Here is a 55,786-nt window from a genome sequence, read left to right on the forward strand (position 1 = left end):
CGTGGCTGAAATGTCTGCATCTGCCGCTTCAATATCCGCTGCTTTTAACGCCGCTTCCTGTGCCTCCTCCATAGGGATCATCTGTGTCTGCTCCTTCGTCTGCTCCTGGCTGCTTTGCTGCGGAATACTGGCTGCCGCATTATCTCTGCATCCGGTCAAGGTCATTGCAAGTGCAAATGCCACTCCGGTAAAAATCCATTTCTTTCTCATACTCTTTCTTATCCTTCCTATCAGATTGGAATGAGTAAAGTGTAGCCGATATCCTGCCAGATTACAAGTGAAATTTTTGTGTACAGGGTATACTTGTAAAAATCTAACAAATATAGTGACACTTGCAATACCGTAAATTGCGCCGCCCATGCCTCTTTTTACAGATTCCCTGATTGTCTCCATTTTGTATAACAAAAGGCAGCCCACTATGGACTACCCTGATAAAAATAAAAAGCAGCAAATCATTTGCTATGTGTAGTGATATTCTATAGAATCAGTACTGTGTATTCATTTATAGAAGCGGATTCCTATCAAAATATATACCAAGATTACTGTTTCTCTCCAGTGAATGTCTTTCTTCTTTAATGTACCTCCAGGACATAACATATCGAATGTGTTCGACATTCAGTTTCATAAACCGACTGCGGACAATTTCTGCTGGACGTTCCTCTGCACCAATGCGAATCAATGGTCGCTTCGTGCAAACTGTTTCAACGATCAACTCCAGAATGTTATCCAACATTTCGGAATCGTAAGGGTAATCCTTCTTCAACAAATCAATACTGAGCTGATCCGAGAAATAATCAAAGTATTCTTGATACCGGTCATTCTCGTCCATCATTCCACCATTTCCGGAAGGAAAGATAGAATCAGTATCACTAAATTCAGTATTTTTAATATCAGTATTATTACATTGTGATTTCGGAAGTTCTTGAGTTGTGATTTCCATTGTTCCAGAATTGTGATTTTCACAATTCAAGAGTTGTGAATCCACAGCAGAGATAAAGTTCTTCACATAGATCAGGTTGGGCTTTCCCAAACCCTGGCGCTTACGTTCAATCAATCCTGCTTTCTCCTCAAGTTCACTGAGCAGCTTGATAGCCTTTTGTTCAGCACAGTTCAGAGCCATCTTCGCTTCGTCGATTGTAAAAATGATATACACTCGACCGTTTTGATCGATCCAACCATTCTTGGCAGACAGGCTCATGCGGTCAAGCAAAATGCCATACAGCATCTTGGCATCGGCAGAAATATTCCAAAACCTCTCGTTCGTGAACAACACCTTCGGAACTCGATAGAATGTGAATAGCTCGGATTGCTGACCGTAAAAATAATCAAAACTCACACGGCTTCACCACTTTCTTTCTGCGGAAAACTTTCTGTTGTCAGTAGAACGCTGCAGAAAGTCGTATCCGTCTTTTCGTGAGGACATCGGGCAAAATAGCAGAAGCGGTATTCCTGTTCATACGCATCCATACCAACGAAGCCCCACTTCACGCATAACCTTCTTCGTACACCAGCCAATGCACGGGTGATCTCGCCCATAGGGACAGTCATCACATTCCGACTTGGATTTCGGTGGCAAAGAGATTAAGTAGTAGCAATTATTTCTACCCAGACGGCAACCCTTTCTGCCATTCGTCCAGTAGTAGCAGTAATGGCAATCGCTCGGCTTGTCTGCGGCATAAACAGGCTTGCTCAAATAAAACACCTCCAATCTCTTGTATTTGCCCATGGTTTTGGGCATAAAAAAAGAGCGCCTATCCATCCCCAATGCGGGGCAAATAGACGCTCTATGTAGATAACGATATTCAATTTTATCTGCTATAACTGCATGTTACTCAAAACATCCGCCTTTTTTGATTAGCTGGATTTTTGGCACGATTTTGGGGCTGATTAGCAGGAAGGGCATTTTCATTAGCAAGAACAGCCTGTTTTCTGCTAAAAATTAGCTGGCGATTTTGTCTTATAACAACCGTTCGATTCTGGAGGGCTTGTCAAAAATCAAATTTTGGAGTAGAATTCTATCCCATACAGTGAAAGAGCTTTTTCGTGCCTTTTCATATAAGAAAAGCCGAAAACCCTTGAAAACAAAGGCTTTCGGCGTTGTTCACTGGCGTCCATAAGAGGATTTGAACCTCCGACCCCACGCTTAGGAGATGGACCCAGTGCATATATTCCCTATCAACAGGGATAAAGAAAATGCAGTTATATCAAGGCTTTTCTCCATGTTCTCTATAAACCTTGTACAAGCAAAATCAAGCAAAAACAAAGGATTTTAGCCCCCTATTGTTTGCACTCTGTTTGCAAAGGCGCGAAATTTGGCGTTAGCCAAAAGTTCAATTCCCGTCGAGACTTAATTATATTCATGGTATCGTGGACATAGTTTACCATACATAGAGGTTCATTACAAGAGGTATTGAGCCAGTGAAAGTGCCTGTTTTATCTTTCTCAGGAAAGGTAAAGCAGGCACTTTTTTTCATATCTAAACTTAGAAAGAAATGAGGTGAAATCATGAATACACAGATTATTGCCATAGCCAACCAAAAAGGTGGTGTCGGCAAAACAACCACTTGTGCCAATCTTGGAATTGGTCTGGCGCAGTCCGGGAAGAAAGTCCTTCTGATTGACGGAGACCCACAGGGAAGCCTGACCATCAGCTTGGGCAATCCCCAGCCTGATAAGCTGCCCTTTACACTGTCAGACGCTATGGGCCGTATTTTGATGGATGAACCAATTCGTCCCGGCGAGGGTATCCTGCACCACCCTGAGGGCGTAGACCTGATGCCTGCGGACATCCAGCTATCTGGTATGGAGGTATCTCTGGTAAACGCTATGAGCCGAGAAACCATTCTGCGACAATATCTGGACACGCTGAAGGGGCAATACTCCCATATCCTTATTGATTGCCAGCCCTCCCTGGGTATGCTTACGGTCAATGCACTGGCTGCCGCTAATAGGGTTATAATCCCCGTCCAGGCAGAGTATCTTCCAGCTAAAGGTTTGGAGCAGCTTTTGCAAACTATCAATAAGGTTCGCAGACAAATCAATCCCAAGCTGCAAATTGATGGGATTCTGCTGACGATGGTAGACAGCCGAACCAATTTTGCCAAAGAAATCTCCGCTCTTCTGCGCGAAACCTATGGCAGTAAGATCAAGGTGTTTACATCAGAAATTCCTCATTCTGTCAGGGCTAAAGAAATCAGTGCTGAAGGAAAAAGCATTTATGCCCATGATCCTAATGGCAAAGTGGCTGAGGGCTACAAAAATCTGACGAAGGAGGTATTGAAACTTGAAAAGCAGCGCGAAAAAAATAGAGCTGGCCTCAGTAGATGACCTGTTTTCTACAGAAGAAAGTCGGCAAGACGAGCAACTGGAAAAAATTCAGGAAATTCCCCTATCTGAACTGCATCCGTTCAAGGATCACCCCTTCAAGGTCAAGGATGATGATGCAATGATAGAAACCGCAGACAGCATCAAAAAGTATGGTGTGTTGGTTCCTGCGATTGCCAGACCACTGCCTGATGGCGGTTATGAGCTGGTAGCCGGTCACAGACGCCGCAGAGCCAGCGAATTGGCCGGAAAAGAAACCATGCCTGTCATTGTGCGCGACTTGGATGACGATGCTGCCACAATTATTATGGTTGACAGCAATTTGCAGCGAGAAAATCTGCTCCCCAGTGAAAGGGCTTTTGCCTACAAAATGAAGCTGGAAGCCATTAAACATCAAGGAGCAAGAACAGACCTGACTTCTGTTCAAGTTGAACAGAAGTTGAGCGCCAGAGACCAGGTGGCAAAAGAAGCCGGTGAACGAAGCGGTATCCAGGTAATGCGATATGTTCGTTTGACTGAACTGATTCCAGAGCTTTTGGATATGGTGGATGAAAAGAAAATCGCATTTAACCCAGCCTATGAACTCTCTTTTTTGAAACCGGACGAACAGCAAATGCTGGTGGAAACAATGGACTATGAGCAGGCTACCCCTTCTCTCTCTCAGGCTCAGCGAATGAAAAAGTTCAGCCAGGAAGGGAAATTGTCAGAAGATGTGATGCTTGCCATCATGTCAGAGGAAAAAAAGGGTGATCTGGATAAAGTGACCTTGAGCAGCGATACCTTGCGAAAGTATTTCCCCAAAAGCTATACACCGGCCAAAATGCAGGAAACCATTATTAAACTGCTGGAACAATGGCAGAAAAAACGCCAACGAGATCAGGAACGATGAAGGGAGAGCCTATGAAAGATATTGCAGCAAGGGAGCTGAAAGGCCACAACATTCTTGCAGTGGAGCGATTTTGGGACAGCACTTGCTGGATGATTGAGTTTACTGTCTTGCGCCCTACTGCTTATGGAGAACCTGGTGACGAAATGAGGCTTTTTCTCACAGAGGACGGGTATCAGTCAGCTCTGCAAAGCCAGCAGCGTCGAGAAATCAAAATTAAGAGATATGCTCATGTTATTGAGGGGCATATCCTCGACTTCAAGCCTAAAAAACACCGTCGTTCATAACCGATACAACAAAAGGAAAGGAATGAATATGTGTACTGTAAGAGAAATCCGAGAAGCTATTCAAGAAGATTGCCGCTCACAGCGTGATATGGAATCCACCGAGATTGACCGTGTTTTTCAAACCTTACCATTTTCTCAGGAAAGGGATCTGTTTGATAAACCACCAATGCCAAAACGCCTCTACCGACGCAAGAAAAAAGATACAGACAGACCCTAACCGCTGCCACAATTCTTTTATGAATTGCGGCTTTTTTCATACCTGAGAAATGAAAGGAGTGAAGTAAATGGCTGTTTTTCGTGTAGAACGCACTGGCGATTACACGGTTATGAGCAATTTTCATCTAAAAGACAAACGACTTTCTTTGAAGGCAAAGGGTCTCTTGTCGCAGATGTTATCTCTGCCTGATGACTGGGATTATACGCTGTCAGGACTCAGCTATATCAATCGAGAAAGCAAAGATGCAATCCGCTCTGCTGTCAATGAGCTTGAAACAGCCGGATACATTCGACGCAGACAGACAACTGATGCTTCTGGTAAATTCGCAGCCAATGAGTATACCATTTTTGAGCGTCCCATCGAGGGAGAACCGATGTTGGATAAGCCGTTGTCGGAAAACCCGATAACGGTAAACCCGTCAGCGGTAAATCCGTTACCGGAAAATCCAACACAATTAAATACTAAGAAATCAAATACCCAAAAACAAAATACTCATGGATCAAATACCGATTCCATTCCCTTCCGGGAAACAGCGGCGGTAATACCGCCGGAACGGAAAGGAAGGGATGCGATGTCTGTCACAGAGATAGAAAATTATCGGGAATTGATTTTGGAGAATATCGAGTATGATTGTCTGAAGCAGCGTTATCCTCTCTACCTGGATGACCTGAATGAGATCGTAGAGCTGTTGGTAGAAACGGTCTGTGCCAAACGAAAGACCACCCGGATCTCTGGTGCGGACTTTCCTCATGAAATTGTACGCTCCCGCTTTTTGAAGCTGGACAGCTCTCACATCGAGTTTGTCATGGACTGTCTGCAAAAGAACACCACCCAGGTACACAACATCAAGCAGTACCTGCTTGCAGTGCTGTTCAACGCTCCTACCACCATGAATAACCACTACACTTCACTGGTAAATCACGATATGCACGCAGGCGGCTGGTAATCAGCCGCTTTTGTATTACACCAAAGGAGGCACAGCATGAATCAGATTGAAATTTTCAATAGTCCAGAGTTCGGAAGCATTCGCACTTTGGAACAGAATGGCAAAGTATTATTTTGCGGTACAGATGTGGCAACAGCGCTGGGATATACCAATCCACGCAAAGCTGTCCGCGACCATACCAGGGGTGGAACGAAATGTTCCATAGGGGTCCAGACTGGGAAAAAGGCAGATGGAAGCCCCGCGGTACAAATGGTCGAAATGCTCTTTATCCCCGAAGGTGATCTATATCGTCTGATCGCCCATAGTAAACTGCCGTCAGCGGAACGGTTTGAACAATGGGTGTTTGATGAAGTTCTACCTGCCATTCGCAAGCACGGAGCCTATCTCACAAAAGAGAAGTTGTGGGAGATAGCCACTTCTCCGGAAGCTCTGATAAAGCTCTGCTCCGAGCTGCTTGCTGAGCGGGAAGAAAATGCGTCGCTACGAGAGGAAAATGCCCTGCTGGAGAGTAAGGCAGCCTTTTATGATTTGTTCATCGACCTCAATCACAGTACCAACCTCCGCACCACCGCCAAAGAGTTGCTTGTCCCGGAGCGTCGGTTTGTCCGTTTCCTTCTGGAAAAGCGTTTTGTGTACCGCACCGCATCCGGTAATGTACTGCCCTATGCAAAGCCAGCCAATGAAGGACTGTTTTGTGTCAAAGACTACTGCAATCACGGGCATATCGGCTCCTATACGCTGATAACCCCGCAAGGCAAACTCTACTTTGCTCAGCTGAGAGACATGATTTTGATGGTTGTATGAGAGTGGGAAAGGAAGTGAGTTTTATGCCAGAAGGCAAAACAATCGGTCAGCTGATGGAAGAAATGCGCCAGAAAGCTGGAGCGCAGAACTATCACGGCCATGACTACATGGATCTCCAGCGATTTGCTGAGAACACCCGGCACATGATTATTTTTGATGTGCTGACGCATGACTCCCCGGTGGGCTGGAAAGGTGAACGAACCCGCCTGTTTTTGTCAGATAAGGGCTATGAAAAAGCTCTGGACAGTCAGGCAAAGGGACAGATCAAGATTCTCAGTCATGCAAAGGTCAGAAATGGAGATTTGCTCTATGACCGTTCTGAGCAAATTCGTTGAGGGCGGTTCGATGAAGAAATACCTTCTCCGGCGGCTGGTGGTCCCACCTTAGAAGAAAATACACCACACCTGCAAACTTCGTGGAAAGGAGGCGATGAAAATGCAGGAAGAAGTGGAAAACAGGACTTTAACGCTGGTTGTCAGCGGAACAAAGTTCACCGGGCGTCTGCTTAAAGCCGCCATCAGCAAGTACATGGCCCACTGCAAGGAAAAGAAGCTGCAAAAGCAGAGAAGCCGTGATGCCCCTGTGACACCCCACGGCAAACAGACCGTCAAGCAGCTTATTGGTCAGAATCAGGGAATCTCCAATATCGAGATCACAGACCCCTCCATCAAGGAATTTGAGAAGATCGCCCGGAAATATGGTGTGGACTATGCGGTGAAGAAAGACCGCAGCAGCTCCCCGCCCAAGTACCTGATCTTTTTCAAAGGCCGTGACGCCGATGCGCTGACCGCTGCATTTACCGAGTACACCAGCAAAAAGGTCAAGAAGGCCGAGAAAACGGAACGCCCGTCTGTGCTGGCAAAACTCAGTCAGTTCAAAGAGATGGTCAAAAATGCCGTGGTGGACCGCACCAAGCGAAAGGAGCTGGAACGATGAAAAAGCAGTTTGACATCAAAAAGCTCGTTTTGCTGAACCTGCCCTATCTCCTGATGGGGCTGTTTGCTACTAACTTCGGGGAGGCATGGCGACTGGCTCAGGGGGCAAATGCTTCAGAGAAATTCCTTTCCCTGTTTGCTGTCCTGCCTGGGGCGCTGCAAAGTTTCTGGCCCAGCCTGCACCCGTTGGATCTGCTGGTAGGGCTGTGCTGCGGTGCTGGCCTGCGTCTGGCGGTGTACCTCAAAAGTAAAAACGCCAAGAAGTACCGTCACGGTATGGAGTATGGCTCTGCCCGTTGGGGAACCCGTGAGGATATTGCACCCTACATCGACCCGGTGTTCCAGAACAATGTGATTCTGACGAAAACGGAGAGCCTGACAATGAACAGCCGCCCCAAGGACCCAAAGACCGCCAGAAACAAAAATGTGCTGGTGATTGGCGGCTCCGGTTCCGGTAAGACCCGCTTCTGGCTCAAACCGAATCTGATGCAGATGCACAGTTCTTATGTGGTCACAGACCCGAAGGGAACCATTTTGGTGGAGTGCGGAAAAATGCTCCAAAGGGGCGCACCCAAATTGGGGAAGGACGGAAAGCCCATGAAGGATAAACACGGCAAGGTCATTTATGAGCCGTACCGAATCAAGGTCCTAAATACCATTAACTTCAAGAAGTCCATGCACTATAACCCTTTCGCCTATATCCATAGCGAAAAGGACATTTTGAAGCTGGTAACAACGCTGATCGCCAATACCAAAGGCGAAGGCAAGGCCGGAGACGATTTCTGGGTAAAAGCAGAAACCTTGTTGTACTGCGCGCTTATTGGCTATATCCATTATGAGGCTCCGGTGGAGGAACAAAACTTCTCCACCCTCATTGAGTTCATCAACGCCATGGAAGTCCGTGAGGATGACGAGGAGTTCAAAAACCCCGTAGACCTGATGTTTGATGCACTGGAAGCCGAGAAGCCAAACCACTTTGCGGTGCGCCAGTATAAGAAATATAAGCTGGCCGCCGGTGATATATGCTCTAAGTGACTTCTTAATCATGATTTTGTCATGGTTAGTGAAGCAATCACTTAGAGCATTTTTGTTTCAGGAGGTACAGCCATGAGAAATGAAAAAATTACCCCACTGTACGAGCGCCTGAGCCGGGACGATGAGTTACAGGGCGAGAGCAATTCCATATCCAACCAAAAGCAGATGTTAGAGGATTTTGCCCGCCGGAATGGGCTGCCCAACCCTACGCACTTTACCGATGATGGTATCTCAGGCACCCGTTTTGACCGCCCAGGATTTTTGGCGATGATGGAGGAAGTGGAGGCAGGGCGTGTAGAGGCAATCGTCATCAAGGACATGAGCCGGTTAGGGCGTGACTATCTGAAAGTCGGCCAGGTCATGGAGATTTTGCGGCAGCGCGGCGTCCGGTTAATTGCCATCAATGACGGTGTGGACAGTCTGAAAGGCGACGATGATTTTACGCCCTTCCGCAATATCATGAATGAGTTTTACGCCCGCGACACCAGCCGGAAAATCCGCTCTGTGTTTAAGTCAAAAGGCATGAGTGGCAAGCACCTGACCGGCACGGTGATTTACGGCTACTTGTGGGATGAAAAGCGGGAGCATTGGTTGGTAGATGAGGAAGCTTCCGAAGTGGTACGCCGTATCTTCTCCCTCACGCTGGAGGGATATGGGCCTTATCAGATCGCCTGCAAATTATCCATAGACCGGATTGAAATTCCTGTCGTACACCTTGCCCGCTTCAACGAGGGTGTGAACCGTTCAAAGCCGGTCAAAGACCCCTATGGATGGGGATCATCTACCATCGTGAACATTTTGAAAAAACGAGAGTATTTAGGGCATACCATCAATTTCAAGACCCGCAAGCACTTTAAGGACAAGAAAAGCCACTATGTTTCTGAGGACGAATGGACGATCTTTGAGAATACCCATGAAGCCATTATCGACCAGCAGACCTTTGATTTGGCGCAGAAAATCCGCAGCAATGTACGGCGTTATCCAAACGGCTGGGGCGAAGCGGCTCCCCTCACAGGCTTGCTCTATTGTGCCGATTGCGGCGGCAAGATGTATGTCCACCGCACCAACAATGGCAGGCGGATTTCTCAATATACCTGTTCCAATTATACCAAAGTTCCGTGTGGGACACTATGCCCTACACAACACCGTATCAATGAGAGTGCTGTCCTGACATTGGTTTCCGACACGCTCCGGGCTATCGCTGAATATTCGAGAAATGACCGGACGGAATTTATTCACACTGTTCAGGAGACGCAGGTTGCTCAACAGAGTGCCGATATAGCGAAAAAGCGCAGGCGTCTGGCTGCTGCCCAAAAGAGAGCCGGAGAACTGGAAAAACTGATTTGCAAAATCTATGAGGACAATGCCCTCGGCAAGCTGCCGGATGCACGATATAGGGCGCTTGATGCACAGTATGCCAAAGAGCAGGACGCACTTGAGATTGAAATTGCGGAGCTGGAAAAGGCTGTTACCGGCTATGAGCAGAGCCAGAAATCCGCAGAGAAATTTATAGCCCTAATTGATAAGTACGAGAATTTTGACACTCTGACAAACACCATGCTCAACGAGTTTGTAGAGAAAATCCTTGTCCACGAACGCGCCCGAAAAGGCAGTCAGGACACCACGCAGGAAATTGAAATCTACTTCAATTTTTTAGGACGCTATATCCCACCATCCTTACAGCCGGTTCCTTTAACCCCGGAGGAACAGGAAGAACTGCGGAAAAAAGAAGAACGCAAGGACAGGCTTCATCAGAATTATTTGAAGCGGAAAGCCAGCGGCGCACAGAAACGGTATGAGGACAAAATCAAGGCGAAGAAAAAAGCGGAAATGGACGCTAAGAAAGCCATGATCCGGGCTGAGGATATGAAAAAAGGTGTTTTTTCTACTATCGGGCAGCTACCAAAAGAAGAACCGCGCAAAGGCAGCATAGCAGCCAGCGCAGCAGTCTAATCATCACGGAGCAAAGGAGCATGAATATGAGTAAGTTGACTTACATTCGTTGTGGAGATTATGATATACCCAACCTAAAACTTTCTGAACAGCCGGAAACTTCTATCGGCAAGTACGGCAGAATGCGAAAATCCTACCTAAAGGAACATCGCCCCATTCTCTACAACCAACTGCTGATGAGCGAGAAGCTGTATCCGCACCTGATAGAGATTGACCGGACAGCGCAGGAGCGTGTGGACACCATGTTGCCTCACATGATGGAGACTGCGGGTGTCACGGAAGAACTGAAAGCCTGTGATCCTATGCGTTGGGTGGGGCTGATGAACACATTAACGGCACAGATTGAGGAAATTTTAATCAGGGAACTGATTTGCAGCTGAATGGGAGGTGCGGGAAATGCTGACCTTTGAAAAGGTTTTGAAAGTGTTTCAGGCATATCTGGAGGATGACCCTCTGTATGAGGTGGTTCAGACCAGTCATGGTTATACATTGATGGCATGGGAACCCCACCGGAATGACTGGTACAGCGCTGAAATACAGAAAACCCCGGAGGATTTACGGAACGCTTTGTTGGGTACATACGCCAACTTTCTGGAAGATAAGATTACTGGAAATGACCGTGACCTGACTGTGACAGAAACCGGAGAAATCCAGCAGAGGTGTCGGGAACTTTTGGAAAAGTGCCGGGAACCTTGATATAGAAATGCCAGAAGGAGGCCGCGATTATGCGTCCTCCTTCTGCTTCGCAGTCTGTTCCATTTTGAGCGCCCCGTCTATGGCACCTTCGATAATCGGCAGGTATTCTTCAGGGCAGAGTTTCAGCTTGTGGCTGACCCGCTGCCGCTGTTCGCTTTCTTCTCGCATAATCTCCGGGTTAAAATACCGTTCCACGGGAAGTCCGCAGACCTTAATCAACTGGATCATCACAGGCAGGCTCGGAATCGCACCTTGATTCTCAATGTTGGCAAGATACCGCCATTCAATCCCAACCATTTCTGCCAATGTTTTTCGTGCCAGACGCTTTGCCTCTCGTGCAGCTTTGACATCTGCGCCGAAGGTTTCAAAACCGGGACAATCTTCAACTTTCGCCATATAACATCACCCAGTTACATTGTATAATTCATACTTTGCCCGTGGAATGTTGCTATATGCAGGTTGGTTGAAGTTTATAATTCATATATTACATCTTATATTTTTCAAGAACAGGAATTACAATAGAAGGGAAATGAAAAAAGTAAAAGAAAAATTTCTAAAGTTAAATCCTTTTGGGTTACTCAGTTGTATATTAAGTGTAAGGCGTTTTACACATGGAAGGCGGTGACACGGTATCGAAGATTTCATACTAATTAAAAAAATCCAGTCGGGTGACACAGATGCATTTGAGATAATTGTCCGAAAATATTATCAGTCAATTTATCTATTTTGTTGTCGGCGATTGAACGGCAATCCAGATACCGCCGCAGATATTACACAAGATGTTTTCTTGAAATTGTTGGAGAATATTCAATCAGTACGAAAGATCGGGAAATTTCAAAACTACCTGCTAACGATTGCTGTTAATACCTGTAACAATTATACTAAGAAAGCAAAACCCCTGTATATGGATTTAGAAACTCTTGAAGATATAGAAGATACTGATAATGCCTTTGAAAAAATTGAGCTTAACGAACTTAAAGCGCAAATTCAATATGCAATCAACACATTACCGGACTATCAAAAAGAGGTCATCATTTTACGATTTTATTATGATTTGAAAATCCGAGAGATTGCAACCATTACAAAAGCTAGTGTTTCTACTGTAAAATCTAGGCTCCAACAGGGGATTAAAAAACTGGAACGATATTTGGCTGATTTTAGAGGAGGCGATAATGTATGACCCAAAAACAAAATGGTGTATTAGAATGGTTGCAGAGTTGTGAAACGCCTGCTCCATCTGAACCTAAAATTAAAGCAGTAATCGTAGCTGGAAAAAGTTACATGAATAGTTCTGAATTCAATAAAAATTCAATGCGAGATATTATATTGAACCAACTTCAATTTCTGCCGCTTTCTTTCTGGATTGTTCAAATAATACTCACTATATGTGCAGTATTATTAGCATGTATCCTGGGCCAATGGAGGGTTCCATTTTATTATCCATTGACAATCCTTGCAGTTATGGTTCCATTCCTTGCGTTATTAGGTGCAATAGAAATATCTAAAAGCAACATCTATGGTATGTGGGAAATTGAACAGTCTAGTAGAACAACGCTGGTAAAAATTGTAGCAGGTCGTATGCTGATTATTGGAGTAATCAACCTTTTCCTAATAACAGTCATTTTAATTTCAATGGCATATATTTACCAGAAATCAATGATTGAAATGGTGTTGTATGGTTTGATTCCATTTAATATTTCTTGCACTTGTTATCTTTTTATATGTGCGAAAAGCAGGACAAACGATAGCTTGTATCATTTAATCGCTTGTATGATTTTTCTTTCTGGAACATTTTCTCTTGTACTCCATCAGCGATTTATATTTGAAGCGTCTATGTTCTGGGGATGGATTGGATTTTATGTGTTATCTATTATCCTATTAGGGAAAACACTTCAACTGTACTTGAAAAAAGAAAAAATGATTGGAGAATTGATATGGAACTTACAATAAATGATCTTTCAAAAGAATATGGAAGAAAAAAAGCTGTAAATCATTTCAGCGTAAAATTAACAAATGGTGTTTATGGTCTACTCGGGGCAAATGGTGCGGGCAAGACAACTTTGATGCGAATGATTTGCGATGTCCAAACTGAAACGAAAGGAGCCATTTTTTTTAACGGGAAAAACATTCATGATTTGGGCGAGAAATATCGTAATATCTTAGGCTACCTGCCACAAAATTTTGGCTATTATCCTAACTTTACAGCGTATAAATTTTTGATGTATATCTCTGCAATAAAGGGGCTGCCACCTAAAAAAGCCCATAATCGCACAATGGAGCTGTTGCAGGTTGTTGATCTGCTCACACAGAAAAACGAAAAAATCAAAACTTTTTCCGGCGGTATGAAACAACGCTTGGGAATTGCTCAAGCATTACTAAACGATCCCCGTATTTTGATTTTGGATGAACCTACAGCTGGACTTGACCCGAAAGAGCGGGTGCGGTTTAGGAATCTGATTAGTTCTTTGGCAGAAAATAGAATTGTAATTTTGTCCACTCACATTGTTTCTGATGTTGAATATATCGCAAATGAGATTCTGATTATGAAAAATGGCGAGTTAATTCAACATGGTTCTCCAGAAAAACTTTTGAAGCCGATTGAAAAATGTGTTTGGGAATGTGATGTATCTCGAAAAGAGGCCGAAGAATTAGAATTGAACTATGTAACAGCAAATCTGAAACATAATAATGGTGCAGAACGGCTGAGGATTATTTCTCAAGAAGCACCATGCAGAACCGCTTGGAATGTTGATCCAACATTGGAAGATTTGTATTTATACTATTTTGCGGAGGTATCCGAGCATGAATGAAATGATAAAAGCAGAACGAAATAAAATATGTTCGAGAAAGCAAACACGAATGTTGTTTTTAGCTGGTGTGGTTCTTATCGTTGCCTATTTTTTCTTTTTTCAATTTAATTATCAAAATGTTTTCTATGATTATGACCTTGAAAAAATGGCATTAGCAAGCGGTTTTACAGCCATTGAACAACGGAAGGAAGTAGCAGAAATATTTGAAGGAAAACTCTCTCAAAATACATTACTTACTATGCAAGAAAAAATCGACCAAGCAAAACAAGCAACTGTTGGACAAGATGAAAATTCTGCTTTTTCTGCTGTTCATGTTTATCGTGACCAAGCGGCGATTCTGGAATATTTGACAAATTCTGATGGTAGTTTTAAGTCACTCGAAACAGCATATCCAAATAGTCCAACTGTGACTTTAGGATATTGCGATGGCTGGGATAAGCTATTATCTGGAATGGGGAGCATCTTGTCCATAATGATATGTTTAATTGTTGTAATCACTCTATCTCCTGTTTTCTCAGAAGAGTATGCACTTCATACAGATAGCATTATTTATTCGGCTCGGTATGGCCGAACCAAACTCACAACTTCAAAAATTATAGCGGCCTTGGAAGTTGTAATTGGCACATACCTCTTGTATTTACTGCTAAATTTAGTTCTGTATGGCTGTACCTATGGGTTACAGGGGTGGAATGTAAGCATTCAATCTTCATTACATTATGCTTCTTCAATATATAATTTGACCTTTTTGCAAATGTTCTTTATCTCTGTAATATTGAATATTTTTGGGATTGCAGCCTTGACAACTATTACATTGTTTTTAAGTGCTCAAATGAGTTCTCCTGTTACAGCGCTTATTACTTCTTGCGTCATCTGCTTCTTGCCAGTTGTGTTTGATTTTAATGATAGCCTTCCTGTTTTACAAAAAATGCAGGAAATTTGCCCGATTTTTATGCTTCATACAAACGGTATATTTTCTGATATGAAAACATATTTCGGTATGAGCCAGCCGGTCTTTATGATCATCCTTAATGTTGGATTGATATTCGTATTTTATAGACTAACAAAAAATATATCAAAGAAACATCAAGTTACGGGGTAATTTTGATGAAAGAGACAAGTTGGGTTAGTTGTCCTATATGCCATAATAAAACCCGAATAAAAATACGAATTGACACGGAATTAAGGAATTTCCCCTTGTTCTGTCCAAAATGTAAACAGGAAACGCTCATTCATGTAACGCAACTGAATATATCCGTTATTAGAGAGCCAGACGCATAGACGCAGAGCCGATAACACGCAGGCTAACATGACTGCTGTTATCGGCTTTTCATATTCTTTTAAACCTGCCCCGCCTAATGGGGAAAGAAAAAAACCGTAGCTGGGCAGGTTGATTTTGTGCGCTTACTCTAGATACCCTGGCGGCGGTTTTGAGAAATCAGAGCCGCCGTTTCTTTTCGTCTACGCTAAACCAACGACGACCTAACACCGTGTAAATCCACGGCGGCACATAGGAGGATTGCCGCCGTGTCTATTTTTGCCTTTTTTCACAGTCCCCATGACCTGCACCAGCTAAAAAAAGCCTGTTCCCAGCAGCGGAGCAATGCGGTCAGAAGTATGCACTATACCATGTAACTAAACAGCAAAATATACTCTATTACGCTCGTATGGCTTTATGCCGTCCGGGCGCTTTTTTGTCTCTATGGAGCCGGAACATCGGGTCAGCATGGCCCGAACTTTATCCCCGGTGCCGTTCTCCGCCGCCCCATTCAGATTTTCCCGAAAAAATCTGAATGGAGGAAAGGCAGATGGAAGTTACCATCAATTATAACGGACAAGCTGTGGCCGTGGAGGTCACGCTGGAAGTCTATGAATTTCTTGACCGGGCCGATCACAAAACGGAGAACCTGTTCCATGAACAGCGGCGGCATTGGGATGGCCGGGAGTTTGACGAGTACATCATTACCACCGAGGGTGTAGGAGCCTACGGCGAAACGCCGGAAGAATACCTTTGCCGCAAGGAAACACTGCATGAGCTGATGGCTGTTCTGGACACCTGTACCGAGGCCCAGCGCCGCCGGTTCCTGCTCTATGCGCTTGACGGGCTGAGCCTTGCAGAGATCGGTGTGCTGTGCGGCTGCTCCAAAGTGGCTGTGTATCAAAGTGTGGAGGCGGTCAGAAAAAAATTTATAAATTTCTTTGGGAACAGGCTTAACAAATGACCTGTTTTCTGGCTACCAAGTGAAAGGGATCATTTCCCTTATCTCAGCGAGGGGCGGACAGCGGACGAGCTGCCCGCCTCTCCAATTTTCAGGAGGTAAGCCTATGAAAACAATCAATCTGCGGTGGATGTATCCCCACTACCGGCATGACGAGTTTGTGGATGTTACGGACGAGGTATGGGCAGCGATGTATCAGGCCCAGCGGGAGATGGAGAACTATGAGCGTCGGAAAGTCTACCACCGCGCCTACTACTCTCTGGACGCATACAGCTGGCTGGAAAATTACGCACTGGAACACAGCAGATCGTCGGAAGATATTTTGCTGGAACGAGAAGAAATGACCACCCGCCTGCACCTGATTGTAGCTCTGCCTGCGGCTCTGGCTCATGCCACTCCGACACAGGCCCGCCGTGTTCACGCCTACTACATTGCCGGTATCAAGCAGCCGGAAATCGCCCGGAGAGAGGGTATCCATAGCAGTAAGGTCAGCGTTGCCATCCACCGGGGGCTGCGGAATATGCGCCGCTGCTATGATGACCTTTTTCAAACAGAGTGAGGGCGTGCCTATGCAGACCATAAATCTCAAACAATATTATCCATTTTGCAAAGAGGACATTTTTGTGGAGGTGTCCGATGAGATCGTCGAAGCGTTTCTTCTGGACAAGAGAGCCGAGGCCGCCAGAGATCGCAAGATGTTCCGGTATAAGGCGTTTTATTCCCTCGATTGTAACGATGGAATCGAAAATGCCGCCATCGGCTGGGCGCAGCCATCGCCGGAGGATCATCTGATAGAAAAAGAAGAATTAGCCGAATACGAAGAACTGATACGGCGATTGTACGAAGCCATTTCCTCCCTGCCGCCTATGCAGGCTCGCCGTGTCCACGCCCGCTATATGCTGGGTATGAAAGTGAAAGATATTGCCGCAATGGAGGGTATCACACCATCACAGGCGGGAAAATCCATCCATGCCGCACTGCGGAGGCTGCGCCGGTACTTTGCGCGTCAGAAATGGACGGTCAATCTATGAGCGTTTTCAAAGAAAAGAGGTGCATGACATGAACGAAAAAAATACAGCCCAAACCCAAAAAGAAGAACGGGAGGAAGTCCTGAAGGAGATCCGACAGCTTGAAAACCGCAAGAAGATTTTGGAGAACAAGCAACGGAACGAAGAACGCAGGGTTCGCACCCGCCGCCTGATTGAGCGCGGAGCCATTTTGGAGGGTATTTTTCCGCTGGCCTCCAACCTTTCCGGCGCAGAGGTCAAAACATTTCTGATTGCCCTGTCCCATCTTCCGGGGGCTGCGGAATTGACTGCAAACCTGCCAAAATCCGGGGACACGCCATAAGTCCCTTGTTTACAAGGGCGCACTTATACACCGTTGCCGGTGCTGTGCGCCCTGCCGGGGGCGTTGCGTACTTCGTCCACGATGGGAAGCTACGCTCCCCAAACCCCTTGTGCGCTCTGCGCAGCCAAACACCCGCTTTGCGTTTGTCCGGCTCCACAGAGCTTGTTATCCCCTCACTGAAAGGAGGTGTTCCCCATAGATTTCTGTCATATCCCCGTCAGTATCATCAAGCGCAGCGCAGGCCGTTCTGCCGTTGCCGCAGCTGCTTACCGCAGCGGAACCAAGCTGACAAATGAATGGGACGGAATGACCCACGACTACACCCGGAAAGGCGGCATTGTCCATGCGGAGATTATGCTGCCCGCCCACGCCCCGCCGGAATTTGCAGACCGTTCTATCCTCTGGAACAGCGTGGAGCAAATCGAGAAGGCAAGGGACAGCCAGCTTGCCCGCGAGATCGAAGCAGCCCTGCCCCGTGAACTGTCCGGCGAACAACAGCTTGCCCTTGTGCGTGCCTATGTGAAGGACAACTTTGTAGACAAAGGAATGTGTGCCGACTTTGCTATCCATGACAAGGGAACCGGAAATCCTCATGTCCATATCATGCTGACGCTCCGGCCTTTGAAAGAAAATGGACAGTGGGGCGCAAAGTGCCGCAAGGCATACGACCTGGACGAGAGTGGACAGCGTATCCCGGATGGGAAAGGCGGCTGGAAAAATCATCGGGAGGATACGATCGACTGGAACGATAAAGGAAATGTGGAGATTTGGCGGGCAGCGTGGGCGGCCTACACCAATCGGGCGTTGGAATCTGCCGGCAGACCGGGGCGCATTGACCATCGCAGCTACAAGCGGCAGGGCATTGATAAAATTCCCTCTGTCCATCTGGGGCCAGCCGCCAGCCAAATGGAAAAGCGCGGCATCCGCACCGACAAGGGCGAAGTAAACCGGCAGATCGCCGCCGACAACAAGCTGCTGAAAGAAATCAAAGCCCGCATTACCCGTCTTTATCTCTGGTCGAAAGACGAAGCGGAAAAACCACAAACGCAGCAAAGCAGCTTGACCGCCTTGTGGGAAGCCCAGCAGCAGTTGAACGCTCCCCGCACCCGCACCGGCAAAATCCGGGCTTTGCAGGAAAGCGCTGCACTATTCAGCTTTTTGCAGGCAAACGGCATCCAGTCTATGCAGCAGCTTCATGAAAAAATCGCTGATATGAACAGATGTTACTATGACCTGCGGGGAAAGATCGTCAAGGCTGAGCGCCGGATCGCCGTTCTTACCGAACGCGGGGAGATGTGGGAACAGTACAACCAGTACAAGTCCATCCACAAGCAGCTTGCCAAAGTAAAGCCGGAAAAACGGGAACAGTTTGAACAGCGCCACAGCCGGGAACTGATTCTGTATGACGCAGCGGCCCGGTATCTGAAAGAACTGAAAGACAGAGGCGAGGGGATAACCCCGAAGGCATGGCAGCGGGAGATCCACCAGCTGGCCGCTGGAAAGCAGACGGACACGCTTGCCATGAAATCCATGCGGGAGGATTTGAAAGCAGTGGAACGGCTCCGCAAAACCGCCGAGCAGCTGTCCAGACAGGAACGGGACAATTCTCACGACCGGGAGCCGGAGCGGTAAGGGCTACCGCGTTTCACGACATACTTTTGCACACAGAAAAACCGCCGTACAGGTTTCCCCATACGGCGGCAGACTGTTTATTTGCCGAACAAGTCGCTGTGTGTGCCGGTGCGGGCCAGCGTCAGCACCAGAACATCATCTTCTATGCGGTAGACAAGCAGCCAGTCCGGGAGAATATGACATTCCCGATGGCCTGCCCAATCGCCGGACAGGTCATGGTCACGGTTCTTATCCGGCAGCGGTTCGCCCATTGCCAGCAATGCTACGACCTGCTCCAGCAGTTCGATCTTCAAGCCACGCTTGATGGCTCGTTTGTAGTCCTTTTTGAAACTGGTCGTGTACTTGACGGTATATTTGGTTTTTTTCATCTTTTCAGGTCAGCAAACAACTCGTCAAGGTCATTATAGCCCTTTACAGACGGGTCTTTTGCAATCCTTTCCGCTTCCAGCATGGCAGCAACCGTTTCTTTGTTCGGCTGTTCCAGCCTTACTTCAAAGGGAATGCCGCCTTCACGAAGCGACTGGCGCACAAAGATGTTAAACGCCGTAGTCAGGTTCATGCCAAGTTCAGTAAACAGTGCGTCCGCCTGCGCTTTCAAATCTGCGTCCATGCGGATACTGATGTTTGTGGTATTTCCAGCCATACGATCAACCCCTTTCTGCTGGCAATTATAGTATATGCCATTTGCACGAAGAAAACAATACTTTGCACGAATATTTAATAATAAATTCATTTAAGGAGGTTACCGACTTTATGAAAGAAATCATTTATGAAGAACAATAAGTCTGAACCTATCCCCGTCATGGATTACCGCCAGTACCGCAGAGTGCGGAGGCTGGTGCATGAGTGCTGTAACTACATCGACGGAAACTGTATCGCCCTGGACGATGGGGAGGAATGTGTCTGTGTCCAGTCTATTTCCTACTCCCTGTTGTGCAGGTGGTTTCGGGCGGCGGTATTGCCGCAGGATAAGGAACTGGAAACGGCGCTGTTCCACCGGCTGAATGCTAAGAAATGCTCCGTATGTAAGGCACTGTTTACCCCCGGTTCCAACCGAGCCAAATACTGCCCGGAATGTGCCGCACGCATGAAGCGGATCAACGCCGCAAAGCGCAAGCGGAAACAACGGGAGAAATGTCACGCTTTAGGGGCTGAAAAACCCTTGTAAATCAAGGCTTTTTTCGAGGGTGTCAAAGGCAGGCTGATAGATTTATCCTCCGACCCCTAAAACGGTCTTAAAATGCGTACAGAATCCCAAGAGAAACCCCAAGGAGGAACCCTATGTCAGACAACCGAAAATATTATTACCTGAAACTCAAAGAAAACTATTTTGACGATGATTCCATCGTGCTGCTGGAAAGTATGCAGGATGGTGTGCTATATTCCAACATTCTGCTCAAGCTGTATCTGAAATCGCTGAAACATGGTGGACGGCTTCAACTTGACGAGGACATTCCTTACACGGCGCAGATGATCGCCACCATTACCCGCCAGCAGATCGGCACTGTGGAGAGAGCCTTGCAGATCTTTTTGAAGCTGGGTCTTGTGGAAGTGCTGGACAGCGGCACCTTCTACATGAGCAATATTGAACTGCTGATCGGCCAGTCCTCCACCGAGGCCGAGCGAAAGCGTGCGGCGAGGCTCCAAAACAAGGCTCTTTCCGCGCCCCGGACAAACGGCGGACATTTGTCCGACATTCGTCCACCAGAGATAGAGATAGAGTTAGAGAAAGAGATAGAGATAAAGAGAGAGATAGAGAAGGGACGCTCCGCCCGCGCCTATGGCCGTTACCAGAATGTTTTCCTGACGGACGAGGAACTGGCAGACTTACAGGCCAGTTTTCCCACTGTATGGGGCCAGTACATCGAAAAGCTGTCCGAATACATGGCCTCTACCGGTAAGCGGTATCAGAGTCATGCCGCCACCATCCGGCGCTGGGCCGGTGAGGACGCAAAAAAGGCGGCCCCGCCCACCCGCAACCGGGATTACAGCGTAAAGGAGGATGAAACTGTATGATTGAGATTACCGCAGAAATCCGGGCGCTGATCGACAAGGCAGCTGCCGGTGTGGAACTGGCCGGGGACGAGTACATAGACCCGGCAGACGGCCTCATTCACTGTAAGAAGTGCGGCGGCCACAGGCAGACCGTTGTGCCATGCTTTGGAAAACCAGGCTACTTCATGCCCCGCTGTATCTGCCAGTGCCAGCGGGAGGCCGAGGAACAGCGCAAGACTGCTGAAGAACGGCAGCGCCGCATGGAGCGTATCAAACGCCGAAAGGCACAGGGCTTGCAAGACCGTTATCTGTATGACTACACATTTTCCAATGATAACGGGCAAAACCCATTGATGGACAAGGCTCACGCCTATGTGGAGAACTGGAAAGAGGCATATAAGAGCAATATCGGGCTTTTGCTATTTGGAGATGTGGGAACCGGCAAGTCTTTTTTCGCCGGATGTATTGCCAATGCTTTGCTTGACCGGGATGTGCCGGTGCTGATGACGAACTTTCCCACCATCCTGAACCGTCTGACGGGAATGTTCTCTGAGGACAGGTCGGAGTTTATTGCCAGCTTTGACGAGTATGACCTGCTTATCATTGACGATCTGGGAGTAGAGCGCAGTACCGAATATGCTATGGAGCAGATGTTTTTCGTCATTGACAGCCGCTACCGCAGCCGCAGACCCATGATTATCACAACAAACTTGAAACTGTCCGAGCTGAAAAATCCGCCTGATCTGGTCCACGCCCGTATCTATGACCGTATTCTGGAACGGTGTGCGCCGATTCTCTTTGACGGGAAGAATTTCCGGGAAGAAAATGCCGGTGCTACCCGACAGGCAGCAAAAGACATTGTAAACAGTAAGCAAGACTGATTTTTTACCGGGCGGCACAGACCCGTTCGGAGAAAGGAGCGCCATGAACAAAGAACCCCATACTATGCAGGTGGCAGACGCCGTTACTGCGTCCAGAGCGCCGGAAAACACGCCAGCGATGGTAAAGAAAATCGGCAAGACAACCTACAAGGTTCATGTCCATTTCAGCCAGACCAGCACAGAAACCATGAGCGATAAAATCAAGCGTATGCTCAAAAATGAAATTCAGCAGATGTGACAGACTGATAAACGAAGCCGCCTTGTGCTAAACTGATAATGGTACGCACCAAAATTTTTGTCAAGGAGGACACGAAAATGCTTTACACAGAAAAAGAGAAGCATGAAATTGAACGAGTAAAGGAGGTCTTTGCGGAACATCTGCGGCAAAGCCCTGATTTTGAACTGCTCTGGTCGGACAAGGTAGGCTATGTCTGGCTGGCGATTGGCGTCAATCCGCTTTATGTGGATACTGGCATTAGGATAGAATCAGCTGCTGATCTCTGCGGCAGGTGTTTGGATGATGTTGCTACGGATGTTTTATATATGACAGGCAACGATCATGCACTGGAGAAAGCCGATCCGCTGGAATTGGCGGAAATCAAGCGGCGCTGGGAGCCATATATCAACCAGCTGCCAGACTATGCGTATCTCTGCAAAGACCTGCTGAACGGAAAAATGTAATCTATCAAACGAGGTGTCAGGAGCCATACAATGCTTCTGGCACCTTTTTTGTAGATTTTTTGTGAATTTGATTAAAAAGTCCTTGACAATTTGTCTCTGGAAAAACAGCCAAGTCGATTTTGATTTCCTGCGGCGCTCGCCTTGCCGTGTTCGACATTGCAGAGTTGCGTGAGGTCACGGCTTATGATGAGCTGGAGCTGGATACTCTGGGAGACAGGAAAACTGCCCTGTTCCTCATCATGAGTGATACTGATGACAGTTTTAATTTCCTTATATCTATGTGTTATACCCAGCTTTTCAACCTGCTCTGTGAAAAAGCCGACGATGTGTATGGCGGCAGGCTCCCGGTCCATGTGCGCTGTCTCATTGACGAGTGCGCCAACATCGGCCAGATCCCCAAGCTGGAAAAGCTGGTTGCCACCATCCGAAGCCGTGAGATTTCCGCCTGTCTGGTGTTGCAGGCACAGAGTCAGCTTAAGGCAATCTATAAGGATAACGCAGATACCATCATCGGCAACATGGATACTTCCATCTTCCTGGGCGGTAAGGAGCCAACCACCCTCAAGGAGCTGGCTGCCGTGCTGGGAAAGGAAACCATCGACACCTACAACACCGGAGAGAGCCGTGGGCGTGAAACTTCCCACTCTCTCAACTATCAAAAGTTGGGGAAAGAGCTGATGAGCCAGGATGAGCTTGCTGTTATGGATGGCGGCAAGTGTATCTTGCAGCTGCGCGGTGTGCGCCCTTTCCTTTCGGATAAGTACGACATCACCAAGCACCCCAATTTCAAGTACACTGCCGACGCGGATGACAAGAACGCTTTTGACATTGAAGCATTCTTGTCCGCAAGGCTGAAACTCAAGCCCAATGAGGTCTGCGATGTATATGAAGTAGACACAAAGGGCGCTTAATTTCGTTCCGCTTTAGAAGGGAGTGATCTTATCTATTCGTCGCACCTGCCCTCTACGGGGCATTGGCGTACAAAGCGGACAATCGCAAGAAAAAATAATGAAAAAGGAGGACAGCCGGAATCATGCCCCCGGAAACCGGGCGGCAGATTGTTCCGGCTTTTGTATGCCTATGAAACATGACAAACCTATTTTTTAATCAGATTCCGGCTAACAAACTATATGGCATTTTTTGAACAGGCAATCACCGTTCTTCAGACCCTCGTTATCGCGCTCGGTGCCGGTCTCGGTATCTGGGGCGTCATTAACCTTTTGGAAGGTTACGGCAACGACAACCCCGGTGCAAATGCTCATGTGCCATAAAGTAACACACCGATAAATGCAGACAGCCAACCTCTATTCCGTATAAAATGGCGTATGTGGCATTTCAAATATGTGGTTTAGAAGTAGAAGAAAACTGAAAACCGTATTCCACGATTTGAAAGGATAGAGGTAAATGAGCATGGAAAAAACAGTATATATCACAGAGAAAGAACGGGAAATGTGCTACAAAGTAATTGGTGCGTTTGCGGAACTGTACGAAATGGAAGATGAAGATATTTTAGTGGTTGATGTTGGTAGGTACGGTTTTGTTAAATTGCAGTGCTATACACCGTCATATGGCTTTGAAGAACTTGACACCTATACAGACAGCCATAGTTTATTTGAAGGGCTTTGGGAGGAATGGCTTAGTCTAAATGTGTTTTTACTTGCTAGGGAAATGCAGTTAGACGATATTCTTTATGAGGATTTATTCAATAATCTGCCAAAGGAAAAACAGTCGGAACTTACCGGGAGAAAAGGCTATTTTGCAAAAAAAGCGGGTATCATTCTGTAAAATGAATTTTGCAGAAAGAAAACGCTCTATGTAGAGGGTAAAAAGATTAGAATGGCTCTGTATATGATAATATGCAGGGCTTTTCTTAATAACCAATATGCTCATTTTGATAAAGACCAAAAGACAAGCATTATGGAAATGTGCATAACTGGCTATGGAATCATGGATAACTCTATTCACAGCACATGGAAAAGCTAAAGTGCAGCTTTCCCACGTCCTGCAAACAGAGTTACCCACAATTCCATGATACAGCCAGTTATACACATTACGCACAATGCCGACTACTACGGAATCCAAATCATTTTTTCACAGAACAAGATTTGCTTTTACAGAAAGAGATTATAGGTTGGAATGGAGATAAGGGAACCTGCATAGAGCACAGCGGAAAAGTTGAAGAAACTGATTGAGGAAGAATTTGCCGGGCTTGTGTTTCTGTCTGCTGAAGATATGGAGTAATAACAAATTGGGACATAATGGTATAACTCTTTGTCCCAATTTGTTTATTGTTTAAATTACCCGTATTAGAATTGATATGCTTGCAGAAATCAAATATCTAACATAATTCCTCCCACTGTAATAATACCATACAAATTTTATGAATACAAGACTGTTTATATAAGCTGACACATGCTAAACTAGCCTAGCAATGTTTCAGTAAAACTTTCTTTCATTTTTCAAGGAGGTCATAATCATTATGGGGAATAATCAGACAGAAAAAGCGTTTGAAGAAAAAAGATTAGCACAAACAATCTCTTTAGCCGAGGAACAATTAAAGCAGGCAAAAGAAGCGGCAGACAAAAAAAAATCAGAAATTATCGAAGCCAAAAAAGATGTGCGTGAAAATACAGAACACGGCATTACATCACTGTACACATCAGACGGTTTCGAGGCACTTGTTGAATTAAGCCAATATATCAATCCTGTTACAGACAAAATTATAGATTATGAAGAAGAAGAACATAAAATACTTCTGTTAGAAAAGATGATAAAATCGCCCTATTTTGCCCGAATTGATTTTAAATTTGATGATGAGGACGAATTTGAAAAAATATACATTGGACGTTCTTCTCTACGAAAAAACAGCTATCAAGAGATGTATGTTTATGATTGGAGATCGCCGATTGCCAGTGTTTTCTATCGTTTTATGACAGGCGAAGCGTTTTATGACGCTCCATGTGGACGAGTAACAGGCGAACTCAATTTGAAACGCCAATATGAAATAAAAAACGGAACACTGGAATATTTTTTTGATTCAGATGTTCAGATTGTTGATGAATTTTTAAGGCAATTACTGTCACAAAACACTACTGCTAAAATGAAAGCTATTGTTGAAACAATTCAGCATGAACAGGACGTGGTTATTAGAGATATGGAAAATGACCTGCTAATGGTACAGGGTGTAGCGGGAAGTGGAAAAACCTCTATTGCTCTCCACCGGGCTGCTTATCTTATGTATCAAGGTTTACAAACAAAGCTGTCCGCAAATAACATTATGATTATTTCCCCAAATTCTATATTTGAGCAATATATTTCAAATGTATTGCCCGAATTGGGAGAAGATAATGTTATTTCTTCCGTGTTTGAAGATATACTTAGTGAGTTATTAAATGGCAGGAAAATTCAGTCAAGAAATGATTTTTTAGAAAACTTGATTGTCAATTCAAAATACAAGGAAATTTCAAGAAATAGTATAGAATTTAAAACGTCAAGTTTTTTTAGGGAAATTTTAGACCAATTTCTCATTGATATACCCCGCCAGTGGATAGAATTTGAAGATGTTTATTATGAGGGAAAATGCGTTGTAAGCGGGCAAATTCTAAAAGACAAGATATTAGGAAGACCAGAAACACCATTAGGCATAAAATTAGAACAATTAGAAGATTATATTTTAGAACAAATATTTGGAACAGGAAAAGGGCGGGGGCATAAAGAAGAAAAAAATCTAATCAAGCAGGAAATACAGAAATTTATAAAAATTGACATTGTTGAATTATATAAAATATTATTTAGCAATGAAGCCTATTTTTATAGCCTGCTGCAAAATAGCAATCCGTCACAAAACATAAAAAATATTTGGAAATATACTAAGGAAAATTTGGAAGCAGACAGCTTGTATTATGATGACGCAATAGCAATCGCTTATTTGTATTTAAAAATATACGGAACAAATAAATATAAAAATATTAAGCAGGTAGTCATTGATGAAGCACAGGACTACTACCCTCTCCAATATGAAATATTTAATTTTCTTTTTTCTAATGCCAAATTTACTATTTTAGGAGATATGAAACAGACTCTTGCCAAAAAAGAAGATATTTCTTTCTACGAACAAATTCAAAAAATATTGAACAAGAAAAAATCTTCTCTTATTATGTTGGATAAAAGTTTCCGTTGTACGAATGAAATTTTAAATTTTAGTTTAAAGTTCATTGAACAAAGTTCACAGATAAAAAGTTTTAATCGGAATGGCGATAGCCCAAAAGTATATATTGCTGATAATTCCGAAATCTTCATTGATGAAATTGTTAAGGAAATAAAATTATGCCAAGAGAAAGGGTTTCAGTCGATATGCTTAATTTGTAAAACCGAAAAAAATTCAACCTATCTATTTAATAAAATTAAACACAAACTTGATATTCAATTAATTAAAAATGGGAGCGTATCAGATTTACAAGGCGTGTTTATCTTACCAGTATATATGTCAAAGGGATTAGAATTTGATACTGTCTTAATTTGTGATGCAGATAGCCAAAACTACCATGATGAAGATGATAAAAACCTCTTATATGTTGCCTGCACAAGAGCGCTTCACAAACTTAGCTTATTTTGTGAAAATGAGGTTAGCCCGCTGATATAGATAAATTTACAATATATTGAATTGCCTAAATGCCAAACGCAGCGTAAGTGCATATGAACAAAATGATAATAATTAGACAGACCATCTTTCTCTTTTAATGGCATTAAATTGACATTACGCTCTCTATCATATATATTTGTTGCTTACTGTCAAAAACACGACAGAAAAATATAGTTTAAATTCAACGGATAAAAGAGGTAATGAACATGGGGAAATTACTACTGCTGACACTTAACGAACAAGAGGAAACAGCGATTGACAAAATCATATCGGCAATATCTGATTATATACAGATTGAACCCATGCAGATCACAACCGCTTCCGTGTTATCTTTTCCGGGACTGGAAATAAAGCAGAACCAACGCCAGGTATTTCAAGACGGGGAGGAAGTAAGCCTTACCCGCCTTGAATACAGTACCCTTGTATATCTTGCTTCCAACCCCGGCATTGTCCTCACACGGACACAAATATTTGAAGCCGTTTGGAACATGGAAAGTGAAAGCTGCCAGTCAAGCGTTGCAAATGTGATTTACAACCTGCGGAAAAAAATAGAGTCGGACAGCCGCAAGCCCATTTACATAAAAACCGTTTTAGGTATGGGCTACAAGTTTGCTTCCGGGGAATGACAACAGAATAACCGCCGCCCGTTACAGCGGCATACCATGACAGGAAATCAGAAAAGGTTTCCTGTTTTTTTGCACCAAAAACCGCGCTGATTTTCCAGCTTTGTCGAAAAGTTTTATCAAAAAGTTTTTCAAAACTTTGCCATATTTGCATTTCTCTGCGTAGTAAGGAGTAAAGGGGGAGTTTCGCCGTTTTCTTAGAGCAAGATTCTACCGAGGTGCCAAAATTCGCTTTTCGCTCATTTTGCCCCTGCGGGAATCTTGTTGGGGAGTGCCTTCCCCAAACCCTGCTTATGCGGCTTGCGCCGCTTAAAAATCCCTCAAAATATTTTTTCGGATTTTTTCAAAAACAGTTCCGTTTTACCCCCTGTTTTTCTCCTATTAGTGAGAGAACACCACGCACAGAAAGGAGGTCTGCCGACCATGAAAAGATACAACACACCGCACCGCAGCCGGGTAGTCAAGACACGCATGACCGAGGAAGAATACGCCGAGTTTGCGGAAAGGCTTTCTGCTTACCACATGAGCCAAGCCGAGTTTATCCGGCAAGCCATAACCGGGGCAGCCATACGCCCCATCATAACCGTTTCCCCCGTCAATGACGAGCTGCTTGCCGCTGTCGGGAAGCTGACCGCCGAATACGGCAGGATCGGCGGCAACTTAAACCAGATAGCCCGGACGCTGAATGAGTGGCACAGCCCCTACCCGCAGCTTGCCGGGGAGGTACGGGCGGCGATTTCCGACCTTGCTGCCCTAAAGTTTGAAGTCTTGCAGAAAGTGGGTGACGCTGTTGGCAACATTCAAACATATCAGCTCTAAAAATGCCGACTATGGCGCAGCGGAAGCCTACCTCACATTTGAGCATGACGAGTTTACCATGAAGCCCACCCTTGATGAAAACGGGCGGCTGATACCGAGGGAGGATTACCGCATTTCTTCCCTCAACTGCGGGGGCGAGGATTTCGCCGTTGCCTGTATGCGAGCCAATCTCCGCTATGAGAAAAACCAAAAACGGGAAGATGTGAAAAGCCACCACTATATCATCAGTTTTGACCCACGGGACGGGACAGACAACGGCTTGACCGTAGACCGGGCGCAGGAGCTGGGCGAGCAGTTCTGCAAAGAGCATTTCCCCGGACACCAAGCCCTTGTATGCACCCACCCGGACGGGCATAACCACAGCGGCAATATCCATGTGCATATCGTCATCAACTCCCTGCGGATTTACGAAGTCCCGCTTCTGCCCTACATGGACAGACCAGCCGACACACGGGCGGGCTGCAAGCACCGCTGCACCAACGCCGCTATGGAATATTTCAAGAGTGAAGTCATGGAGATGTGCCACCGGGAGGGGCTTTACCAAATCGACCTCTTGAACGGCAGCAAGGAACGGATAACGGAACGGGAATACTGGGCGGCAAAGAAAGGGCAGCTTGCCCTTGATAAAGAGAACGCTGTCAGAGAAGCCGCAGGACAGCCGACCAAGCCCACCAAGTTTGAAACGGACAAGGCGAAGCTGCGCCGGACGATACGGCAGGCACTTTCCCAAGCTGGCAGCTTTGACGAGTTTTCTTCCCTTTTGCTGCGGGAGGGTGTGACCGTCAAGGAGAGCCGGGGGCGGCTTTCCTACCTCACGCCGGACAGGACAAAGCCTATCACAGCCCGGAAGCTGGGGGACGATTTTGACAAGGCTGCTGTCCTTGCCCTGCTCACGCAGAACGCCCACAGAGCCGCCGAACAGACCAAAGCCATACCCGAATACCCCCACACCCAAAAGGGACGCTTGCGGGAGGAAAAAGCCGCAAAAACCACCCCGGCAGACAACACCTTGCAGCGCATGGTTGACCGGGAAGCCAAGCGAGCCGAGGGCAAGGGCGTGGGCTATGACCGCTGGGCGGCAAAGCACAACCTAAAGCAAATGGCAGCTACTGTTACCGCCTATCAACAGTACGGCTTTTCTTCCCCGGAGGAACTGGACGAAGCCTGTTCTGCCGCTTATGCCGCCATGCAGGAAAGCCTTACAGAGCTGAAGCAGGTGGAAAAGACGCTGAACGGGAAAAAGGAGCTGCAACGGCAGGTGCTTGCCTATTCCAAGACCCGCCCTGTCCGGGACGGGCTGAAACAGCAGAAAAACGCCAAAGCAAAAGCAGCCTACCGACAGAAGCACGAAAGCGACTTTATCATAGCAGACGCAGCCGCCCGTTATTTCAAGGAGAACGGCATTTCCAAGCTGCCGAGCTATAAAGCCCTGCAAGCAGAGATTGAAGCCCTTATCAAAGAGAAAAACAGCGGCTACAACGATTACCGGGCAAAACGGGAGGAATACCGCCGCTTACAGACTGTCAAGGGCAATATCGACCAGATTTTACGCCGGGAGCGCAAGCCTGTGAAAAGGCAGGAACAGGAACGATAAAAACCACCCCAAAATGTACCCGAACCCATACAGAACAAGGGGGCTGCCCCGTACTCTACCCGCAATACCAAAGGATTTTTTAACGGGCTTACAGGGCAGAAAAACCCCGAAAATGATACCGAGATGATACAGAATTACCGTCGATACCGCCACACCAGCGGAAACGGCAGAAAGGAGCGCACCCATGCCAAGAATGAGCAAGAAACGGCGGCTGGAATGGTCTTTTTTCCTGCGGCAAGTAAAAGTCGGGAATACCACCTGCGACCGTATCACATACAACGACCTCTGCCGGGGCTGTACCCATAGCTGTAAGCAGAGCTTCCGGGCGGTTATCATACTTTGCCCCCGCTACTACTCCAAACGCCGGAAAAAGGAGGACAGGGACAATGGCAGATAACCGCAAGTATTACTACCTCAAGCTGAAAGAGAATTTTTTTGACAGCGACTCCATTGTGCTGCTGGAAGATATGAAAGACGGGATTTTATATTCCAATATCCTCTTGAAGCTGTACTTAAAATCTCTGAAAAACGGCGGGAAGTTGCAGCTTGACGAGCATATCCCCTACACAGCGCAGATGATAGCGACACTGACCCGCCACCAGATAGGGACGGTTGAAAGGGCTTTAGAGATTTTCCGGCAGTTGGGGCTTGTGGAGCAGCTTGACAGCGGGGCTTTTTATATGACCGATATTGAGCTGATGATAGGACAGTCCTCTACCGAAGCCGAGAGAAAACGGGCTGCAAGGCTGGAAAACAAGGCACTTTTACCGCCCCGGACAAAAGGCGGACATTTGTCCGACATTCGTCCACCAGAGATAGAGATAGAGTTAGAGAAAGAGATAGAAAAAGAGAGAGAGGGAGAAACGGGACACCCCGCCCCCGCCGCTTATGGCAGATACAACAATGTGATACTGACCGATACAGAGCTTTCCGGGCTGAAAACAGAGCTGCCCGACAAGTGGGAGTATTATATTGACCGGCTTTCCTGCCATATCGCTTCCACCGGGAAGCAGTACCAGAGCCATGCAGCCACCATTTACAAGTGGGCGCAGGAGGACGCTGCCAAAGGCAAGGCTGCCCCGAAACAGGGCATACCCGATTATTCATGTAAGGAGGGCGAGAGCTTATGAAAAACGAGATTGAAGCTATGATTACGGATATTACAACCACTACCGCCGAAGCGGAGGACTACACAGGCGAGGACGGGCTTTTATACTGCGGCAAGTGCCATACGCCCAAAGAAGCCTACTTTTCAAAAGAAACCGCCCAATGGTTAGGGCATGACCGACACCCAACAGACTGCGACTGCCAGCGGGCAGCCCGTGAAAAGCAGCAAGCCGCCGAAAGCCGACAGAAGCACCTTGAAACAGTGGAGGACTTGAAACGCCGGGGCTTTGCCGACCCCGCTATGCGGAACTGGACATTTGAGCATGACAACGGCAGAAACCCACAGACCGAAACCGCCCGCTTTTATGTGGAGAGCTGGGAAACCATGCAGGCTGAAAATATCGGCTACCTGTTTTGGGGCGGCGTGGGGACAGGAAAAAGCTACCTTGCTGCCTGTATCGCCAACGCCCTTATGGAAAAAGAGGTTGCCGTTCGCATGACAAACTTTGCAACGATACTCAATGACCTTGCCGCCAGCTTTGAGGGCAGGAACGAATATATTTCCCGCCTTTGCAGCTACCCCCTGCTGATACTTGATGATTTCGGTATGGAGCGAGGGACAGAATACGGGCTGGAACAGGTTTACAGCGTGATTGACAGCCGTTACCGAAGCGGCAAGCCGCTGATCGCCACGACCAACCTCACGCTGGAGGAATTGCAGCACCCGCAGGACACGCCCCACGCCCGTATTTATGACAGGCTGACTTCCATGTGCGCCCCTGTCCGCTTCACGGGCAGCAACTTCCGAAAGGAAACCGCACAGGAAAAGCTGGAACGCTTAAAGCAGCTGATGAAGCAGCGAAAGGAGAGCCTATGACAGAAACGAAACAGACAAGCACCACCAAAACAGACCGCCGCCCGGACTGTGTAACGGAAATCCGCATGGGCAACTCCGTCCTTACCGTTTCCGGCTTCTTCAAGCAGGGCGCAACCGACACCGCAGCCGACAAGATGATGAAAGTGCTGGAAGCGGAAGCTGCTACACAAAAAACGGCGATTTGACCGACCATAAAGAAGCAGATTTGACGCTTTTGCCGCTATACAGACAGCCGCCCCATGTGGTACAATCAAGGTACGGAATAGTGGGGCTGGCTGTCGGAAACGGAGGATTTTATGTTAAGACAGACCAACCAACAACCAATTACCGCCCTTTACCCAAGACTTTCCCATGAGGACGAGCTGCAAGGCGAGAGCAATTCCATTTCCAATCAGAAGCGTATCCTTGAAACCTATGCAAAGCAGAACGGCTTTTCCAATCTGCGCTGGTACACGGACGACGGTTATTCTGGTGCGAACTTTCAAAGACCCGGTTTTCAAGCCATGCTTGCGGACATTGAAGCCGGAAAAGTCGGGACAGTTATCGTAAAGGATATGTCGAGGTTAGGGCGAAACTACCTGCAAGTGGGAATGTACACAGAAATGATTTTCCCACAGAAAGGTGTCCGCTTCATCGCTATCAATGACGGAGTGGACAGCGCACAGGGCGACAATGACTTTGCCCCGTTGCGGAATATATTTAACGAATGGCTGGTGAGAGATACGAGCAAGAAAATCAAAGCAGTAAAACGCTCAAAAGGTATGAGTGGCAAGCCCATCACAAGCAAGCCTGTGTATGGCTACCTCATGGACGAGGACGAAAATTTTATTATTGACGAGGAAGCTGCACCCGTAGTCAAGCAGATATACAACCTCTGCCTTGCCGGGAATGGTCCGACTAAGATAGCCCGTATGCTCACAGAGCAGCAAATCCCCACGCCGGGGACGCTGGAATACCGCAGGACGGGCAGCACCCGCCGCTACCACCCCGGCTATGAGTGCAAGTGGGCGACTAATACCGTAGTGCATATCCTTGAAAACCGGGAATACACAGGCTGTCTGGTAAATTTCAAGACAGAAAAACTTTCTTACAAAGTCAAGCACAGTGTAGAAAATCCCCTGGAAAAGCAAGTGATTTTCGAGAACCACCACGAGCCTATCATAGACACCCAAACATGGGAACGGGTGCAGGAGCTTCGCAAACAGCGCAAACGCCCCAACCGCTATGATGAAGTGGGTTTGTTCTCCGGCATACTGTTCTGTGCGGACTGCGGCAGCGTGATGTATCAGCAGCGATACCAGACGGACAAGCGCAAGCAGGACTGTTATATCTGCGGCAACTACAAGAAGCGCACCCATGACTGTACGGCGCACTTTATCCGCACCGACCTCTTGACCGCTGGTGTACTCTCCAATCTGCGGAAAGTGACAAGCTATGCGGCAAAGCATGAAGCCCGGTTTATGAAGCTCTTGATTGAGCAGAACGAGGACGGGGGCAAGCGCAGGAACGCCGCCAAGAAAAAGGAACTGGAAGCCGCCGAGAAACGCATAGCCGAGTTATCCGCTATCTTCAAGCGGCTGTATGAGGACAGCGTGACCGGGCGCATATCAGACGAGCGTTTCACAGAGCTGTCGGCAGACTATGAAGCAGAACAACGGGAGCTGAAAGAAAGAGCCGCCGCTATCCAAGCGGAGCTTTCCAAAGCACAGGAAGCCACCGTGAACGCAGAAAAGTTTATGAATGTTGTCCGGCGGCATACCAGCTTTGAAGAACTTACCCCTACTCTGCTGCGGGAGTTTGTAGAGAAAATCGTTGTGCATGAGTGCAGCTATGACGAGAACAAGACCCGCAGACAGGACATTGAGATTTATTATTCTTTTGTTGGCAAGGTGGACTTGCCCGAATAACCGCCCGACCTATCCGACACAATGCGCAAGTGCCGGATAGGAACGGCAAAATTTTTTACACTTCTTTTACTTCTTTATCTCACTTGAGCAAAGAGCCAGGGCATGAAGCAGTTTATGGCTAATTAAAGGGAACAAAAAGAAAGGAAAAGCACAATCCAGACGGTATCAGCGGCAGGATACAAGAATAAATTGTGATTACACAAGATTGGTGTTATAATAAGAGAAAAGTTCCTGCCGGGGCAGCCGCCCCGGTGGTATGGATAAAAAGGCAGGAAAACAATATGCACATCAGCTATAAACCACTCTGGCATACACTGTTAGAGCGTGATATGAGAAAAGAAGATTTAAGGCTTGCCGCCGGTATGACAACGAATATGATTGCCAACATGAGCAAAGCGGGAAAGCACATCAGCATGGATACATTGGCCCGTATCTGCGAAACGCTGAATTGTGAGATTACCGATGTGATTGAGTTAGTACCAGACGAGCCTGCTTCCACAGGAGGTAAGGAACATGAGCGAATTGAAACCAAGAATAACGGAAAACGGAATTGATTATATCCTTGTCGGAGATTACTATATCCCAGATTTGAAGCTGCCGGAGGAACACCGCCCTATCGGAAAGTACGGACGGATGCACCGGGAATATTTAAGAGAAGCCCACCCAGCCAGATTGAACACATTGACACTGACCGGGGAGTTATGGACATATCTTGCAGACCTGAACGAACAGGCACAGGAACGGTTAGACACCATCATGGAGCAGATGAAGGCTGCCGATGGTGTGACCGAGGAATTGAAGCGTACCCATCAAATGGAATGGGTGCAGCGTTGCAATAACATTCACAACCGGGCAGAAGAAATTATTTTGCAAGAGTTGATTTATTCATAACGGTATGGTAGAATGATTATGACAAATCGAAAGTTGACAAGGAGTTTTGATAGCGTGAAAAAAAGTTTATGGAAGAAGTTTTAATTGATGATAATATGGTTTTTGATATTGATAATTTAAAAGGATTTCTTAATGATACCAGTTCATTTGGGTTTATAGCTAAAGAAAATAATAAAATTATAGGATTTGCATATTGCTATACACTTTTAAGACCTGATGGAAAAACAATGTTTTATTTACACTCAATAGGAATGTTACCTAACTATCAAGACAAAGGTTATGGTTCAAAATTATTATCTTTTATTAAGGAATATTCTAAAGAGATTGGTTGTTCTGAAATGTTTTTAATAACTGATAAAGGTAATCCTAGAGCTTGCCATGTATATGAAAAATTAGGTGGTAAAAATGATTATAAAGATGAAATAGTATATGTATATGATTATGAAAAAGGTGATAAATAAATGAATATAGTTGAAAATGAAATATGTATAAGAACTTTAATAGATGATGATTTTCCTTTGATGTTAAAATGGTTAACTGATGAAAGAGTATTAGAATTTTATGGTGGTAGAGATAAAAAATATACATTAGAATCATTAAAAAAACATTATACAGAGCCTTGGGAAGATGAAGTTTTTAGAGTAATTATTGAATATAACAATGTTCCTATTGGATATGGACAAATATATAAAATGTATGATGAGTTATATACTGATTATCATTATCCAAAAACTGATGAGATAGTCTATGGTATGGATCAATTTATAGGAGAGCCAAATTATTGGAGTAAAGGAATTGGTACAAGATATATTAAATTGATTTTTGAATTTTTGAAAAAAGAAAGAAATGCTAATGCAGTTATTTTAGACCCTCATAAAAATAATCCAAGAGCAATAAGGGCATACCAAAAATCTGGTTTTAGAATTATTGAAGATTTGCCAGAACATGAATTACACGAGGGCAAAAAAGAAGATTGTTATTTAATGGAATATAGATATGATGATAATGCCACAAATGTTAAGGCAATGAAATATTTAATTGAGCATTACTTTGATAATTTCAAAGTAGATAGTATTGAAATAATCGGTAGTGGTTATGATAGTGTGGCATATTTAGTTAATAATGAATACATTTTTAAAACAAAATTTAGTACTAATAAGAAAAAAGGTTATGCAAAAGAAAAAGCAATATATAATTTTTTAAATACAAATTTAGAAACTAATGTAAAAATTCCTAATATTGAATATTCGTATATTAGTGATGAATTATCTATACTAGGTTATAAAGAAATTAAAGGAACTTTTTTAACACCAGAAATTTATTCTACTATGTCAGAAGAAGAACAAAATTTGTTAAAACGAGATATTGCCAGTTTTTTAAGACAAATGCACGGTTTAGATTATACAGATATTAGTGAATGTACTATTGATAATAAACAAAATGTATTAGAAGAGTATATATTGTTGCGTGAAACTATTTATAATGATTTAACTGATATAGAAAAAGATTATATAGAAAGTTTTATGGAAAGACTAAATGCAACAACAGTTTTTGAGGGTAAAAAGTGTTTATGCCATAATGATTTTAGTTGTAATCATCTATTGTTAGATGGCAATAATAGATTAACTGGAATAATTGATTTTGGAGATTCTGGAATTATAGATGAATATTGTGATTTTATATACTTACTTGAAGATAGTGAAGAAGAAATAGGAACAAATTTTGGAGAAGATATATTAAGAATGTATGGAAATATAGATATTGAGAAAGCAAAAGAATATCAAGATATAGTTGAAGAATATTATCCTATTGAAACTATTGTTTATGGAATTAAAAATATTAAACAGGAATTTATCGAAAATGGTAGAAAAGAAATTTATAAAAGGACTTATAAAGATTGATTATATAATATATGAAAAGCTATTATAAAAGACATTAGTATTAAATAGTTTAAAAAAATGAAAAATAATATCGAAAAAAATATTTCTTAAAATTGTGATAGGGGTTGTTCTTGCTTGTATTTTATTTGTTTGTTTTCTTTATACGAACAATGAGATCGGCGTGACTTCATCTAAGCTGGAGGCAGATATTCGTTCGTCGCAGAAGATTAAGGATGATTGGACGGTCGATGGAAGCGTTTCCAGCACGATGGCTGCATATATTTCTTACCCTCAGGATTTGAGTGACCATTCTTTTTCCGTCTATGTCAATCGTCCAGGACTTTCCTTCGGATATTTTTTCCGTGGAGGTGGAACTCTTTCGGGGATTCAAAGAGGAATTGTGGAGTTTACTGTAGAGGGATATAATGAACGAGCATTTATTTCTATGAATCAACAGCAGGTGCAACAACTTGAAATAGATGATGGCAACACAATTCAAGTGGTTGATATTGACCGCAATAAACCTTTTGCGATTGTCTTGCCTATAAATGCGGGTAATATTACTTTTTATGATGTAAATAGAAATACTGTGGAATATTGGAATAATCCTCTTTGACAAATTCCAGTTTGTCGTGCTAAAAATTCAACTGAATAATCCCAGCAAAAACCGCTGCTACATGGAAGCCAACAAACCATGCAACAGCGGTTTTTCTTTATCGTTTTTTCCTCTGGCTGATAGGCGTTCCCATTTTCTTTGATTTTTTGAGAATCCGAATCAGCCAGCGAAATTCTTCATCTGACAGATTTTTATAGTTGATACCAAGCTGCTTACAGTAAAGGACAACCAGCTTTTCATCACGGCTGCCCTTGAAATTTTCAACCGCTTCCAGATTTTCTTTCAGTTCATCGGCAACGGTGGTCTGAGGTGCACTCTCGCTGTCCTTTTTATGGGCTTCCCGAATATCCCGGATAATCAGGTTGAGGTCATCCCGTACCATGTGACTGAAATATTCATCATCACTGATATGGGCGGCTTGCAACACTTTCAAATGGGGGTCATCTTCGCCGGGGCGATACCGTTCAATGATTTCATGCCGGACGGTATCGACAAGGGCGTTGAGGTTTTGAATCTGCATGGTGGCAATCCCATCCACATAAATCTCAATGTCCGCAAGAAACTTGATAAAGTCCTTATGGGTGGCAAGTTCGCACAGCAGACGGTTGTTAATCCGACCGCTTTTCAGAAGTGCTACCATCTCATCACTCAAATGCAGCTCCCTTAATGGCGTGTTGATCTCCGCCCGGTTCTCTGTCCGGCAAAAGAGATAATCGAGGGACACCCCATAAAAATCTGCCAGCAGGATAAGGTTGCCATGATTGATTTCCTTATAGTCGTCTTTTTCATAACTGCCAAGAGCCGATTTTGAAATACCCGTTTGCTCAGCCAGTTCTTCCAGTTTTAATCCTTTGTTTAATCGTAAATCTTTTAGCCGTTCCTGTATTGTAGTAGCTCCGTTCATTGAAGCAGTTCCCCCTTTCTAACGACATTTATAACCGTTGAATTGATTATACCATATCAATTCCGCAATCGTGGAAATTTCTGATTTTTACCCCGAATTCCTACTTTGTGGACATACGGCACAGGGCACAAAAATGTTCTATGATACAGGTAGTTCATCGATGGATTATTCCAATCGAATGACCAGCCTGTGTGGGATATGCTTCCCCGGCGATGTAGCGTCATGACTTTTGGCAGGGATATGGAGGAACCCTGACCAAAACGAGCGTACCAAAGGGAGCGATACGCCGCTGTGAGATTCAGGGGAGGAACGACACCGGGGAGAACTGGCGAACTGACACCGAAATGATACCGAAACACAACAATCTGATAGGGGGACAGTCTACCCTATCGCTGATACTTCGGGAGATTTTAAGCGGCTCTATGGCTGTAATTTTACCGAAAATCGCCCCGAAACCATACACTAAAACGGGAGGAAGCGCAATATGCCGAGAATGAGCAAAAAGAGGAAGTATGAGCTTTCCTTTTACCTCAATGACCGGGGGCGTGTCACTTACAACGAATTATGCCGGAAATGCCAGCATGGGTGCAAGCAGAGCTTCCGGGCGGTTGTGATTGACTGCCCCTGTTATTTATCCAAACGAGCAAAGAAAAAGGAGGAACACACAGAATGAATTTTGAATTTATGACGATAGACACACCATTGCCGCCCTGTATGCCTTTTCCCAGAGCGTTGACAGGATTTCCAGTCAGCAGCACCGCAAAGGTCATGTACTGCCGGATGCTGGACGCTATGCTCTCCAAAGGGCAGGAGGACGAGAACGGAATCCTCTTTGTCTGCTTCCCTGTCACAGCCATTGCCGCAGTCCTGTCCCGCAGCTCCATGACGGTCAAGCGTTCTCTGAATGAACTGGAAACTGCCGGACTTATCATGCGGGTGCGTCAGGGCATTGGAGAACCAAACAGGATTTATGTGCTGATACCGGGAAAGGAGGACGCTGCCCTTGCCTGATACATCAAAGCTGGAAAAACTCAATCGGGAGTTGGAAAAAAGCGAAAAGAAACTGCGGAAAGCCATCAATGATGAAAAGGCATTGCAGCATCAGCTGAAGCAGCTTACCCGAAAAGAACGAACGCACCGGCTCTGTACACGTGGCGGTATGCTGGAAAGTTTTCTGCAAGAACCGGAACGCCTGACAGATGATGATGTCATGCTGTTGTTGAAACTCATTTTTCACAGACAGGACACGCAGGAACTATTGAAAAAACTGCTGGAACGGGAGATGCCGGAACCCCCTTAGTTTACTAAGGGCGCAATTATACACCACCCAGAGGTTGGTGCATTGCGTTCTCCGAAGGCTCCTCGCCGGAGGGCTGTGATTTTCCGCAGTCATGGTCTGCTCCAAATCATACAGGGGACGCTACGCTTCCCCTGCGCTGGCTGCCGCCAGCTACCCTTTTGTGGACTTGCCATCTGGGGACACCTTGCGTTGCAAGCTGTTCCCAGCCGACAAGTTTCATAAAATATGCTATCTTTTCGATAGCCAATGAAGTATAATGAAGATGACAACAAATCGGCATTTGTAAAGGAGGATTTACAATGAAGAAAATTGGATTAGGTATTGCGATACTACTCTTTGCCATTATAATTTCTCTTTGCTCATCAGGAATGGGGCTGCTCGTTATCGGAATTGGGATTGTAGGATTGATTTTTTCAATCATAGGATTTATAGAACGCAAGTAAAATAACTTCCAGTTTGTCAGCTTCACATCGGGTCAACTTGCCCCGAACTTTTACAATTAAATACCCGCCGCCCACATAGCGGCACACCGAGCAGGAAATCTGAAAAAGGTCTCCTGCTTTTTTTCTGCCCAAAATGAGGTGGTAAAACGCCACCCCGTCCACCAATTAGCGAAAGGAGGGACACGAAATGCCCTGTCCACACAACGAAATCACGATTGTTCAGCGCAGCCAGCGGCAGTCTGCGGTTGCCGCCGCTGCTTACCAGAGTGGCGAAAAGCTGTTCTGTGAATACGACCAGCAAGTGAAGCACTACCCGGAAAAGCGTGGTATCGTCCACAATGAGATTCTGCTCCCAGCAAATGCCCCGCCGGAGTATGCAGACCGTAATACCTTATGGAACGCCGCCGAAGCTGTGGAAAAACAATGGAACTCCCAGCTTGCAAGGAGGTGGGTGCTTACCATCCCAAGAGAGATACCACCCGACCAGTATGCTGTCCTTGTCCGGGAGTTTTGTGAGCAGCAGTTTGTTTCCAAAGGCATGATTGCTGATTTTGCAATCCATGACCCCCATCCGCCGGGACACAATCCCCACGCCCATGTCATGCTCACTATGAGGGCAATGGACGAACATGGAAAATGGCTTCCCAAGAGCCGCAAGGTTTATGACCTTGACGAAAACGGGGAACGGATAAAACTTCCGTCCGGCAGATGGAAAAGCCACAAGGAGGATACGGTGGATTGGAACGACCAGAAGTATTGCGAAATCTGGCGGCATGAATGGGAGGTCATCCAGAACCGCTATCTGGAAGCCAATGACCGCCCAGAGCGTGTGGACTTGCGTTCCTATGCCAGACAGGGGCTTGATATAGTCCCCACTGTCCATGAGGGGACTGCTGTCCGGCAGATGGAAAAGCGGGGTATCCAGACGAACATCGGCAACCTGAACCGGGACATCAGAGCCGCCAACCGCCTGATGAAGTCTATCCGGCAGCTCATTCAAAACCTCAAAGGCTGGATTACCGAGCTGGGAGAAAAACGAAAAGAACTGCTTGCACAAAAGGCGGCGGAGGAAGCGACACTTCTTCCCAATCTGCTGATGAAGTATATGGAGATACGAAAGGAAGAACGGAAGGACTGGACAAGGGCTGGACAGAACCGGGGGACTTCACAGGACTTAAAGGCAGTCAGCGAAGCCCTGTCCTATCTCCGGCAAAAGGGGCTTTCCACTGTGGAGGACTTAGAAGCATTTCTGGAATCTTCCGGGAAATCAGCCGCCGATTACCGCAATCAGATGAAGCCAAAGGAAGCCCGCAGCAAAGTGATTGACGGGATTCTTGCCAGCCGGACAGACTGCAAGGAATGTAAGCCTGTCTATGAGAAGTACCAGAAGATATTTTTCAAGAAAACAAAGGAGAAATTCAAACAGGAACACCCGGAGGTTGCCCGGTATGCGAAAGCCGCCGCCTACCTTGCCAAGCACCCAGACGATAAGGACAGCACCCAAAAGGAGCTGCAAGAGGAGCAGGAAACGCTTCACAGCGAAATCGCAGAACTGAAAGTACCGCTGACCGAGGTACAGGCTGATTTGAAGAAGCTGCGGGATATCCGTTACTGGGTACGGAAAGCCACCCCCGGCACAGAGGAAAGCAAAGAACCGCCCAAGAAGCAGCCCATCAAGGAAGTCTTACAGGATAAAGCAGACGAGAAAAAACCACAAAGAACCGCCCCGGTACAGGCGAAACACCGACAACAGGATATGGAACTTTAACAGGCACTTGCCATTTTCAATCAGAGAATGTCAGGTGCTTTTTCTTTTTTAGGAGGGATAGATTTGAATGTATTTGAAGCTGTGAAGCAGTCCGTCACAACAAGACAGGCTGCAGAGCATTATGGAATCCGTATAGGTCGGAACGGGATGGCTTGCTGCCCGTTCCATCATGATAAAACCCCAAGTATGAAGCTGGATCGGCGTTACCACTGCTTCGGCTGCGGTGCGGATGGGGATGTGATTGATTTTACCGCCGCCCTGTATGGGCTGGGAAAGAAAGAAGCCGCCGTACAACTGGCACAGGACTTTGGAATTTCCTATGAGGACTGGAAACCGCCGGGAAAGGTAAAAAAGCCCAAGCCCCGGCAGAAATCCCCGGAGGAACAGTTTCAGGAAGCAAAGAACCGCTGCTCCCGTATCCTTGCCGATTATCTCCACCTGCTTAGGGCATGGAGAAAGGATTATGTCCCGCACTCCCCGGAGGAAGCCTTTCATCCCCGGTTTGTGGAAGCCTTACAGAAGCAAGCCCAAGTGGAATATCTGCTGGATGTGCTGCTGTTCGGGGAGACAGAGGAAAAAGCGGCTTTGATTACGGACTACGGAAAGGATGTGATACAGCTTGAACAACGAATGGCAGAGTTTGCAGCCGCAGACGCAGCAAGAACTAAAAAACACCTTGAACGCCATGCAGCCGCCACAGAGCGTTGAGGAAATCAAGGCGGGGCTGGAAACTACCGAGAAAGGCGGTGTCCGTCAGAGCATACGGAACTGCCTGACCGTATTCCAGCGTGACCCTCTGCTTTCCGGGGCTATCGCATACAACATCCTGACCGACCGCAAGGACATCATAAAGCCCATCGGCTTCCACAGAGAAAGCACCGCCCTGAATGATACGGACATGAAGTATCTGCTTCTTTATCTGGAAGAAACCTATGGGCTTACCAATGAGAAAAAGATTGATAATGCCATCGGGATTGTGGCGAATGAAAACAAGTACCATCCCATCCGGGACTATCTCAATACTCTTGTGTGGGATGGGACAGAGCGAATTCGTTTCTGCCTGCGGCACTTTCTGGGGGCTGACGCAGACGATTACACCTATGAAGCGTTGAAGCTGTTCCTGCTGGGTGCAATCTCACGAGCCTTTCAGCCGGGGTGCAAATTTGAAATCATGCTCTGTCTGGTAGGCGGTCAGGGGGCTGGCAAGTCCACCTTCTTCCGTCTGCTGGCAGTCCGGGACGAGTGGTTCTCCGATGATTTGCGGAAGCTGGACGATGACAATGTGTACCGCAAGCTGCAAGGTCACTGGATTATCGAAATGTCGGAAATGATGGCAACCGCCAATGCCAAGAGCATTGAGGAAATCAAGTCGTTTTTAAGCCGGCAGAAAGAGGTTTACAAGATACCCTATGAAACCCACCCGGCAGACCGCCCCCGTCAGTGCGTGTTTGGCGGCACTTCCAATGCCCTGGACTTCCTGCCCCTTGACCGTTCCGGCAACCGCCGCTTTATCCCCGTCATGGTGTACCCGGAGCAAGCCGAGGTTCACATTTTGGAGGACGAAGCTGCTTCCAGAGCCTATATCGAGCAGATGTGGGCGGAAGCGATGGAGATTTACCGAAGCGGCAGGTTCAAGCTGGCTTTCAGCCCCGCCATGCAGCGGTATCTCAAAGAACACCAGCGGGATTTTATGCCGGAGGACACCAAAGCCGGGATGATACAGGCGTATCTTGATAAGTACACCGGGAGCATGGTCTGCTCCAAGCAGCTCTACAAGGAAGCCTTGAACCATGCCTTTGACGAGCCGAAGCAATGGGAAATCCGGGAAATCAACGAGATTATGAATCAGTGCATTGACCGCTGGCGGTACTTCCCGAACCCAAGAATGTTTTCCGAATATGGCAGACAAAAGGGCTGGGAGCGAGAAAACCCGGCAACGGACTCCGGCAACCCGTCTGAAAAAACGATGGACGGTTTTGTGGAGGTCACAGAACAGATGGAGCTTCCATTCTGAAAATGACCACCCGTTGCACCCCCTGTTGCTATCCCGTTGCCGAGCCGGTTGTCGGGGAAAACCCCTTATTTCCGGGCTTTTCTCCCTTATAACAACCAAAACAACAGAAAAATAAAAGAAAAGTATAAATAGTAACCACCGCCAGATTGAGATTGTTTGCAAGGTCTTTTGAAGCCCGTTGCCGGACTTCGTTGCCGACACCCTCTGTCTGGCTATTTTCATGTATGGAGGATAACTGCCTATGGCAAAAAACAAAACAGAGATTCATGTGACCACTGTATTTGACGGGGAGCTGGATGCAACCGATGTGTTCGTCAGCCTGATTTCCCAGAAATACGGAAAGACAAATACGAAAGAATATCTTGCTAAAAAGAAAGATATGAGCTATAATGAAGATGAGGTTCAAAAGAGCCAGATACCGTCTGGATTGTGTGGGTAAATGGCTATGATGAACGAAATGGAATACAGAACAATCGGTTCGGCACTTGCCGGGGGCTATCGTGCGGCGGTCTATTGCAGGCTGTCAAAGGACGATGACCTGCAAGGCGAAAGTGCCAGTATCGCAAACCAGCGTGATATGCTGGAAAAATACTGCGAAAAGCAGGGATGGGAGGTTGTGGCAGTCTATCAGGACGATGGCTTCACAGGTCTTAACATGGAGCGTCCTGATTTACAGAGAATGTTGAGAGCCATTGAGCGCAGGCAGATCAACCTTGTCATCACGAAAGACCTCAGCCGTCTGGGGCGTAACTATCTGCAAACCGGGCATTTGATTGAGGACTTTTTCCCAAGGAACGGTGTCCGCTATATCGCCATGAATGACGGAATCGACACCCTGCGGGATAACAACGATATTGCCCCATTCAAGAATATCCTGAACGAGATGTACAGCAAGGATATTTCCAAGAAAGTCCATTCCTCTTATCTTCTGAAAGCGCAGAAAGGACAGTTTACCGGGTGTCTTGCCCCGTTTGGATATCGGAAAGACCCAGAGGACAAAAACCATCTGCTCATTGACGAGGAAACCGCCCCGATTGTGCGGCTGATTTTCGGATATGCCCTGAACGGTCATGGTCCGAACTATATCCGCAGACGGCTGGAGGAAGAAAAAATCCCCTGCCCCACATGGTGGAACCGGGAACGGGGGCTTCGCAATACCCGCACCAAATGGGAAAAGAAAGACCCGGAAAACGGGCGGTATATGTGGGACTTCTCCGTTATCAAAGACCTTTTGATGAATCCCGTCTACACCGGGGCGATTGCTTCCCAGAAAAAGGACTACCGTTTCAAAATCGGCACGATTGGGGAAAAGAAGCCGGAGGACTGGATTGTGGTGGAGGGGCAGCATGAACCGCTGATTGACCGCATGAGCTTTGACATTGTGCAGAACAAGCTGAAATCCCGCCAGCGTCCGGGGCAGACTAATGAAATCAGCCTGTTTGCCGGACTGTTAAAATGCGGCGAGTGTGGGAAGTCGCTGACGGTACGCTACACAAACGCAAAACATCCCCAGCAGATTTATTCCTGCAAGACCTACAATGCCTTTGGAAAGAACCACTGCACCCAGCACCGGATTGACTATGACACCCTTTACAGCCATGTGCTGCGGAAAATCCGGGAATGTGCCAGAGCTGCCCTGATGGACGGGGAAGCGGTTGCCGACCGCCTGACCAATACCTGTGAAGCCGAGCAGCGTGAACAGCGGGAAGCAATGGAACGCTCCCTTACAAGGGACGAGGAACGGATTGAGGTTCTGGACAAAATGGTCATGCGGCTTTATGAGGATATGATTGCAGGGCGTATCAGTGAGCAGAATTTCAACACCATGCTGGAAAAGACACAGACCGAGCAGACGGAGCTTAAAACAAAAGTGTCCGAGGGCAGAAAGCGGCTGTCCGATGAAGTCCAGCTTGCCAATGACGCAAAACAATGGGTGGAAGCCATTCAGGAATACGCCAACATCACAGAGCTGGACGCAGCTACCCTTAACCGCTTAATCAAAGAAATCGTCGTGCATGAGCGCATTGACGAAGATAAAACAAGACACATTTCTATCGAAATTCATTTTAATCTCAAACCCATCCCGGAGGTGGAACAGGTCACTGCCTGACCTGTCCCGCCGGGACGGTTCTCTTAAAAACACCATATAGATTTTTGTACGCCGCCGCCCGCCATCGAGCAGAGTTTTACACCTAATTGGGGATAAAACAGCTCATGGCCGGTGCTGGTGTAGCCGTGGTAGGCATGGTCCTTGTACCTCTGCTCTCCGGGCTTTTCTCTGTCTAAGCGTCCCTGCATGAAATCCTTGCCGCTCCCGCAGTTTTGCGGGGGCGGCGGAAAGGAGGTTGACACCGTATGGATTTCTTACTTGAAGCCCTGACAAATTGGCTGAAAGAAATGCTGGTGGGCGGTATTATGAGCAACCTTTCGGGGATGTTTGACAGCGTAAACCAACAAGTCGCGGATATATCCGTACAGGTAGGCCAGACCCCACAGGGATGGAATGGCAGTATTTTCAGCATGATTGAGAACCTGTCAAACTCCATTATGGTGCCGATTGCAGGCGTGATCCTGGCTATCGTGATGACCGTAGACCTGATCCAGATGATCGCAGACAAGAACAACCTGCATGATGTGGACACCTGGATGATTTTTAAGTGGGTGTTCAAATCAGCCGCCGCCATCCTCATTGTCACAAACACATGGAATATCGTGATGGGCGTCTTTGATATGGCTCAGAGCGTAGTAGCGCAGGCAGCAGGGATCATCGGTTCGGATGCGTCCATTGACATTTCCTCAGTTATGACCGATCTGGAACCGAGGCTGATGGAAATGGATCTGGGACCGCTGTTCGGGCTTTGGTTCCAATCCCTCTTTATTGGCATTACTATGTGGGCGTTATATATCTGTATCTTTATCGTTATTTATGGCCGTATGATCGAAATCTACCTTGTGACTTCGGTGGCTCCCGTTCCAATGGCTGCAATGATGGGTAAAGAATGGGGCGGTATGGGACAGAATTACCTCCGATCCCTGCTGGCGCTGGGCTTTCAGGCGTTTCTCATTATCGTCTGCGTGGCAATTTATGCTGTGCTGGTGCAGAACATCGCTCTGGAAGATGACATCATCATGGCAATCTGGAGCTGCGTGGGCTACACCGTACTGCTGTGCTTTACGCTGTTCAAAACCGGCAGTCTCGCAAAATCAGTCTTTCAGGCGCACTAAAGGAGGGTTCTGTATGAAAAAATATCAAATCATTTACGCAGACCCGCCATGGAACTACAAAGTATATTCCAAGAAAGGATTGGGACGCAGTGCAGAAAGTCACTATCCGACCATGAGTATCGAGGATATTTGTGCGCTGCCAGTAGGCAACTTGGCGGATAAAGACTGTGCCTTGTTTTTATGGGTCACGATTCCATGTTTACTGGAATGTCTCTCAGTTCTGAAGGCATGGGGATTTACCTATAAAACCGTCGGCTTTGTTTGGGTAAAGCAAAATCGAAAGGCAGATAGCTTGTTCTGGGGAATGGGATATTGGACGCGCTCCAATGTGGAACTTTGTATCCTCGCAACGAAAGGACATCCCAAGCGTATAAACGCAGCTGTTCATCAGGTCATTGTCTCTCACATTGAAGAACATTCAAAAAAACCGCAGGAAGCCAGAGAACGCATTGTCTCATTGATGGGTGATCTCCCGCGCATAGAACTGTTTGCTCGTCAATCCACACCCGGTTGGGATGTGTGGGGAAATGAAGTGGACAGCTCTATTTCATTCCCATAAAGGAGGTGGATAATATGGCTTATGTACCCGTACCCAAAGATTTAACCAAAGTCAAAACCAAGGTCATGTTCAATCTGACACGAAGGCAGCTGGTCTGCTTTACCGCCGGGGCGCTTGTAGGTGTACCGCTGTTCTTGTGGCTCCGTGAGCCTGCGGGAAACAGCATGGCTGCCATGTGTATGATGCTGGTCATGATGCCCTTCTTCCTGCTGGCAATGTATGAAAAGCATGGACAGCCCCTGGAAAAGATCGTCGGCAACATCCTCAAAGTAGCTGTGATCCGTCCCAAGCAGCGTCCCTACCAGACCAATAACTTTTATGCCGTATTAAAGCGGCAGGAAATGCTCGATAAGGAGGTGTATGACATTGTTCACCGCAATGAAAAGCTGGCTGCGCCGTCTGCTGGGAAAACCGGAAGAAAAGACCGTGCATCCGGTAAAGACAAAGAAAAAGCTGTCCCGCGCCGATAAGAAGCAGATCGAAGCGGCCATTGCCCGCGCCAACCGCACGGACAAAAAAGGAAAATCGGCACAGGACAGTATCCCCTATGAACGAATGTGGCCGGACGGGATCTGCCGCGTATCGGACAGCCACTACACAAAGACCATTCAGTTTCAGGACATCAACTATCAGCTCTCCCAAAATGAAGATAAGACCGCGATCTTTGAGGGCTGGTGTGATTTCCTCAATTATTTCGACAGCTCGATTCACTTCCAGCTGTCTTTTTTGAACCTTGCGGCATCGGAGGAGACCTTTGCCAACTCCATTTCCATTCCGCCCCAGGGGGATGCCTTTGACAGTATCCGTGAGGAATATACCACGATGCTGCAAAATCAGCTGGTCAGAGGCAACAACGGTCTCATCAAGACCAAATACCTGACCTTTGGTATCAACGCTGACAGCATCAAAGCCGCCAAGCCCCGTCTGGAGCGTATTGAGACCGATATACTCAATAACTTCAAGCGTCTTGGTGTAGCCGCCAGAACATTGGACGGTAAGGAAAGGCTTTCCCAGCTTCATGCGGTATTCCACATGGATGAACAGCTCCCGTTTCAGTTTGAATGGGACTGGCTGGCTCCTTCCGGCCTGTCCACGAAAGATTTTATTGCACCAAGCTCCTTTGAGTTCCGCACCGGCAAGCAGTTCCGTATGGGCAAGAAATACGGGGCTGTTTCTTTTTTGCAGATTTTAGCCCCAGAGCTGAATGACCGTCTGCTGGCTGATTTTCTGGATATGGAAAGCTCTCTCATTGTGAGTATGCACATTCAGTCGGTGGATCAGGTGAAAGCCATCAAAACGGTAAAGCGTAAGATTACCGATCTGGACCGCAGTAAGATTGAGGAACAGAAAAAAGCAGTCCGCGCCGGATACGACATGGACATCATTCCTTCTGACCTTGCCACCTACGGCAGCGAAGCGAAAAAGCTGTTGCAGGATTTGCAGAGCCGAAACGAGAGAATGTTCCTGGTCTCCTTTTTGGTGCTGAACACAGCGGACACCCCCCGTCAGCTTGGCAACAACATCTTTCAGGCAGGCTCTATTGCCCAGAAGTATAACTGCCAGCTGACCAAACTGGACTTCCAGCAGGAAGAAGGGCTGATGAGCTGTTTGCCCCTGGGACTCAATCAGATCGAGATTCAGCGAGGGCTGACCACCAGTTCTACGGCTATCTTTGTACCATTCACCACACAGGAATTATTCCAGAACGGCAAGGAAGCCCTGTACTACGGCATCAATGCCCTGTCCAACAACCTCATCATGGTGGATAGAAAGCTGCTGAAAAACCCCAACGGCTTGATTTTGGGTACGCCGGGTTCCGGTAAGTCTTTCAGCGCCAAGCGTGAGATTGCCAACTGCTTTTTGCTTACCAATGATGATGTCATCATCTGTGACCCGGAAGCGGAGTACGCACCTCTGGTGGATCGTCTGCATGGGCAGGTCATCAAGATCTCGCCTACCTCAACCAACTACATCAATCCGATGGATCTGAACCTGGACTATTCGGATGATGAAAGCCCGCTGTCCCTCAAGTCTGACTTTATCCTCAGCTTGTGTGAGCTGATCGTGGGCGGTAAGGACGGATTGCAGCCGGTGCAGAAAACCATCATCGACCGTTGTGTGCGTCTGGTCTATCAGACCTACCTCAATGACCCGCGCCCGGAGAATATGCCCATACTGGAGGACCTATATAACCTGCTCCGTTCACAGGAGGAAAAGGAAGCCCAGTATATCGCCACGGCCCTTGAAATCTATGTAACCGGCTCCCTCAATGTGTTCAATCACCAGAGCAATGTGGACATCAATAACCGCATTGTCTGCTATGACATTAAGGAGCTGGGCAAGCAACTCAAGAAAATCGGTATGTTGGTGGTCCAGGATCAGGTGTGGAACCGCGTTACCATTAACCGCGCTGCCCACAAGTCCACCCGTTATTACATCGACGAGATGCACCTGCTTTTGAAGGAGGAGCAGACCGCCGCTTATACGGTGGAAATCTGGAAGCGATTCCGCAAATGGGGCGGTATTCCGACAGGTATCACCCAGAATGTCAAAGACCTTTTGAGCAGCCGCGAGGTGGAGAACATCTTTGAAAACTCCGACTTCGTGTATATGCTCAACCAGGCAGGCGGAGACCGTCAGATTCTCGCCAAGCAGCTGGGCATTTCCACGCACCAGCTTAGCTATGTGACCCACTCCGGTGAGGGCGAGGGCCTGCTGTTCTATGGCTCCACCATCCTGCCCTTCGTTGACCACTTCCCGAAGAATACTGAGCTTTACCGCATTATGACCACCAAACCCCAGGAACTGAAAAAGGAGGATGAATAACTATGAAACAGAATATTTGCGAACTTGATACCATGATTTTTTTCCGTGAGGCATTGGAGGCTCACGAATTCATGTTGCTTCCGGTAATGGCCTCCGCTGTTGTTGAGTGTCGTACCGCTGACAAAGAACTCAAAACCTTGAATGAGGATGGTGAAATTGGTCTTGCCCGTCTCTTTTCGATTTGGGCGAATATGATGTGTGCCCCTGGTGCAGCAACCATTGTAGGGTGCAGACCTATCACAATGCTCTCTGAGATTCTGGCGCAAGTCCATGCGTATCTCACCGTGCATCCGCTATATGATCCGGAAGGTTTGGCCCTCTATGTGGAGCTGCACCACATGATGGATGCTATCCTAATGGGTGATTGGTTTGAATAAAGAGCCGCGCCTGCGCTTTACTGATGAGGAACGGGCTGACCCTGCACTGGAAAAGCCGATCTGCAAAACGGAGAAAGCTACGGCCAGAGCAGATAAGGCGCAGGCCAATATTCCAAAGAAAAAAGTCAGACAGACGGTCATTGACCCGGACACCGGGAAAAAGACCTCGAAGCTGACCTTTGAGGACAAGAAAAAACCACCTTCCAAACTTTCTCAAGGGGTTAAGGAAGCTCCCGTCCATCTGGTCGCGGGCAAGTTTCACAAAGAGATCCGGGAAACAGAACAGGACAATGTGGGCGTGGAAAGCGCCCACAAGTCCGAGGAGGCGGTGGAGACCAGCGCTTATCTGGTGCGGGAGGGCTATCGCAGCCACAAGCTGAAGCCGTACCGCAAAGCAGCCCAGGCCGAGCAGAAGCTGGAAAAGGCAAATGTAAATGCCCTGTACCAGAAGTCCCTACGGGAAAATCCTCAGTTTACCAGCAACCCTCTCTCCCGCTGGCAGCAAAAACAGAGTATCAAAAAGCAGTATGCCGTCGCCAAGCGCACCGGTCAGACTGCCGGAAATACCGCCCAGGCTGCGTCCAAAACCGGAAAAGCCGCAAGGACGGTAAAAGAAAAGGCACAGCAGGCAGGGGCATTCGTCATGCGCCACAAGAAGGGCTTCCTGATGGCAGGGGTTTTTTTCCTCATCGCCTGTATGCTGATGAATACCATGTCCTCCTGCTCTATGATGGCACAGAGTATTGGTTCTGTAATTTCCGGCACTACCTATCCATCGGATGACCCGGAAATGCTGGCGGTGGAGGCAGATTATGCAGACAGAGAAGCTCGGTTGCAGGAGAAAATCGACAACATCGAAAGCAGCCACCCAGGGTATGACGAGTATCGCTATAACCTTGGCATGATCGGCCATGACCCCCATGAGCTTGCGGCGTTTCTCTCTGCTGTCTTGCAGGGCTATACACGCCACAGCGCACAGGCAGAGCTGGAGCGTGTGTTTGATGCACAGTATCAGCTCACGCTGAGAGAAGAAATTCAGATTCGCACTTACACTGACGAAGATGGGGATGAGCATGAATATGAATATCGTATTCTCCATGTAACTTTAACAAGCCGTTCCATTGCCTCTCTTGCGCCAGAACTACTGACTCCGGAGCAGATGGAGATGTACCAGGTCTACCGACAGACTATGGGCAATAAGCCGCTGTTGTTTGGTGGCGGTTCTCCCGATACAGGTGTTTCTGAAGATTTGACTGGTGTTGAATTTATCAATGGCACCCGCCCCGGCAATCCGCAGCTGGTGGAACTGGCGAAAAGTCAGGTGGGCAATGTGGGAGGACAACCTTATTGGAGCTGGTACGGCTTTGACTCCCGTGTGGAATGGTGTGCCTGCTTTGTATCATGGTGCTATGGTCAATCCGGTCGAACGGAACCACGCTTTGCTGGTTGTCAGTCTCAGGGTGTTCCGTGGTTCCAGTCTCATGGACAGTGGGGCGCACGAGGATATGAAAACATCGCCCCCGGTGATGCCATTTTCTTCGATTGGGATCTGGATGGTTCCGCAGACCATGTGGGAATTGTTGTCGGCACCGATGGCAGCCGTGTTTATACCGTGGAGGGAAATTCCGGCGATGCCTGCAAGATCAAAAGTTATGACCTGAATTATCAGAGTATCAAGGGCTACGGCCTGATGAACTGGTAACAGAGATTTTTTAGAAGGAGTGATAGACGATGGCAAAGAACAAAATTGAACGCATTGACCAGGAGATTACTAAGGTCCGCGAGAAGATCGCAGAGTATCAGGAAAAGCTCAAGGCACTGGAGACACAGAAAACCGAGGCAGAAAATCTGGAGATCGTCCAGATGGTGCGCGCACTGCGTATGACCCCGGCTCAGCTGAGCGCCATGCTGTCCGGAGGCACAGTTCCCGGCAGTTTGGCTGATGACAACAACGAACAGGAGGAAAACAGCTATGAGGAATAAACGATTGCTCCGAACACTTTCCGCCATTTGCCTGACGCTGGTTCTGGCATTGGGCTTTACCGTTCCCGCTTTTGCCCAGGGCGCAGCTCCGCCCCCGGCAGAGGATACCACCAATGACAGCAATGTGGTGGTGGAAGAAACGGAAAAAGCACCTCCGCTGACCCCGGATGGCAACGCCGCTCTGGTGGATGATTTTGGTGGCAACAAGCAGCTCATTACCGTTACCACCAAGGCAGGCAACTATTTTTATATCCTGATCGACAGGGCCAACGAGGATAAAAAGACTGCTGTTCACTTTCTGAACCAGGTGGATGAAGCGGACCTGATGGCACTGATGGAAGATGGAAATGCCAAAGAGGAGCCGCCAGCTGTGTGCAGCTGCACGAAGAAATGTGAAGCAGGGGCAGTTAATACGGCCTGCCCGGTCTGTGTAACTGATAAGAGTAAATGTACGGGAAAAGCACCGGAACCTCCGGCAGAAACACCGGAGCCGGAAAAAGAGAAGCCTGCCGGACTGAACCCGGCTGCCCTGATCCTTCTGCTGGCTCTGCTGGGCGGCGGTGGCGTATTTGCCTACTTGAAGCTCGTTAAGAATAAGCCTAAGACCAAGGGCAATGACAGTCTGGACGATTATGATTATGGTGAGGAAGATTCCGAGGAATGGGAAACCGAAGATGAGGAAGTCCTTGAGGATGGTTTTGAGGGTTCTGACCCTAATGAGGAACGCGATAGAGCAGATTGAACCATTTGAGCGTAGCGTATTTCAAATCATTGCGGGATAAGGGACAGAGGACAGGGAGAAATTCCTGTCCTCTGCTGCTCTACTCACTCTCTTACTGTAAATCCACACCCAAAATCAGCACATGGTCAAAAAAAAGGAGGACCTCACAATGAACACATGGAACTGGTTATTACACTTTCTGATTATTTTTGATCTGGTCGCCTTCGGAATTTACTTTGGAGGAGACATTCTTTTCACTGCTATCAGCAAAGTTCAAAAAAAGTCAAAGAAGGACGATGACTTGGATCTTTATGATTTTGAAATTGAGACCGCACCCCAAAAGCGCTCTTTATGTGTGGACTCAATCCGAATGCTTTATTCTGGTGAGATAGATGAATTTGTGGAAAAGGAACTGTTGCCTGATGCAGCGGAGACCATGAACGCTTTATCTGAAGCTGAAAAAACAGCAGTTAGCCTGTTACTAAAAGCTTATATCGGTTTTTTGAGCGAAGAAGCAACGGTAGATGAACAAAGTTTTCCCATGGTTAAGGAACTGTTGTCTTATACACAGGGCAGCAAAGAAGATGGTGAAAAAGATGCCATAGATTGTCTGATGGAAGATACGGTCAGCAGAACCCACAGACATCGAGAATATTACAACAATTATCAACGCTATCAACTGATGCAGGTGGATAAAGAGCGTGTGATTATGGCCTGCAATATCATAATCAATGATTTGATTGGCAGGTTGTACCGATATGATTATCGCTTTGGCTATGACATTACACTTGCCTCAGAACACAGCATTGCAAAAAAACTGTCTGATAATTGGCAGAATGAATGGGAGGTTGAAGATTATGAAGCTGGTGATTGCTGAAAAACCATCGGTTGCACAAAGTCTGTCGGCGGTGATTGGTGCAACCGCCCGTAAGGACGGGTATCTGGAGGGAAACGGCTGGCGTGTCAGCTGGTGCGTGGGCCATCTGGCCGGGCTTGCAGATGCAGACAGCTATGACCCCAAGTATGCCAAGTGGCGATATGATGACCTGCCTATTCTGCCGGAGCATTGGCAGATGGTGGTGGGAAAGGATAAGAAAAAGCAGTTTGATATTCTCAAAAAGCTGATGAATGCCCCGGATGTGACGGAGGTGGTAAACGCTTGCGATGCCGGACGCGAGGGCGAGCTGATCTTCCGCAGTGTCTATGAGCTGGCAGGCTGCCAAAAGCCGATGAAAAGGCTTTGGATTTCTTCGATGGAGGACTCCGCCATCAGGGAGGGCTTTGCAAACCTCCGCCCCGGTGCGGACTATGACGGACTTCGGGATGCTGCTCTCTGTCGTGCCAAGGCCGACTGGCTGGTGGGGATCAATGCCACAAGGCTTTTTTCCGTGCTGTACCACCGCACCCTCAACATCGGGCGCGTGATGTCCCCTACGCTGGCACTCATTGTCCAGCGAGAAGCTGAGATCGACACCTTTAAGCCGGTTCCCTTTTATACCGTGGCACTGGAGCTACCCGGTCTTACCGTATCCGGGGAGCGCATGGCGGATAAGGCCGCTGCCGAGCAGCTGAAAGAAGTCTGCCAGGGTGCAGCCGTCACGATCAAAAAGGTGGAGTGCAAGGAAAAGTCCGAAAAGCCGCCCGCCCTCTATGACCTGACTACTCTGCAAAGAGATGCCAACCGCTTGCTTGGATTTACAGCCCAGCAGACCCTGGACTATCTGCAAAGCCTGTATGAAAAGAAGCTCTGCACCTATCCCCGTACTGACAGCCGCTATCTGACCGGTGATATGGCAGACAGCCTGCCGGTGCTGGTCAATCTGGTTGCCAATGCTATGCCGTTTCGCAAAGGGATCGCCATTACCTGTGATCCGCAGCCAGTCATCAACGATAAGAAAGTAACCGACCACCACGCAGTAATCCCTACCAGAAATCTCAAGGATGCAGACCTTTCTGCCCTTCCTGCGGGAGAAAAAGCGGTGCTGGAGCTGGTGGCCCTGCGTCTGCTGTGTGCCGTAGCCCAGCCCCATATCTATTCGGAAACCGTTGTGATTGCCGACTG

At 46.9% G+C, this 55,786-nt stretch carries 67 protein-coding genes and 4 pseudogenes (1 of these 71 cut by a window edge); 64 read left to right on the forward strand and 7 right to left on the reverse strand.

What is annotated here, in order from left to right; genetic code table 11:
- Both ABCW45_RS13890 and ABCW45_RS13895 read right to left on the reverse strand, forming a co-directional pair.
- Positions 1-210: hypothetical protein (locus ABCW45_RS13890; RefSeq protein WP_343221041.1), on the reverse strand; the 210-nt coding region annotated here is incomplete at its 3' end.
- A gap of 292 nt (positions 211-502) precedes the next feature.
- The gene (locus ABCW45_RS13895; RefSeq protein ID WP_343221042.1) at positions 503-1,336 is read right to left on the reverse strand and encodes a replication initiator protein A; all 834 of its coding nucleotides are present in this window, start codon (positions 1,334-1,336) and stop codon (positions 503-505) included.
- A gap of 1,169 nt (positions 1,337-2,505) precedes the next feature.
- On the opposite strand from ABCW45_RS13895, the gene ABCW45_RS13900 reads away from it, so the two are divergent.
- From ABCW45_RS13900 to ABCW45_RS13955, 12 genes and pseudogenes are all read left to right on the forward strand, one after another.
- A complete protein-coding gene (locus tag ABCW45_RS13900; RefSeq protein ID WP_002569249.1) occupies positions 2,506-3,327 on the forward strand; it encodes a ParA family protein in 822 nt (273 codons plus the stop codon).
- On the forward strand, positions 3,284-4,213 hold the full coding sequence (locus tag ABCW45_RS13905; RefSeq protein ID WP_006059569.1) for a ParB/RepB/Spo0J family partition protein: 930 nt from the start codon (positions 3,284-3,286) through the stop codon (positions 4,211-4,213). Before ABCW45_RS13900 ends, ABCW45_RS13905 begins: the two co-directional genes overlap by 44 nt.
- An 11-nt stretch (positions 4,214-4,224) precedes the next feature.
- Positions 4,225-4,497 (forward strand): DUF5720 family protein, encoded by a 273-nt coding sequence (locus ABCW45_RS13910; protein ID WP_002589068.1) that lies wholly within the window; start codon positions 4,225-4,227, stop codon positions 4,495-4,497.
- Between the two features lie 28 nt (positions 4,498-4,525).
- Positions 4,526-4,714: a hypothetical protein gene (locus ABCW45_RS13915; protein ID WP_083830145.1), complete on the forward strand. Its 189-nt coding sequence runs from the start codon at positions 4,526-4,528 to the stop codon at positions 4,712-4,714.
- A gap of 67 nt (positions 4,715-4,781) precedes the next feature.
- A complete protein-coding gene (locus tag ABCW45_RS13920; protein WP_006059572.1) occupies positions 4,782-5,660 on the forward strand; it encodes a DUF6017 domain-containing protein in 879 nt (292 codons plus the stop codon).
- Between the two features lie 36 nt (positions 5,661-5,696).
- Entirely contained in the window at positions 5,697-6,464 is a 768-nt protein-coding gene (locus ABCW45_RS13925; RefSeq protein ID WP_002589066.1) for a BRO family protein, read from the forward strand.
- A 23-nt stretch (positions 6,465-6,487) separates the two neighbouring features.
- Positions 6,488-6,799: a DUF5720 family protein gene (locus tag ABCW45_RS13930; protein ID WP_008723307.1), complete on the forward strand. Its 312-nt coding sequence runs from the start codon at positions 6,488-6,490 to the stop codon at positions 6,797-6,799.
- A gap of 100 nt (positions 6,800-6,899) precedes the next feature.
- Positions 6,900-7,400 (forward strand): PcfB family protein, encoded by a 501-nt coding sequence (locus tag ABCW45_RS13935; RefSeq protein WP_002570687.1) that lies wholly within the window; start codon positions 6,900-6,902, stop codon positions 7,398-7,400.
- Positions 7,397-8,416: pseudogene (locus tag ABCW45_RS13940) on the forward strand (type IV secretory system conjugative DNA transfer family protein); the annotation flags it as partial. The gene ABCW45_RS13935 and the pseudogene ABCW45_RS13940, both read left to right, overlap by 4 nt.
- 90 nt (positions 8,417-8,506) lie before the next feature.
- Positions 8,507-10,387 (forward strand): recombinase family protein, encoded by a 1,881-nt coding sequence (locus ABCW45_RS13945; protein WP_195484142.1) that lies wholly within the window; start codon positions 8,507-8,509, stop codon positions 10,385-10,387.
- Positions 10,388-10,413: 26 nt separating this feature from the next.
- Entirely contained in the window at positions 10,414-10,767 is a 354-nt protein-coding gene (locus ABCW45_RS13950; RefSeq protein WP_118004255.1) for a TnpV protein, read from the forward strand.
- Positions 10,768-10,783: 16 nt separating this feature from the next.
- A complete protein-coding gene (locus ABCW45_RS13955; RefSeq protein WP_002596315.1) occupies positions 10,784-11,083 on the forward strand; it encodes a hypothetical protein in 300 nt (99 codons plus the stop codon).
- A gap of 27 nt (positions 11,084-11,110) precedes the next feature.
- Here ABCW45_RS13955 and ABCW45_RS13960 read toward each other — a convergent pair whose 3' ends face one another.
- The gene (locus tag ABCW45_RS13960; protein WP_005933665.1) at positions 11,111-11,479 is read right to left on the reverse strand and encodes a helix-turn-helix transcriptional regulator; all 369 of its coding nucleotides are present in this window, start codon (positions 11,477-11,479) and stop codon (positions 11,111-11,113) included.
- Between the two features lie 262 nt (positions 11,480-11,741).
- On the opposite strand from ABCW45_RS13960, the gene ABCW45_RS13965 reads away from it, so the two are divergent.
- From ABCW45_RS13965 to mobQ (ABCW45_RS14010), 10 genes are all read left to right on the forward strand, one after another.
- Positions 11,742-12,263: an RNA polymerase sigma factor gene (locus ABCW45_RS13965; protein WP_227219014.1), complete on the forward strand. Its 522-nt coding sequence runs from the start codon at positions 11,742-11,744 to the stop codon at positions 12,261-12,263.
- Positions 12,260-13,033 carry a hypothetical protein gene (locus tag ABCW45_RS13970; protein ID WP_016300379.1) on the forward strand — a complete coding sequence of 258 codons (774 nt, stop codon included), beginning with the start codon at positions 12,260-12,262 and terminating at the stop codon, positions 13,031-13,033. The genes ABCW45_RS13965 and ABCW45_RS13970 overlap by 4 nt, the downstream gene beginning before the upstream one ends.
- Positions 13,018-13,893 (forward strand): ABC transporter ATP-binding protein, encoded by an 876-nt coding sequence (locus ABCW45_RS13975; RefSeq protein WP_173740193.1) that lies wholly within the window; start codon positions 13,018-13,020, stop codon positions 13,891-13,893. Before ABCW45_RS13970 ends, ABCW45_RS13975 begins: the two co-directional genes overlap by 16 nt.
- Complete coding sequence (locus ABCW45_RS13980) at positions 13,886-14,992, forward strand: hypothetical protein (RefSeq protein ID WP_173812271.1); 1,107 nt, start codon at positions 13,886-13,888, stop codon at positions 14,990-14,992. Before ABCW45_RS13975 ends, ABCW45_RS13980 begins: the two co-directional genes overlap by 8 nt.
- 5 nt (positions 14,993-14,997) lie before the next feature.
- Entirely contained in the window at positions 14,998-15,171 is a 174-nt protein-coding gene (locus ABCW45_RS13985) for a cysteine-rich KTR domain-containing protein (RefSeq protein ID WP_173812272.1), read from the forward strand.
- A 527-nt stretch (positions 15,172-15,698) separates the two neighbouring features.
- The gene (locus ABCW45_RS13990; RefSeq protein WP_148462894.1) at positions 15,699-16,112 is read left to right on the forward strand and encodes an RNA polymerase sigma factor; all 414 of its coding nucleotides are present in this window, start codon (positions 15,699-15,701) and stop codon (positions 16,110-16,112) included.
- Between the two features lie 103 nt (positions 16,113-16,215).
- Positions 16,216-16,668 carry a sigma-70 RNA polymerase sigma factor region 4 domain-containing protein gene (locus ABCW45_RS13995; protein WP_151165517.1) on the forward strand — a complete coding sequence of 151 codons (453 nt, stop codon included), beginning with the start codon at positions 16,216-16,218 and terminating at the stop codon, positions 16,666-16,668.
- A 10-nt stretch (positions 16,669-16,678) separates the two neighbouring features.
- Entirely contained in the window at positions 16,679-17,140 is a 462-nt protein-coding gene (locus ABCW45_RS14000) for an RNA polymerase sigma factor (RefSeq protein ID WP_008791597.1), read from the forward strand.
- 28 nt (positions 17,141-17,168) lie between these two features.
- Positions 17,169-17,459: a DUF3847 domain-containing protein gene (locus tag ABCW45_RS14005; protein ID WP_008791598.1), complete on the forward strand. Its 291-nt coding sequence runs from the start codon at positions 17,169-17,171 to the stop codon at positions 17,457-17,459.
- A 186-nt stretch (positions 17,460-17,645) separates the two neighbouring features.
- Positions 17,646-19,091, forward strand: coding sequence for a MobQ family relaxase (gene mobQ / locus ABCW45_RS14010; protein WP_151165516.1), 1,446 nt, complete (start codon positions 17,646-17,648; stop codon positions 19,089-19,091).
- A gap of 77 nt (positions 19,092-19,168) precedes the next feature.
- Here mobQ (ABCW45_RS14010) and ABCW45_RS14015 read toward each other — a convergent pair whose 3' ends face one another.
- Together ABCW45_RS14015 and ABCW45_RS14020 are read right to left on the reverse strand one after the other, a co-directional pair.
- Complete coding sequence (locus ABCW45_RS14015; RefSeq protein WP_151165515.1) at positions 19,169-19,459, reverse strand: type II toxin-antitoxin system YafQ family toxin; 291 nt, start codon at positions 19,457-19,459, stop codon at positions 19,169-19,171.
- Entirely contained in the window at positions 19,456-19,734 is a 279-nt protein-coding gene (locus ABCW45_RS14020) for a type II toxin-antitoxin system RelB/DinJ family antitoxin (protein ID WP_005924829.1), read from the reverse strand. Before ABCW45_RS14020 ends, ABCW45_RS14015 begins: the two co-directional genes overlap by 4 nt.
- 126 nt (positions 19,735-19,860) lie before the next feature.
- Here ABCW45_RS14020 and ABCW45_RS14025 point away from each other — a divergent pair, with 126 nt between their 5' ends.
- From ABCW45_RS14025 to ABCW45_RS14130, 22 genes and pseudogenes are all read left to right on the forward strand, one after another.
- On the forward strand, positions 19,861-20,259 hold the full coding sequence (locus tag ABCW45_RS14025; RefSeq protein WP_151165514.1) for a cysteine-rich VLP domain-containing protein: 399 nt from the start codon (positions 19,861-19,863) through the stop codon (positions 20,257-20,259).
- A gap of 113 nt (positions 20,260-20,372) precedes the next feature.
- The gene (locus ABCW45_RS14030) at positions 20,373-21,107 is read left to right on the forward strand and encodes a phage replisome organizer N-terminal domain-containing protein (protein WP_014081139.1); all 735 of its coding nucleotides are present in this window, start codon (positions 20,373-20,375) and stop codon (positions 21,105-21,107) included.
- A complete protein-coding gene (locus ABCW45_RS14035) occupies positions 21,104-21,967 on the forward strand; it encodes an ATP-binding protein (RefSeq protein WP_151165513.1) in 864 nt (287 codons plus the stop codon). Before ABCW45_RS14030 ends, ABCW45_RS14035 begins: the two co-directional genes overlap by 4 nt.
- Before the next feature lie 64 nt (positions 21,968-22,031).
- Complete coding sequence (locus ABCW45_RS14040) at positions 22,032-22,205, forward strand: transposon-encoded TnpW family protein (protein WP_425463782.1); 174 nt, start codon at positions 22,032-22,034, stop codon at positions 22,203-22,205.
- A gap of 77 nt (positions 22,206-22,282) precedes the next feature.
- A complete protein-coding gene (locus ABCW45_RS14045; protein WP_050004289.1) occupies positions 22,283-22,648 on the forward strand; it encodes a hypothetical protein in 366 nt (121 codons plus the stop codon).
- 86 nt (positions 22,649-22,734) lie between these two features.
- Positions 22,735-23,559, forward strand: a pseudogene (locus ABCW45_RS14050) (VirD4-like conjugal transfer protein, CD1115 family); the annotation flags it as partial.
- Positions 23,560-23,778: 219 nt separating this feature from the next.
- Positions 23,779-23,907 (forward strand): annotated as a pseudogene (locus tag ABCW45_RS14055) (Maff2 family protein); the annotation flags it as partial.
- Between the two features lie 151 nt (positions 23,908-24,058).
- Positions 24,059-24,433, forward strand: coding sequence for a hypothetical protein (locus ABCW45_RS14060; RefSeq protein ID WP_071144610.1), 375 nt, complete (start codon positions 24,059-24,061; stop codon positions 24,431-24,433).
- Between the two features lie 694 nt (positions 24,434-25,127).
- Positions 25,128-27,290 carry a HelD family protein gene (locus tag ABCW45_RS14065; RefSeq protein ID WP_109215850.1) on the forward strand — a complete coding sequence of 721 codons (2,163 nt, stop codon included), beginning with the start codon at positions 25,128-25,130 and terminating at the stop codon, positions 27,288-27,290.
- Between the two features lie 206 nt (positions 27,291-27,496).
- Positions 27,497-27,916 (forward strand): winged helix-turn-helix domain-containing protein, encoded by a 420-nt coding sequence (locus tag ABCW45_RS14070; protein WP_173900609.1) that lies wholly within the window; start codon positions 27,497-27,499, stop codon positions 27,914-27,916.
- Between the two features lie 420 nt (positions 27,917-28,336).
- Positions 28,337-28,732, forward strand: coding sequence for a plasmid mobilization protein (locus ABCW45_RS14075; protein WP_109215851.1), 396 nt, complete (start codon positions 28,337-28,339; stop codon positions 28,730-28,732).
- A complete protein-coding gene (locus tag ABCW45_RS14080; protein ID WP_109215852.1) occupies positions 28,704-30,326 on the forward strand; it encodes a relaxase/mobilization nuclease domain-containing protein in 1,623 nt (540 codons plus the stop codon). The genes ABCW45_RS14075 and ABCW45_RS14080 overlap by 29 nt, the downstream gene beginning before the upstream one ends.
- Positions 30,327-30,510: 184 nt before the next feature.
- Positions 30,511-30,723, forward strand: a complete 213-nt coding sequence (locus ABCW45_RS14085) for a hypothetical protein (protein ID WP_005927784.1) — start codon at positions 30,511-30,513, stop codon at positions 30,721-30,723.
- Positions 30,713-31,456, forward strand: coding sequence for a phage replisome organizer N-terminal domain-containing protein (locus tag ABCW45_RS14090; RefSeq protein WP_109215853.1), 744 nt, complete (start codon positions 30,713-30,715; stop codon positions 31,454-31,456). Before ABCW45_RS14085 ends, ABCW45_RS14090 begins: the two co-directional genes overlap by 11 nt.
- Positions 31,453-32,310 carry an ATP-binding protein gene (locus tag ABCW45_RS14095; protein WP_098924872.1) on the forward strand — a complete coding sequence of 286 codons (858 nt, stop codon included), beginning with the start codon at positions 31,453-31,455 and terminating at the stop codon, positions 32,308-32,310. Before ABCW45_RS14090 ends, ABCW45_RS14095 begins: the two co-directional genes overlap by 4 nt.
- Complete coding sequence (locus ABCW45_RS14100; RefSeq protein ID WP_002569233.1) at positions 32,307-32,495, forward strand: transposon-encoded TnpW family protein; 189 nt, start codon at positions 32,307-32,309, stop codon at positions 32,493-32,495. Before ABCW45_RS14095 ends, ABCW45_RS14100 begins: the two co-directional genes overlap by 4 nt.
- Positions 32,496-32,606: 111 nt before the next feature.
- On the forward strand, positions 32,607-34,217 hold the full coding sequence (locus ABCW45_RS14105) for a recombinase family protein (RefSeq protein ID WP_098924870.1): 1,611 nt from the start codon (positions 32,607-32,609) through the stop codon (positions 34,215-34,217).
- Between the two features lie 191 nt (positions 34,218-34,408).
- Positions 34,409-34,771 (forward strand): helix-turn-helix domain-containing protein, encoded by a 363-nt coding sequence (locus ABCW45_RS14110; protein WP_425518612.1) that lies wholly within the window; start codon positions 34,409-34,411, stop codon positions 34,769-34,771.
- Complete coding sequence (locus tag ABCW45_RS14115; protein WP_024739861.1) at positions 34,731-35,108, forward strand: TnpV protein; 378 nt, start codon at positions 34,731-34,733, stop codon at positions 35,106-35,108. The genes ABCW45_RS14110 and ABCW45_RS14115 overlap by 41 nt, the downstream gene beginning before the upstream one ends.
- Positions 35,109-35,176: 68 nt before the next feature.
- Positions 35,177-35,569, forward strand: a complete 393-nt coding sequence (locus tag ABCW45_RS14120; protein ID WP_000393259.1) for a GNAT family N-acetyltransferase — start codon at positions 35,177-35,179, stop codon at positions 35,567-35,569.
- A complete protein-coding gene (locus ABCW45_RS14125; RefSeq protein ID WP_001028144.1) occupies positions 35,570-37,009 on the forward strand; it encodes a bifunctional aminoglycoside N-acetyltransferase AAC(6')-Ie/aminoglycoside O-phosphotransferase APH(2'')-Ia in 1,440 nt (479 codons plus the stop codon).
- 160 nt (positions 37,010-37,169) lie between these two features.
- The gene (locus tag ABCW45_RS14130) at positions 37,170-37,604 is read left to right on the forward strand and encodes a hypothetical protein (RefSeq protein WP_233509629.1); all 435 of its coding nucleotides are present in this window, start codon (positions 37,170-37,172) and stop codon (positions 37,602-37,604) included.
- A 97-nt stretch (positions 37,605-37,701) separates the two neighbouring features.
- On the opposite strand, the gene ABCW45_RS14135 is transcribed toward ABCW45_RS14130, so the two are convergent.
- On the reverse strand, positions 37,702-38,508 hold the full coding sequence (locus ABCW45_RS14135; RefSeq protein WP_006573790.1) for a helix-turn-helix transcriptional regulator: 807 nt from the start codon (positions 38,506-38,508) through the stop codon (positions 37,702-37,704).
- 484 nt (positions 38,509-38,992) lie between these two features.
- Between ABCW45_RS14135 and ABCW45_RS14140 the strand changes: the two genes are divergently transcribed.
- From ABCW45_RS14140 to ABCW45_RS14170, 7 genes are all read left to right on the forward strand, one after another.
- Positions 38,993-39,181, forward strand: coding sequence for a hypothetical protein (locus tag ABCW45_RS14140; protein WP_005927683.1), 189 nt, complete (start codon positions 38,993-38,995; stop codon positions 39,179-39,181).
- Positions 39,178-39,519, forward strand: a complete 342-nt coding sequence (locus tag ABCW45_RS14145; RefSeq protein WP_005927681.1) for a DeoR family transcriptional regulator — start codon at positions 39,178-39,180, stop codon at positions 39,517-39,519. Before ABCW45_RS14140 ends, ABCW45_RS14145 begins: the two co-directional genes overlap by 4 nt.
- Complete coding sequence (locus ABCW45_RS14150; protein WP_005927679.1) at positions 39,512-39,808, forward strand: DUF3847 domain-containing protein; 297 nt, start codon at positions 39,512-39,514, stop codon at positions 39,806-39,808. Before ABCW45_RS14145 ends, ABCW45_RS14150 begins: the two co-directional genes overlap by 8 nt.
- A gap of 299 nt (positions 39,809-40,107) precedes the next feature.
- Positions 40,108-40,251 (forward strand): hypothetical protein, encoded by a 144-nt coding sequence (locus ABCW45_RS14155; RefSeq protein ID WP_009274458.1) that lies wholly within the window; start codon positions 40,108-40,110, stop codon positions 40,249-40,251.
- A 187-nt stretch (positions 40,252-40,438) separates the two neighbouring features.
- Complete coding sequence (gene mobQ, locus ABCW45_RS14160) at positions 40,439-42,019, forward strand: MobQ family relaxase (RefSeq protein WP_343221044.1); 1,581 nt, start codon at positions 40,439-40,441, stop codon at positions 42,017-42,019.
- 63 nt (positions 42,020-42,082) lie between these two features.
- Positions 42,083-42,727: a CHC2 zinc finger domain-containing protein gene (locus ABCW45_RS14165; RefSeq protein WP_343221045.1), complete on the forward strand. Its 645-nt coding sequence runs from the start codon at positions 42,083-42,085 to the stop codon at positions 42,725-42,727.
- Complete coding sequence (locus ABCW45_RS14170; protein ID WP_343221051.1) at positions 42,705-44,033, forward strand: virulence-associated E family protein; 1,329 nt, start codon at positions 42,705-42,707, stop codon at positions 44,031-44,033. The genes ABCW45_RS14165 and ABCW45_RS14170 overlap by 23 nt, the downstream gene beginning before the upstream one ends.
- A 28-nt stretch (positions 44,034-44,061) precedes the next feature.
- Here ABCW45_RS14170 and ABCW45_RS14175 read toward each other — a convergent pair whose 3' ends face one another.
- On the reverse strand, positions 44,062-44,301 hold the full coding sequence (locus tag ABCW45_RS14175) for a tweety protein (RefSeq protein ID WP_343221046.1): 240 nt from the start codon (positions 44,299-44,301) through the stop codon (positions 44,062-44,064).
- On the opposite strand from ABCW45_RS14175, the gene ABCW45_RS14180 reads away from it, so the two are divergent.
- The 13 genes and pseudogenes from ABCW45_RS14180 to ABCW45_RS14240 form a co-directional block, all read left to right on the forward strand.
- Positions 44,275-44,472, forward strand: a complete 198-nt coding sequence (locus tag ABCW45_RS14180; protein WP_055270759.1) for a hypothetical protein — start codon at positions 44,275-44,277, stop codon at positions 44,470-44,472. The genes ABCW45_RS14175 and ABCW45_RS14180 overlap by 27 nt on opposite strands.
- On the forward strand, positions 44,473-46,143 hold the full coding sequence (locus ABCW45_RS14185; RefSeq protein WP_119623914.1) for a recombinase family protein: 1,671 nt from the start codon (positions 44,473-44,475) through the stop codon (positions 46,141-46,143).
- Between the two features lie 89 nt (positions 46,144-46,232).
- Positions 46,233-46,319 (forward strand): annotated as a pseudogene (locus ABCW45_RS14190) (Maff2 family mobile element protein); the annotation flags it as partial.
- A 69-nt stretch (positions 46,320-46,388) separates the two neighbouring features.
- Positions 46,389-47,258, forward strand: a complete 870-nt coding sequence (locus tag ABCW45_RS14195; RefSeq protein ID WP_002592890.1) for a VirB6/TrbL-like conjugal transfer protein, CD1112 family — start codon at positions 46,389-46,391, stop codon at positions 47,256-47,258.
- A gap of 13 nt (positions 47,259-47,271) precedes the next feature.
- On the forward strand, positions 47,272-47,817 hold the full coding sequence (locus ABCW45_RS14200) for an MT-A70 family methyltransferase (protein WP_117451368.1): 546 nt from the start codon (positions 47,272-47,274) through the stop codon (positions 47,815-47,817).
- A gap of 14 nt (positions 47,818-47,831) precedes the next feature.
- Complete coding sequence (locus ABCW45_RS14205; protein WP_002589059.1) at positions 47,832-48,287, forward strand: PrgI family protein; 456 nt, start codon at positions 47,832-47,834, stop codon at positions 48,285-48,287.
- Positions 48,244-50,643: a VirB4-like conjugal transfer ATPase, CD1110 family gene (locus ABCW45_RS14210; protein ID WP_117451380.1), complete on the forward strand. Its 2,400-nt coding sequence runs from the start codon at positions 48,244-48,246 to the stop codon at positions 50,641-50,643. The genes ABCW45_RS14205 and ABCW45_RS14210 overlap by 44 nt, the downstream gene beginning before the upstream one ends.
- Before the next feature lie 2 nt (positions 50,644-50,645).
- Positions 50,646-51,020 carry a DUF3851 family protein gene (locus ABCW45_RS14215; protein WP_002569211.1) on the forward strand — a complete coding sequence of 125 codons (375 nt, stop codon included), beginning with the start codon at positions 50,646-50,648 and terminating at the stop codon, positions 51,018-51,020.
- Positions 51,013-52,722 carry a CHAP domain-containing protein gene (locus ABCW45_RS14220; RefSeq protein WP_343221047.1) on the forward strand — a complete coding sequence of 570 codons (1,710 nt, stop codon included), beginning with the start codon at positions 51,013-51,015 and terminating at the stop codon, positions 52,720-52,722. Before ABCW45_RS14215 ends, ABCW45_RS14220 begins: the two co-directional genes overlap by 8 nt.
- Before the next feature lie 29 nt (positions 52,723-52,751).
- A complete protein-coding gene (locus tag ABCW45_RS14225; RefSeq protein ID WP_006059582.1) occupies positions 52,752-53,003 on the forward strand; it encodes a DUF4315 family protein in 252 nt (83 codons plus the stop codon).
- Positions 52,993-53,745: a DUF4366 domain-containing protein gene (locus ABCW45_RS14230; RefSeq protein WP_110441751.1), complete on the forward strand. Its 753-nt coding sequence runs from the start codon at positions 52,993-52,995 to the stop codon at positions 53,743-53,745. The genes ABCW45_RS14225 and ABCW45_RS14230 overlap by 11 nt, the downstream gene beginning before the upstream one ends.
- Before the next feature lie 148 nt (positions 53,746-53,893).
- Positions 53,894-54,601, forward strand: coding sequence for a hypothetical protein (locus tag ABCW45_RS14235; RefSeq protein ID WP_002589131.1), 708 nt, complete (start codon positions 53,894-53,896; stop codon positions 54,599-54,601).
- On the forward strand, positions 54,582-55,786 hold the 5' portion of the coding sequence (locus ABCW45_RS14240; RefSeq protein ID WP_034567039.1) for a type IA DNA topoisomerase. The gene runs 895 nt beyond the window's last position; 1,205 of the gene's 2,100 nt are visible here — the first part of the coding sequence; its start codon is at positions 54,582-54,584; its stop codon lies beyond the right edge, outside the window. Before ABCW45_RS14235 ends, ABCW45_RS14240 begins: the two co-directional genes overlap by 20 nt.

The organism is Pilosibacter fragilis (assembly GCF_032490495.1).
GTDB lineage: Bacteria > Bacillota > Clostridia > Lachnospirales > Lachnospiraceae > Pilosibacter > Pilosibacter fragilis.

Excerpts from the sequence above, each read along its gene's own strand:
- ABCW45_RS13900 (WP_002569249.1), top strand. The coding sequence starts at position 2,506 with ATGAATACACAGATTATTGCCATAGCCAACCAAAAAGGTGGTGTCGGC.
- ABCW45_RS13910 (WP_002589068.1), top strand. The coding sequence starts at position 4,225 with ATGAAAGATATTGCAGCAAGGGAGCTGAAAGGCCACAACATTCTTGCA.
- ABCW45_RS13915 (WP_083830145.1), top strand. The coding sequence starts at position 4,526 with ATGTGTACTGTAAGAGAAATCCGAGAAGCTATTCAAGAAGATTGCCGC.
- ABCW45_RS13920 (WP_006059572.1), top strand. The coding sequence starts at position 4,782 with ATGGCTGTTTTTCGTGTAGAACGCACTGGCGATTACACGGTTATGAGC.
- ABCW45_RS13925 (WP_002589066.1), top strand. The coding sequence starts at position 5,697 with ATGAATCAGATTGAAATTTTCAATAGTCCAGAGTTCGGAAGCATTCGC.
- ABCW45_RS13930 (WP_008723307.1), top strand. The coding sequence starts at position 6,488 with ATGCCAGAAGGCAAAACAATCGGTCAGCTGATGGAAGAAATGCGCCAG.
- ABCW45_RS13935 (WP_002570687.1), top strand. The coding sequence starts at position 6,900 with ATGCAGGAAGAAGTGGAAAACAGGACTTTAACGCTGGTTGTCAGCGGA.
- ABCW45_RS13945 (WP_195484142.1), top strand. The coding sequence starts at position 8,507 with ATGAGAAATGAAAAAATTACCCCACTGTACGAGCGCCTGAGCCGGGAC.
- ABCW45_RS13950 (WP_118004255.1), top strand. The coding sequence starts at position 10,414 with ATGAGTAAGTTGACTTACATTCGTTGTGGAGATTATGATATACCCAAC.
- ABCW45_RS13955 (WP_002596315.1), top strand. The coding sequence starts at position 10,784 with ATGCTGACCTTTGAAAAGGTTTTGAAAGTGTTTCAGGCATATCTGGAG.
- ABCW45_RS13960 (WP_005933665.1), bottom strand. The coding sequence starts at position 11,479 with ATGGCGAAAGTTGAAGATTGTCCCGGTTTTGAAACCTTCGGCGCAGAT.
- ABCW45_RS13970 (WP_016300379.1), top strand. The coding sequence starts at position 12,260 with ATGACCCAAAAACAAAATGGTGTATTAGAATGGTTGCAGAGTTGTGAA.
- ABCW45_RS13975 (WP_173740193.1), top strand. The coding sequence starts at position 13,018 with ATGGAACTTACAATAAATGATCTTTCAAAAGAATATGGAAGAAAAAAA.
- ABCW45_RS13980 (WP_173812271.1), top strand. The coding sequence starts at position 13,886 with ATGAATGAAATGATAAAAGCAGAACGAAATAAAATATGTTCGAGAAAG.
- ABCW45_RS13985 (WP_173812272.1), top strand. The coding sequence starts at position 14,998 with ATGAAAGAGACAAGTTGGGTTAGTTGTCCTATATGCCATAATAAAACC.
- ABCW45_RS13990 (WP_148462894.1), top strand. The coding sequence starts at position 15,699 with ATGGAAGTTACCATCAATTATAACGGACAAGCTGTGGCCGTGGAGGTC.
- ABCW45_RS13995 (WP_151165517.1), top strand. The coding sequence starts at position 16,216 with ATGAAAACAATCAATCTGCGGTGGATGTATCCCCACTACCGGCATGAC.
- ABCW45_RS14000 (WP_008791597.1), top strand. The coding sequence starts at position 16,679 with ATGCAGACCATAAATCTCAAACAATATTATCCATTTTGCAAAGAGGAC.
- ABCW45_RS14005 (WP_008791598.1), top strand. The coding sequence starts at position 17,169 with ATGAACGAAAAAAATACAGCCCAAACCCAAAAAGAAGAACGGGAGGAA.
- ABCW45_RS14015 (WP_151165515.1), bottom strand. The coding sequence starts at position 19,459 with ATGAAAAAAACCAAATATACCGTCAAGTACACGACCAGTTTCAAAAAG.
- ABCW45_RS14020 (WP_005924829.1), bottom strand. The coding sequence starts at position 19,734 with ATGGCTGGAAATACCACAAACATCAGTATCCGCATGGACGCAGATTTG.
- ABCW45_RS14025 (WP_151165514.1), top strand. The coding sequence starts at position 19,861 with ATGAAGAACAATAAGTCTGAACCTATCCCCGTCATGGATTACCGCCAG.
- ABCW45_RS14030 (WP_014081139.1), top strand. The coding sequence starts at position 20,373 with ATGTCAGACAACCGAAAATATTATTACCTGAAACTCAAAGAAAACTAT.
- ABCW45_RS14035 (WP_151165513.1), top strand. The coding sequence starts at position 21,104 with ATGATTGAGATTACCGCAGAAATCCGGGCGCTGATCGACAAGGCAGCT.
- ABCW45_RS14040 (WP_425463782.1), top strand. The coding sequence starts at position 22,032 with ATGCAGGTGGCAGACGCCGTTACTGCGTCCAGAGCGCCGGAAAACACG.
- ABCW45_RS14045 (WP_050004289.1), top strand. The coding sequence starts at position 22,283 with ATGCTTTACACAGAAAAAGAGAAGCATGAAATTGAACGAGTAAAGGAG.
- ABCW45_RS14060 (WP_071144610.1), top strand. The coding sequence starts at position 24,059 with ATGGAAAAAACAGTATATATCACAGAGAAAGAACGGGAAATGTGCTAC.
- ABCW45_RS14065 (WP_109215850.1), top strand. The coding sequence starts at position 25,128 with ATGGGGAATAATCAGACAGAAAAAGCGTTTGAAGAAAAAAGATTAGCA.
- ABCW45_RS14070 (WP_173900609.1), top strand. The coding sequence starts at position 27,497 with ATGGGGAAATTACTACTGCTGACACTTAACGAACAAGAGGAAACAGCG.
- ABCW45_RS14075 (WP_109215851.1), top strand. The coding sequence starts at position 28,337 with ATGAAAAGATACAACACACCGCACCGCAGCCGGGTAGTCAAGACACGC.
- ABCW45_RS14085 (WP_005927784.1), top strand. The coding sequence starts at position 30,511 with ATGCCAAGAATGAGCAAGAAACGGCGGCTGGAATGGTCTTTTTTCCTG.
- ABCW45_RS14090 (WP_109215853.1), top strand. The coding sequence starts at position 30,713 with ATGGCAGATAACCGCAAGTATTACTACCTCAAGCTGAAAGAGAATTTT.
- ABCW45_RS14095 (WP_098924872.1), top strand. The coding sequence starts at position 31,453 with ATGAAAAACGAGATTGAAGCTATGATTACGGATATTACAACCACTACC.
- ABCW45_RS14100 (WP_002569233.1), top strand. The coding sequence starts at position 32,307 with ATGACAGAAACGAAACAGACAAGCACCACCAAAACAGACCGCCGCCCG.
- ABCW45_RS14105 (WP_098924870.1), top strand. The coding sequence starts at position 32,607 with ATGTTAAGACAGACCAACCAACAACCAATTACCGCCCTTTACCCAAGA.
- ABCW45_RS14115 (WP_024739861.1), top strand. The coding sequence starts at position 34,731 with ATGAGCGAATTGAAACCAAGAATAACGGAAAACGGAATTGATTATATC.
- ABCW45_RS14120 (WP_000393259.1), top strand. The coding sequence starts at position 35,177 with ATGGAAGAAGTTTTAATTGATGATAATATGGTTTTTGATATTGATAAT.
- ABCW45_RS14125 (WP_001028144.1), top strand. The coding sequence starts at position 35,570 with ATGAATATAGTTGAAAATGAAATATGTATAAGAACTTTAATAGATGAT.
- ABCW45_RS14135 (WP_006573790.1), bottom strand. The coding sequence starts at position 38,508 with ATGAACGGAGCTACTACAATACAGGAACGGCTAAAAGATTTACGATTA.
- ABCW45_RS14140 (WP_005927683.1), top strand. The coding sequence starts at position 38,993 with ATGCCGAGAATGAGCAAAAAGAGGAAGTATGAGCTTTCCTTTTACCTC.
- ABCW45_RS14145 (WP_005927681.1), top strand. The coding sequence starts at position 39,178 with ATGAATTTTGAATTTATGACGATAGACACACCATTGCCGCCCTGTATG.
- ABCW45_RS14155 (WP_009274458.1), top strand. The coding sequence starts at position 40,108 with ATGAAGAAAATTGGATTAGGTATTGCGATACTACTCTTTGCCATTATA.
- mobQ (WP_343221044.1), top strand. The coding sequence starts at position 40,439 with ATGCCCTGTCCACACAACGAAATCACGATTGTTCAGCGCAGCCAGCGG.
- ABCW45_RS14170 (WP_343221051.1), top strand. The coding sequence starts at position 42,705 with ATGCAGCCGCCACAGAGCGTTGAGGAAATCAAGGCGGGGCTGGAAACT.
- ABCW45_RS14180 (WP_055270759.1), top strand. The coding sequence starts at position 44,275 with ATGGCAAAAAACAAAACAGAGATTCATGTGACCACTGTATTTGACGGG.
- ABCW45_RS14175 (WP_343221046.1), bottom strand. The coding sequence starts at position 44,301 with ATGAATCTCTGTTTTGTTTTTTGCCATAGGCAGTTATCCTCCATACAT.
- ABCW45_RS14185 (WP_119623914.1), top strand. The coding sequence starts at position 44,473 with ATGGCTATGATGAACGAAATGGAATACAGAACAATCGGTTCGGCACTT.
- ABCW45_RS14195 (WP_002592890.1), top strand. The coding sequence starts at position 46,389 with ATGGATTTCTTACTTGAAGCCCTGACAAATTGGCTGAAAGAAATGCTG.
- ABCW45_RS14200 (WP_117451368.1), top strand. The coding sequence starts at position 47,272 with ATGAAAAAATATCAAATCATTTACGCAGACCCGCCATGGAACTACAAA.
- ABCW45_RS14205 (WP_002589059.1), top strand. The coding sequence starts at position 47,832 with ATGGCTTATGTACCCGTACCCAAAGATTTAACCAAAGTCAAAACCAAG.
- ABCW45_RS14215 (WP_002569211.1), top strand. The coding sequence starts at position 50,646 with ATGAAACAGAATATTTGCGAACTTGATACCATGATTTTTTTCCGTGAG.
- ABCW45_RS14225 (WP_006059582.1), top strand. The coding sequence starts at position 52,752 with ATGGCAAAGAACAAAATTGAACGCATTGACCAGGAGATTACTAAGGTC.
- ABCW45_RS14230 (WP_110441751.1), top strand. The coding sequence starts at position 52,993 with ATGAGGAATAAACGATTGCTCCGAACACTTTCCGCCATTTGCCTGACG.
- ABCW45_RS14235 (WP_002589131.1), top strand. The coding sequence starts at position 53,894 with ATGAACACATGGAACTGGTTATTACACTTTCTGATTATTTTTGATCTG.